This is a genomic window from Rickettsia endosymbiont of Proechinophthirus fluctus (genome assembly GCF_001602635.1).
Lineage (GTDB): Bacteria > Pseudomonadota > Alphaproteobacteria > Rickettsiales > Rickettsiaceae > Rickettsia > Rickettsia rickettsii.
The window spans coordinates 34,175-76,405 of record NZ_LECS01000003.1; the positions used below are offsets into that span (position 1 = coordinate 34,175).

Below are 42,231 nucleotides of genomic sequence, written 5' to 3' on the forward strand. Positions count from 1 at the left end.
GTAACGGATTTTGAATTATTATAATGACTATATGATTTTACTGATATTTTTTCCGTAATATTGGCTATCGATTCAAGCGGTAACATATTATTATTTTTTGCTCTGATTAAAATTTTACTAAAATCGCTAATATCTTTTCGATCTTTTTGATTAAATTGTAATATAACGTCATATAAATCATTACTCATTCTAAAATGCCCAATTTGGTGACCTGCAAGTAAATATTGTACCGTTTTGCCTATATTTGCCAAATCCATTCCGTATAAATAAGCCTTATCACGATTGACTTCTATACTTATAGTCGGCATTGCCGATTGTAAATTTCTATTAACATTTAAGAAAATAGGATTTGTTTTCATTATATCAATAAATTGTTGTGATATTTTATCTAGATCATCATATTCAAGGTTCGTTTGAATAGTAAACTCGATAGGGCTACTTGCATTCCCGCTAACCATTGAACGTGGATCCATAGCGTAAATCGACATGCCCGGTATTTCAGAAAACTGCTTATTTAACATATTCTTAATAGTTTCTTGGGAACAAGAACGCTCACCCCAATTTTTTAGAGGAATGAATCCAAAAACGTTATCGCTACTGCCTGCACCTATTACCATCAGATAACCTAATATATCTTTATAATTAGCAAGGATTTTTTCGGCTTCTTTCACTACTTTAGTAGAAGATTCTAAATTAGAACCTTCAGGACCTTTAAGAGAAACTTGTAAGAATCCATCATCTTCTTGGGGTACGAAAATTTTTTGAGTAAATTTAAAACTAATAATCAGCACTATAAATGATGATGCAATAATGATGACAAATTTCTTTTGATTGTCAAAAGTTAGCTTTAGATAGTAAATATATTTATTTTGAATAAATTGTAGAATGTCGTTAAACTTTACTAAGAATTTCGGTAAGTCCGTATTATGTTTTGTAACCATACGACTTGACATCATAGGAGTTAAAGTTAAAGCAACAAATCCTGAGAACAAAACACAAAATGCTAAAGTCCAAGCAAATTCAATAAATAATTTCCCGATAAAACCCTCTATAAAACCCACGGGTAAAAATACGGCAGCAAGCGTAATAGTCATAGCAATGATTGCAAAGCCGATTTCTTTAGAAGCAAGCATAGCCGCTTCCATGGGTTTATGCCCCATTTCATTATATCTAAAAATGTTTTCAAGCATAACTATCGCATCATCGACCACTAAACCTATAGCAAGTATCATAGCAAGGAGCGTAAATATATTAATAGAAAATCCAAAAACATACATTACGCTAAAAGTACCGATCAACGATACCGGAATCGTTACAAATGGAATTAAGGTAATTTTAGCAGAAGCAAGAAATAAATAAGTGACTAAAACTACTAATATTAAAGCTTCAAAAATTGTTTGAAATACTGCATAAATTGATGCTTTTACAGGTGTTGCTGCATCATATGCGATACCCATGCTTATTCCTGTGGGCATGGATTCTTTAATTCTTTCTAGTGCTTTAGTTACTTCATATGATAAATCTATGACGTTAGCTTTTGATTCTTTTATAAGACCAAGGGCAATAGCGCTTTTGCCGTTATATCTAAAAATTATGTCCTCATCGGGAGAAGTTAAAGATATTTTTGCTATATCTCGTAATTTTATGATACCTCCGTTTTGTACTTTTAGAATAATATTACCGAATTCTTCCGGTGTAGATAAAGAACCTGCAAGAGTTACTATAAAATTATTGCTTTTTGTTTTAATCGTACCTGCGGGATAATCTTTGTTTTGCTCTTTTATTGCAGATTCAATCTCCAATAAAGAAATTTTATGTTGATATAATTTTTTAGAATCGGGTTCTATTCTTATTATATATTCCCGACCGCCGTAAATTTGTGACTGTCCTACGCTTTCAAGTTTATCTAACGGTGTTTGTAGATTATCTTCGACGATCTTTGTTAATTCTAAATTGCTATATTGATCACTTTCAATGCTTATGAAGAGGCTTGGGAAACTATCGGCATCAAGTTTTGTAACTGACGGGGCTTTCATATCTTGCGGGAACATATAAGTGATATCCGATATTTTGGCGCGGACATCGTTTAGTGCTACTTCAATATCAGTAGATAATAGAAACGATAAAGTAATACTACTTGTGCCGGTAGAACTTTGAGAAGTTATATAATCTAAATTTTTAACCGTCTTTAAAGCTTTTTCTATACGTGTCGTTATTGCTTGCTCCATATATAAGGCATCGGCACCTGCATAATGAGCTTCGACATTTATAATAGGAACTGAAATATCCGGAGTACCTCTAATTTGTAGTTTGGTAAAAAACATTGCTCCAAGAGCTACGATAACCAAATTCAAAACTGTAGCAAAGACAGGACGTTTAATACAAATTTTAGACAATAACATTGGATTAAAAATTTTATTCTAAATTAATGTGCATAGTGAATTATTACATAATCTGCTATTCGGTTAGAAATATTCTATATAAAAGGTGAAAGACGGTTTCCACTTTTTATGTAAATTAAGTATATATTGTTTTTTATTAAAAAACTTATAATTTTTTATAGAGTAGAAAATTAGTTTTTGTAATTTACTACTGACAATAAATTATGGTTTTAACGATAAATTTTCACTTTAATTACTTGATTAAGATAGTTTTAACAGTATAACTGATGTAAAATGGCTACATTTTTCTATAAATTAATATAATAACGTATATATTTTAAATTTTGTAAATAACTGGCATTTGCAGTATGTGGGTAGTTTGTTATAATTAACACACATAAAAAATATATTGATGTATATTATTGCCAGTTGTATATATTGTTTTATAAAAAAACATCAATACATATTAACCTATTAAAGGAGAATTGATTTTATTATGAGTACACATAACACAAAAGAACCAAAAAAAATGAATAAAACCGAATTTATAGCATTTATGACCGACCATGCTCATAATCATAAACATGCTTCACATAAAACATTAACAAAAGCTGAAGCCGAGAAAGCACTTAATTTAGTTCTTGATAGTGTGATTAGTGCTATAAAGAACCACCATAATATTAATATAACAGGTTTCGGTTCATTTGAAATACATCATAGAAAAGCACGTGAGGGTCGTAACCCAAAAACCGGAGCAAAAATGAAAATAGATGCTTACAATCAACCTACTTTTAGAGCCGGAAGAAAAATGAAAGAAGCTTGTAATTAAAAGAAGTAACGTATTTACAGTACTAATAATTTCTGAACCCCGTTACACGCTTGCGGGGTGACACTAGAAAAACCAGCTCATGCAATAATGCTCTGCAAAAGCCGGAATGATATAGAATACTTCTTAAGTACAATTCATAATGATATTACAACCATTGATAATTGAACGCCTAGAGTTTAACTTAAAACATAATACGCTATACAATAGTTGGCTTATCGAAGCCGAAAATATAGAGCAAGCTTTAAAAGATTTAGAAGAGTTTATATATATTAAGCTTTTTAAGAATAGCATTCCTCTTGACAACAATCCTGATTATCATTTCATCGCTAGGGAAACTTCAGCTACATCTAATGCTAAAAATATTTCTATTGAACAAATAAGAAAATTACAAGACTTCTTAAGTAAAACTTCTGCAATTTCAGGTTATAAAGTTGCAATAATTTATGCAGCAGAGCTTATGAATTTGAATGCAGCGAATTCATGCTTAAAAATTCTTGAAGATGCACCAAAGAATAGTTACATTTTTTTAATTACTTCAAGAGCTGCAAGTATTATTTCTACCATTAGATCAAGATGTTTTAAAATTAATGTTAGAGCATCTATCCATCATACTAAAAACGAATTATATTCCGAGTTTATTCAATCGATAGCAGATAACAAAACGTTAGATTTTATTAATCGCTTTACTACTAAAGACCGAGAATTATGGCTAGATTTTATTGATAATTTATTATTATTAATGAATAGAATCCTTAAAAAATCTGCCAACGTTAATATTGAACTTCTAGATTTGGAAAATAAGATTTTTAATAAACTATCAAATAGACACCCTTCATATTTACTGCAAAAATTTACCAACATAAAAAAGTTAATATATAATACCATTGATTATGATTTGGACTTAAAAACAAGTTATATATTAGTGGTGAATGAGTTTTCGAGTAATTAACACGATATCACTACGTTCCTTTCTATGTTATCCATAAAACAACAAAATATATTGAGATACTCCTTTTTTTAAAAAATAGTTAATAGATATTCAAGATAGAAAGCGGCTTCCCTCTAGAATATAAATTTAATTTATGTTTTATTTTGACTATTGTTAATTTACTCGTAGTATATATTAGGTTTTAGGAACTTTATAAATTAAATTATTTGTATGTTTAAAACTTTAACACAAAATTTAACGAAGATTTTTGATAAGCTAGTTAGCTCAGGCATTTTGACGGAAGCCCAAATAGATGCTGCTATGCGGGATATAAGAGTGGCTCTTTTAGAGTCAGATGTTGCATTACCGGTGATAAAAGATTTTATAGCGGAAGTTAAACAGAAAGCTTTAGGGCAGGAGGTTATTAAGTCTGTTTCACCTGGACAGATGATAATTAAAATTATCCATGAAGAGATGATCAATCTCTTAGCTTCAAGTAAAAGTGAGACAAAGCTAAATTTAAATTCAAAGCCGCCCGTAAATTTCCTAATGGTAGGGCTGCAAGGGAGTGGTAAAACTACGGCGAGTAGTAAGCTTGCTTTACGGCTTAGAAATCAAAATAAGAAAGTTTTACTTGTTTCTTTGGATACTTACAGACCGGCTGCACAAGAGCAACTCGCTATACTTGCAAACTCAGTACAGATTAATTCATTACCTATTGTGCAAGGTGAGAAACCCCTCGATATTGTCAAAAGAGCTATTGCCGAGGCTAAAATTTCTGCTTATGATGTCATAATTTATGATACGGCAGGTCGTACACAAATTGATAAAGCGATGATGGAGGAAGCGCTTGCAATAAAAAAGATAGTGGAGCCTACAGAAACTTTGTTAGTAATCGACAGTATGACAGGGCAGGATGCAGTAGTTACGGCAAGTAGTTTTAATGAAAAGTTAGCAATTTCAGGATTAATTTTATCTAGAATTGACGGCGATTCCAAGGGTGGTGCAGCACTCAGTGTAAAATATATTACTAAAAAGCCGATTAAATTTTTAAGTAGCGGTGAAAACCTAATTGATTTAGAAGAATTCGATGCTGAACGTTTAGCTTCTCGAATACTGGATATGGGTGATATTATCTCTTTTGTTGAAAAAGCAGCTAGTATTGTTGATAGAGAAGAAGCCGAAAAAACGGCAGCTAAATTAAAAAAGGGTAAGTTTGATTTAAATGATTATCTTCAGCAAATGAGAAGTATAAAAAAAATGGGAGGTTTTGGAAGTATACTTAGTATGTTACCGGGTAGCGGTAAAATTATGGATCAAATAAATCCAGCAAAATTAAATAGTAAAATAATTGAACATCAAGAAGCAATTATTTTATCTATGACGCCAAAAGAACGTAAAAATCCTGATATAATTAATGCTTCACGTAGGAAACGTATAGCTGTTGGAGCAGGAACTACGGTACAAAAGGTAAATATTTTGCTAAAGCAATATAAACAAATAAGCGAGATAATGAAAAAAGCCAGTAAAATGAATCCTAAAAATCTATTACGTAGCGGAATTGGAAAATTGTTTTCTTGAATTTATATTATATCTACATTATGTCATTCCTGCGAAGCGGAAATCCAGTCAAGCATATAAAAACAAGTGTTTGTATGGTGATTTTATCAAGTATGTAACTTCTGTAGCAATATTGAAGTTATTTTTCTGGATTCCCACCTACGCGGGAATGACATCGAGTAGGTTTTCCGATCCATGCAACAATGCCGACTTGATTGCGGGATCCAGTAAAAATACTAAAATTATATGGATCCTGTGGTCAAGCCACGGGGGTAACCTTTGCCTTAAGTTGACACCCATGTGTCTTCGCAGGAATGACATCGACGGTTTTTTAAAACTATCCAGTAGTATAATAAGTAACACATATTGACCTAGTATTAAATTTAATTAATTTTTAATTTCAAAGCATTTGCAAAAAATGTATAAATATTGATCAAATAATTGGCACTATCTTTTAAAAATCACTACCACTACCATGCCCACTATCTACACTTCCTAGAAGGTAAGTTTTAGTATTTGGGTCTTTCTCAAGCACATACTCAACAATTCTTCCATGTCATGGGTATACACGCTGCTCTAATACTGAATCTGTAATTAACACAGCCTGGTATTTTTGCGTTAAAGATAAATTCTCTAGCGATGCATATTTTTTGATATGTACTAAATCTTCTACTTTGGATCACCATATTCTGTACCCCATGAATGTCCTGTTCCGAATTCTTTATATCGTATCGTATCAAGTATCGGCACTTCACATGCTATAGCTCCAAATAAATCAGGACGCTGTGTCATTGCAACACTTACTAGCAATCCGCCGTTACTTCCTCCTTTAATTCCTAAATACTCAGGGCTAGTAATATTTTGCTTTATTAAATCCTCTGCTACTGCAATAAAATCATTCAAACCGGTTTGACGTTTTATTCCTTGAGTTGCCTTATGCCACTCAGGACCAAACTCTCCGCCACCTCTAATATTAGTAAGAACACTAACCCCACAATGTTTAACCCATACTTCATTTTCCATGCGCGAGAAATATGGAGAGTTGATTACTTGAAAACCGCTGTATGCTTCAAGTAATGTTGGATTTTTACAATCTTTGTACCTTTTTTATAGACAATAAAATATGGTATTTCATCCGAGCTTGTAGCTTCCTTTTGATCTACAACATAATTTTTGCTATCAAACGGATATAAAGGCTTTCTAATAACTTTTAATTCATGAGTTTTATTCCATAAACAGATAGTGGGAGGAACTATAGAATGTTCTATAGTAATTAATGCATCTTCTTCCTCATCATCAGACAACATACCAAAAATTGTATTTTCATAAGACAGTAAAGTTACCGGTTTTGTCCATTCATGATTTTCTAATGTAAATGTTACTACTTTTGAAAATAACATTCTCATAGCTAGTTAAAAATATCGTATCTTTAGTCATTCTTACAAAATACAATACTTCCCTCTCTGTTGAGGTAAATAATATTTTTAAGCTAGCTTTATCGCTATCTTCGTTTAGAAGATCAGCGTAGTGTATGGCAATAAGTGAACCTGCTTTATATTACTATCTTTAAATTGCCAATCGGAACGCAGTAGCCAAAATACATATTCTTTAAAAGAACCTTCAGGTATTGCATCTGATGGCATATTTATTTTTTGTAATTTTAAGCTCTCATCTTTAGTATCTAAAATATAATGATCGTAATTATAAAAAGCCTTATTTGCAGATATAAATATTAAAGATGAAGAAATATTATCGGTAAAAGCTTACTGGCTGATACACGTATATAAATTCTTTGGTATTTCAAATAGTTTTTTGGCTTTCTCTATAGGTTCTCCTTGCTTCCATATGTAGAGCAAGCTAGGATATAAAGAGTCAGTCACTTCCTCTTGATGCAAAACTGGATAAATATAATAGTATCTTGATCAACCCAAGTAGGGACAGTAAATTTACCTTCTAGTAATTTCCCGCTACTTGTTTTTGGCTCAAAACCATTGTTTACAAAATCTTTTTCTCTAAATCCCATGCTCTAAAAAATATCTCATCCTTACCGCCAAATGACATGGTAATTAAGAAACGATTAGGATTTTGAAAACAATCACTCCTACCTCGATACATTACTTTTTTACCGAGTTTTTTGAATAATTTATCAAAATCGATTAGAACTTCCCAATTTGGTTTATCTTTCGAGTAATTCTCAACCAATATCCTACGCCATAACCCTTGGGCTTTTTATAATCCATCCAAAAATTATACACGTAACCTTTACGTATAGCACCAAAAGGAGTTTTTCTTTGATCATAGCAAACAGATTCTATTTCTTTCTTAACTACCTTATAAGTAGGCATAGATTGGCAAGCCTTTGCTATTTTATCAGTACGCTCTTTTGTCCATTTTAGAGCTTCAGTTTCTTCTAGAAATTTAGTGTCTTTTGGGTTATATATTTATGCATTATTACTTCCCATAGCTTGAACACAAAAAATTATAAAATAGTGGGTAATTTTTTTTCATTATTTTAATAAAATCTATTAAATTAAAAGCTTTATTTAAAGTTTTCTTTGAATTAGAATAGTGTTTTATCATACACCTTGAATAACATCAAAGAAGATGCTAGGTTTTGTAGACATTGCTAATTGATTTGCTATTTTGAGGTCTTTTTTAGCGAAAATTAATAAGATTTTTGTAGAAATAGTTATTCATATTTCAAAAAAATCTTATAATTTGTAGCAAAAAATAACCAAAATTAAATCTTTTTAGCAATGTCTACAAAACCTAAGTTAGCACTAGCAAAAATACAAAATATGAGAGTTATGGCTAATGATTTAAGTATTTATATTCATTGGCCTTTTTGTTTGTCCAAATGTCCGTATTGTGATTTTAATTCTCATGTAGCAAGTACTATAGATCATAAGCAGTGGCTTAAATCTTATGAAACTGAAATTGAATATTTTAAGGATATTATTCAAAATAAATATATAAAATCTATTTTTTTTGGAGGCGGTACTCCCTCTTTAATGAATCCTGTAATAGTTGAAGGAATAATAAATAAAATCAGTAATCTAGCAATTATTGATAATCAAACCGAGATAACTCTAGAAACTAATCCCACATCATTTGAAACTGAAAAATTTAAAGCATTCAAAGCCGCCGGAATTAATCGTGTTTCAATAGGAGTGCAATCCTTAAAAGAGGACGATTTAAAAAAATTAGGTAGGACTCATGATTGTATGCAGGCCATTAAAACAATTGAGGCGGCAAATACGATTTTTCTACGAGTGTCATTTGATTTAATATATGCACGTAGCGGTCAGACATTAAAAGACTGGCAAGAAGAATTAAAACAAGCTATGCAGCTCGCTACCTCACATATTTCTCTTTATCAATTGACTATCGAAAAAGGTACGCCGTGTTATAAATTGTTTAAGGAGGGTAATCTGATTTTGCCGCATTCAGATGCGGCAGCTGAAATGTATGAATGGACGAATCATTATCTAGAATCTAAAAAGTATTTTAGATATGAAATATCCAATTATGCTATGATAGGGTATGAATGTTTGCATAATTTAACTTATTGGAATTATAATAGCTATTTAGGTATAGGCCCCGGAGCTCATAGTAGAATCATTGAATCCTCAAGTTCGGTATCGGCAATTATGATGTGGCATAAACCTGAAAAATGGTTAGATACGGTTAAAACAAAAAATGTTGGTATTCAAACTAATACTAAGTTAACACATCAAGAAACTATTGAAGAAATACTAATGATGGGTTTACGCCTTAGCAAAGGTATAAATATTTCTACATTAGAGCAGAAATTAAACACGAAATTAGAGAATATTTTAGATGTGAATAATCTTAAGCATTATCAAGCGTTAGACTTAATTAGACTAGATGAAAATATCTATCTTACCGACAAAGGTTTAATGCTGTATAGCTACATAGTACCTCGATTGATTATATGAAAATTATTCAAGTAATTTTAAAGTTTATAATTATTTTAATTATTGCTTCTATTCATGTTATGGAATGTAAACTTGAGTTTAAAAAAGATATATGTGAATGGTGTTGAGTATGATCAAAAAGTCGAAAATCCAATTACACCGATAGCAAATGCTATTAAAGCAGATAATATTGATGAAGTAAAAAAATATTAGATGAGGGATATGGAGTAAATCAACCATACTTGGGCTGGACTCCTTTAGATTATGCTATATCGAATAATAATATAAAAATTGCCGATTTTTTATTAAAGTGTGGTGCACCTATGAATTTAATCCATATAAATATAGGATTTATGAAGCTGGAAATTTCCGAACTTTTAATTAATCAGGGCATGAGTCCTAATTTAAGATATGAAGACGGTATTACCGGAATGATGCTAGCCGCAGAAAGAAATAATCTTGATTTAATAAAACTTTTGCTTAAGTTAGGTGTTAATCCTAATGTTCAAAATTCTAAAATCGGAATGACTTCCCTTATTATGCATTATCATATCTTAATGTTGAACCTACTCGTATTTTATTAGAATATGGAGCGGATCAAAATTAAAGATTGCAAAGGGAAAAGAGCTTTAGATTGGATAGCGGTGGATGCTATAGAACTTTACGTAGAATTACTATACTGCTTTATTTGTTGCTCCATTTAAAACTAAACTGAAAATTATAAAAGAAAGAAATAGCATAAAGACTCAAAACAAAGAAAAGCAATAAAAAAGCTTCTCAATTCTCACCATTAAATTTTTGTAGCGTTTCTATTTATACTTCACAAGTTAGGATAAAAACCTATCTTAATTTTCTGCCTTATGTTCTGTCTCTGTCATTGCAAGAAAATTGCATAGCAATTGACGAAGTAAGGAAGAGAAAAAATTCTGATTTACAGAATTTTTTTATTATTTTTTGGGGAGTGCCATGCAGTCTACGACTGCGATGTTGTTAGCCCGATTAAGATATCTTGGTAGCTCAATTGATTTAATAATATCTTTAAGGCTAATATATACTATAAATAGATTCTCATGTCCTTTATGTACAATCCCCCAAATTAAGTGTCAACTATAGGAGATAAGTTATCACTCTTCTTGGTCATTTGGATGGTATGCAGCATCTACATGCCAATCTCAATCATTATACGGCGATTGAGAGCTATGTTCATTATGCGAATTACGTCTTGGTGCTACTGCGCTAATAATATTCTTATCTTCTTTATATAATACAGGCAAACTACCAATTATCCCTATTACTCCATACATATGACAAATTAATTCTTCTATTCCGCTAATCCGTACCTCACCGTCATAGGGAATCATTATATTATAATTTTTTTGATCGATATTTTTTATATGTATAATTTCTGCATTATTATTTACGGTATCTTTAATTTCTTTTGTATAATTTACATATTTTGTATCTACTAAATATAAATCTTTGTTTTCTTTCAACCAGCTAGTTAATCTAACGATTGTATTGTTTAAATTTTCTAATGTTGCTATACAAGTTTTTTCATCTAAAATTTTCCTCCAAACATCATAGCACGCATTATTATAGTCAATATTAGTATCTTCAATGATGAAATAATCCCCTTCTTCAAAAATATTCCAAAATACCTATAGTATTAATATGAGCATCTTCTATTTAAAGTATAGGATGTACTATTTCAGATATTTTGGCTTTTGGGAATATTGCCCCTACTTTATTAGAATCACCTTGTAAAAATTTTATTCTATTATCTTCTTTTTGATAACTATATTTTAATTTCGCTTTTCCTTGGATTCCCGCTTTCGCAGGAATGACATAAAACGCATTTTTCAATTCAGACAACAATGCTTATAGTTGCTCACAATGACAATGTCGGATCTTAGTTAGCAGTATCATTAAGATAAATATACTTCCTTATCTAAAGTATCTTCGCTATTATCTATAATCATAGTAATTGTTGCATCTCCGGTAATATTGATAGTAGTACGTAGCATATCAAGTATTCGGTCAATACCAGCAATAATTGCTACTCCCTCTATAGGTAAGTGAACCGAAGAAAGAACCATAGGAAGCATTATCAAAGAGGCACCGGGAATACCGGCACCACCGATAGATCCAAGTGTTGAGGTGAGAATAATGACTAAATAGTCGTGAGGAGCAAGTGTTACTCCCATCATCTGAGCAAAAAATATGGTGGTAAGAGATAAATTTATAGCAAAGCCGTCCATATTAATTGATGCACCTATCGGAAGTACGAACGAAGTACTAGACTCTGAAATGCCAAGCTTTTCACGACAAACTTGCATAGTAGTTGCAAGAGTTGCCTTACTGCTTGAAGTAGAAAAAGCAAGTATCTGATACTCAAAACTTTTCTTATAAAAAGGTATAGGTGAAACACGACAGAATACACATATAAGTAAACCAAAAACTAAATATTGGAATGTCATCGCTACAACTACCGCTACAACAAGTTTCGATAAACTAATCATTACCTCAACTCCCTGCATGCCTACAATCCAGCCTGTTAAAGCAAAAGCACCGTAAGGGGATAATTGAATAACAAACGATATCATTTTTAATATTAATTTTGACATTACATGAATTAAATCAGTAATAGGTTCACCGATAGATTTCATTTTGTTTAAGGTAATTCCAACAAAAATAGCAAAAAATACAACTTGTAAGACATCACCGTTTGCAAAAGCCTCAACAGCATTATCAGGGACGATATTTACAAAAAAATCAATTATATTAAATGAAGTTCTGCTTGTCGTTCCTGAAGAGGTGAAATCTATATGTACGCCTACTCCTGGCTTTAATACTAAGGCAACAGTGAGTCCAAAAACCGTGGCAAAAAAAGTAGTACCTAAAAAAGCGACTACCGCTTTCATTCCTACTCTACCAAGGGCAGAATTATCATTCATACTAGTGATACCGGAAACCAAACTGAAGAAAATTAAAGGGGTAATGATCATTTTTATCAAACGTAAGAAAATGTCACCGATAGGTTTAATATAATTAACATATTGTGGTAAGTATATACCAAATATAATACCTAAGATTAACCCTAAGGTAACTTTTTGCCATAATTTCATAATTTACTTACTTAATTTTTAAATTTTCTCAACTATAAGTTTATTTATTATTTTGGTTAATCCATTCTAAGTACTTTTGAAAGCCATAGTCAATATTTATTTTTATTATTTGTGGTAATTCATAATTATGAATTTCAAGGAGTTTATTTTCAATTTCATTATAATTAGAAGATTTTGTTTTAATTACAAGTCTATATTCAGTTTCTAAAGTTACTCTACCATTCCATCTAAAGTAACTTTTGACATCGTCAATTTGAATGCAGGCAGTAAGATTTAATTCTAACAAAACAGATGCTATTTTCTCAGCAATTTGCAAATCATTAGTAGTAGTTAAAATTAAACAGCAATCTTGCATACCTAAACCTCAACAAAACAATTCGGTGTTTCATATAGTTTGAGGCTAGTTACGAAGAAGTTTTGACTTACGAAAAGTTTAGGAAAAATTTCATTCTTTAAATGCGTCGCTATATTTTCTGCAGTTGGGTTATTTTGCATGTAATATATTTTTTGACCGGTACAATTTTCTATTTGCTGCCCCATTGCCTTATCGTCTTGATGTAGGATTAAGCTATGATCAAAATTTTCATCAATCCATTTTTTAGCTAAATCCTTAATTAAACCAAAATCGATTACCATACCAAGTTTATCGGTTTTGTTTGCGGCTATAGCGATCTCAAGAACATAGCGATGACCGTGCAGGAATTGACATTTATTCTGATGTTCTATAATTCTATGTCCTGCATCGAACTCAATACGACGAGTACATTTTATCATTATTATATACTTCCTTTCTTTGAATGATTTTACTTTTTTCCAAGAGTAAAAATGGGACCAAGTCATTGTAAGGAAAATTACGAAGTAATTGACGAAGCAATCTCAGGAGTTTGTTACGATTTCATGAGATTACCATGCAGCCTACGGCTGCTCGCAATGACAATTTTTTACAAATTTAACAATAACTTTTCAGGATTCTCAATAAGCTGCTTAATTTTTACCAAGAACGATACTCCTTCTTTCCCATCAATTATACGATGATCGTAAGATAAAGCTATATACATCATCGGACGTATTTCAATTTTACCGTCTATAACTACAGCCCTTTCCTCGGTTTTATGTAAGCCTAGAATACCTGATTGAGGAGGATTAATAATCGGTGTAGATAATAATGAGCCATATACGCCTCCATTAGAAATCGAGAATGTCCCACCTGACAAATCAGCCATAGAAAGCTTACCCTCACGAGCTTGTTTAGCCAAAATTCCTATAGTTTTCTCCACTTCAGCAAATCCCATTTTATCGGCATCCCTAACAACTGGTACAACAAGCCCTTGCTCTGTTCCGACAGCTACACCTATATCATAGTAATTTTTATATACTAAATCATCGCCATCTATTTCAGCATTTACCGACGGAATAAGCTTTAAAGCTTCAATTGTTGCTTTAACAAAGAAAGACATAAACCCAAGTTTCACAGCATGCTTTTTCTCAAACTCTTCTTTATATTGATTACGCAAAGCAATTACTTTTGACATATCGATTTCATTAACAGTAGTCAAAATAGCTGCTGTATTTTGTGAATCTTTTAAACGCTGTGCAATAGTTTTACGCAAGCGTGACATACGAACACGCTGCACTCTTTCTTCATTAGATTTACTTATTGCAGGAGCAGAAGTAGTCGTAGTGTTTATTGCTGCAAGCACGTCACCTTTGGTAATTCTACCGTCTCTACCTGTTCCTTTTATATTATTGGGGTCAAGCTTATTTTCGGTAACTAATTTTTGTACAGAAGGAGCAAGAGTATTATTAGCCACGGCAGGTTTTTCTGAAGTAGGTTGTGTTACTGGTTGAGCTTTAGCAGATTCATTATTAGTACCGGCAGTATTTACAGATGCTCCTTCATTTATTTCGCCTATTTCTTCGCCAACTGCTACATTTGCACCGTCAGTTTTCGATATTTTACCTATAGTACCATTGCAAGGAGCATTAACTTCTAAAGTCACTTTTTCGGTTTCGATTTCTAATAGTAATTCATCGGTTTTAACCGAATCGCCTTCTTTCTTATACCATTTGGCAATAGTTGCTTCCGTTATGGACTCCCCAAGCGACGGTACTATAATTTTCACTCTCATAATTTATTTTACTCCTATATTTTTGTATAGCATCGCCCTGTATAGTTTTATCGTCATTGCGAGAAGACGCTATAAGCGTCGACGAAGCAATCTCAGGCAAATTCCTGAGATTGCCACGCTCTTTTAGTCGCTCGCAATGATGATTATTAGGCAATACCCTAAGAATCATATGCCCAATGCTGTCCTTAATAGTTTCTCTTGCTGTTTATTATGTGCTTGCAGCGAGCCTACTGCTGGAGAGGCTGATTCCTCTCTACCTACATATTTAAATTCATTTTTAATTCCTGCTTCTTTTAAAGCATCGTTTAAGTGAGAAACTATATAACACCAAGTTCCCATATTCTTTGGTTCTTCCTGACACCAAATAAATTCCTGCGTCCTATTATATTTTTTTAATAGCGATGCTACAAGTTTTTTTTCAAAAGGGTATAATTGCTCAAGCCTAATAATCGCTATATTACTGTTATTGCCACGCATTTCAAATAGATCGTAATATACCTTACCGCTGCATAAAATTACTTTAGTAATATTGTTTGTATCTACTTTAGTTACTTCATCTAAAACTGGTAAGAAAGCAGTATTTTCACCTAGCTCGTCAAGTTTAGATACGGCATATTTATGACGTAATAATGATTTCGGCGACATTACGATTAACGGTTTACGGGTATCATCAAGTATTTGGCGACGTAGCAGATGGAAAATCGAAGCAGGGGTAGTAGGGTATGTAACATACATATTATTCTCAGCCGTCAGTTGTAAGAACCTCTCAAGTCTTGCCGAACTATGCTCCGGTCCTTGTCCCTCAAATGCATGAGGTAACAAAACCACAAGCCCACTCATACGAAGCCATTTAGTTTCGCTGCTTGAAATAAACTGGTCAAAAATAATCTGAGCTCCATTAGCAAAATCACCGAATTGTGCTTCCCATAAAACTAAATTTTTTGGGGTTGCGAGTGAATAACCATACTCAAAACCAAGCACCGCATATTCAGATAAATTACTATCGGCTACCTCGTATTTTGCTTGTTCTTTAGATAAATTATTTAGAGGTATATAGGTAGTACCATCAATTTGGTTGTGCAATACTGAATGACGATGCGAGAAAGTACCGCGTCCCGAATCTTGTCCGGTTAGCCTTATATTTGTGCCTGAAGCAAGCAAGCTTGCAAAAGCTAGCTGCTCTGCCGTCGCCCAATCAATAGGTTGATCAGCTGCTAGAGTGGCTTTCCGAGCTTCAAATAGTTTGACAAGTTTTGGATTAACGGCAAAATCTTTCGGTATTTCGCATAGTTTAGTGCCTAAATCGTGTAATGTTTTTTTACTGATACCCGTTATTGTAGCTTGTGTACGAGTACGAGAAATACCTTGCCATAATCCGCCTAAGCAATGTGCTTCTTGCTTATAACTTTTTGCCTGCTCATATTCCTTATCTAGTTTTGCTTTAAATTCTTCTTTTAACTTAGCAAAATAATTATTGTCGATTACACCGCTTTTTACTAACTCATTTGCGTAAATATTTCCAGGGGTCAGTTTGTTTTTAATAATGTTATACATCTTGCCTTGAGTATACATCGGCTCATCGCCCTCATTATGCCCATATTTACGGTAACAAATAATTTCTACTACAACATCCTTACCAAATTTCTGCCTGTATTCTACCGCAATATTGGTGGCTTTTAACACTGCTTCTATATCGTCACCATTAACGTGTAAAATCGGGGCAGCTATGATTTTAGCAAACTCCGTAGAATATCTACTAGCTCTAGTATCTGCAGCATTAGCCGTAAAACCTAACTGATTATTAATGACGAAATGCAATATCCCGCCGATATCATAAGCAGCTAAAGATGACATTGATAGACTCTCGGCAACCACGCCCTGACCGCAAAAAGCAGCATCGCCATGTACTAAAATAGCTTTGACTTTGCTGCGTTTAGTATCTCCAAGAATATCTTGCTTTGCTCTTACTTTTCCTGCAACTATAGGATTTACCGCTTCTAAATGTGAAGGGTTATCAGCTAGCGACAAGTGTATTTTCTTATCCTCTAGAATTCTATCGAACGAATAGCCTAAATGGTATTTTACATCGCCTGAAACATTTAGCTCATCAGGAAATACGCTGCCGCTTATGAAGCCCGCAATAACGGCTTTATATGGCTTACCTACTACTTTAGTTAGAGTGTTTAATCTCCCTCGATGTGCCATACCGATAACGATTTCTGAGACGCCCTGATGCATGGATAAATCTATAGCTTTACTCATAGCAACTATAGAAGCATCACCACCCTCAATGGAAAAACGCTTAGCCCCGGGAAATTTTGTATGTAAATACTGCTCAAACCCTTCTACTTCTACTAAATCATTTAAGATAGTTTTTTTGTCTTCAGAAGAAAACGTAACTTCGCTTTCTAGCTTATTATATAACCAATTTTTTCCTGCTACATTTTCTATTTGTTCAAACTCTACACCTATAGAACCTGTATAAACTTTATCGAACTTGGTCACTAATTCAGATAATTTACAGTTCCAAGTACCGACAAATTCATCCGTAATATTGATATTTTCTTCTAGCTGACTGCTATCAAGACCAAAAGTTTCTATATTAAGCTTTAAATCATTTTTTGTTTTACGTAGCTCAAGACCAAGCGGATCAAGATTCGCTAAATAGTGAGCATGCTTGCGATAAGCATTGATCATTTCCTTAGCTTTTAAACTATTTAAGTCTTCAGAAGATAAATTATTATTTAACGATTCTTTTTTTATTTCATCAGGGATAATTATTTTTGCCGTACTTTTATTGAGTAAAGTATTATTATCCTGAATGCCGGCAAAAAATTCTTGCCAAGTTTGATCAACCGAGGCAGGGTTGGCTAGATATTGCTTATATAGCTCTTCAACAAAAACAGCATTCTCGCCAAATAAATAACCTGTTTTTTTAAAGTCTTCTTCCATATTATTGTTTGTATTGTTTTAGTTGTTGTCATAAGCCGTCATTGCAAGCGACTGCAAGGAGCGTGGCAATTTCAGCAATTCTTCCGAGATTGCTTCGTCAAGTACTGCGTAATTTCCTCGCAATAACGATTTTATTACTATAAATACTTCCCTTCTAAATATCTTATATACACCTCAGGGCTGATTTTGTCCTCACCGCTAGCACTTTTTAATAAATCGGCTGAATTTTTTAACGAACCGAGATTTCTAAAATTCTTATTTAGATAATTATTTAAATTACTAAAATCACCCTTTAATATATCATCTTTTATATTTGAATGCATCTCTTTTACTTTTTTCATCACCATTGATGCGATAATTGCACCGTTTGTATAGGCGGGAAAGTAACCGAAATTTCCGTGTGACCAATGAATATCTTGAAGACAGCCGTTACTAAAACTTACCGGTTTAACGCCTAAATATTCCTGCATCTTACTATCCCAACAGCTTGGCAACTCATCGAGATTCAAGTCGCCATTGATAAGCATTTCCTCTATCTCAAAACGTAATATTACGTGCATCGGATAAGTTAATTCATCTGCATCTACTCTTATAAAATCAGGCGTCACTCTTGTAATTTTTCTATATAAACTTGCTGCTGAATATTCTTCGCTTTTAAAAGCAAATTCGTCTCTAAGTAATTTAGCTAAAAATTCGGTAAATTCCCTTGATCTACCTACTTGCATTTCCATAAATAAAGATTGGCTTTCATGGAAGGCCATACCTTTAGCAAGCCCAACCGGCTGCCCTTTATACATTTCTGGTAGATTCTGCTCATATAAAGCATGTCCTGTTTCGTGAATAATTCCCATTAAACCGCTTATGAAATTATCTTTATCATACCTAGTAGTTAAACGTATATCGTTTGGCGTTCCACCGCAAAAAGGATGAGTCGATTCGTCTAATCGTCCTTTTGTTAGATCAAACTGCATAATTTCCATAATGCGTTTTCCGATACGCTTTTGCATTTCAGGAGCTAGTTTGCTGTGTTTTACTAGTTCTTTCTCGGTTTTCTGTTTTTCTAAAACTTTATTTATGAGTTGCGGGAGTTCTTTTTTAAGTACTGAAAAAACTTGTTTGATCTCACTACTTTTTCTGCCTGGATCAAACATATCTATTAATGAGTTGTATAATCCACAATTAAAAGCATCTGCTCGTACTTTAGCAACTTCTTTCGTATAATCTAAGACTTTTTGTAAGTGTGATTTGAATAAATTATAGTCGTTATGTTTTCTTGCTTCTCGCCAAACAAGTGCGGCTTTAGTAGTAGCTGCTACTAATTTCTTTTGTAGCTGTTCGTCAATACAATTTGCATCTGTTACTTTTCTCTCAATCTCTCTAATATTACCATTCTGCCATTCATCAAGGTTCTTTGATTCTTCTTTTGCCTTGCTAAGTAGCTCCTTTAGAATAGGAGATTTGAGCATAGAATGAACTAGCGACGTTAAAGTTACTATTTCGTTTGTCCTACTCTCACCTGAACCCGTAGGCATATTTACGGCAACATCCCAGTATAATATGCTCAAGATATTATTAAAATGTGAGATGGTTGCAAATTCATTTTCTAATTTTGTGTAGTTGTTGTTCATATGTTCCCTATTATGTCATTCCCGCGAAAGCGGGAATCCAGTAAAACCTATAAAAAACAAGTTTTTTATAGGTTTATTTATTAATTAATATGTAATTTCTTGTAGCAATATTAAGGTTATTTTCTGGATTCTCGCTTTCGCAGGAATGACATAAAAACCGTACCGCTTATTACAAATGCAACAACTCCTTTGCTGCTTTTAAACTTGCTTTAGTGATTGTTTTACCTGAAATCATGCGGGCGAGTTCCTCCTGTCTTTCAGCTAAACTTAAAGCTTTTACCGTTACTTTCGTTTCTTGCTCTAGCTGTGTTTTCTCGATTTTTATATGCAAATCCGCTTTACCTGCTACTTGCGGCTGGTGCGTAATAACTATTACTTGAGTAACACTACTCAGTTTTTTTAATCGCTCACCTACTTTATCTGCGACCTCTCCGCCAATCCCGACATCTATTTCATCAAATATAATAGATGGTTTTACCATTTTATCAAACAAAGAAGTTTTTAAAGCTAACATGAATCTTGATAATTCACCGCCGGAAGCGATTTTATTAATTGCTGCAGCTGCTGTTCCCGGGTTAGTAGACGCTTTAAACACAATATCGTCATTACCGTCGGCTGTTGGTTCTTTAGCATTTATCTCAATCTCAAAAATTGCTTTCGCCATTTTAAGCTGCTTTAGCTCCTGATGCAACGATTCTTCTAGATGTTTTGCAACAATAAGACGCTTTGCAGATAAATTACTCGCTAGTTCATAATATTTTTTCTGCAGTAGTACTTCTTGAGCTTTCAACTCATTACTATTTGCTATTTTGTGTTTTAATATACTGAGCTGCTCTAAAGATTTATCTAAAAATACACCTAACGCATCAGCAGGAACATTATATTTACGGCTAATAGCTTTTATTAAAAATAATCTTTCTTCTGTTTCTTCAAGATTATATTCCTCATAATTGAAACTATCTAACAGATTTGATAATTCTTGGCGTGCTTCTTCTAGATTATTATAGGCTTCCTCTAAACTTGTAACGATAGCTTCAAAACGCTCATTGTTGCCTTGCCTTGCTAATAATTTCTCTGCTCTATTAATCGATGTATTTATTTCAGGGTTATTAATCTGTTCTAGAATATCTTTTATTAGCTGTAAATCCTTATCTTTATTTTGCAAATCTTTTCGTAGATTTGCTAATTTTTCTTCTTCACCTGTTTGAATGTTCAGTTTAGTTAATTCTTCCGTTGCAAAGCTCAAATAATCAATTTCTTGTTCTATAGAATTTTGTTTAAGTGTTATTTCGGCCATTTCTTTCCGAGTATTTTGCCAAGCCTGATAGCATTTGGAAAGCTCCGCTCGAAAGTCTAAAAGATTTCCATAACTATCTAAAATATCACGCTGCGTATTTGCTTCTAGAAGAGAAATATTATTATTTTGTCCATGAAGCTCGAATAAATAAGTAGCTAATTGCTGCATAAGAGCTTTAGTAACCACTTGATTATTAATGAAAAAATTTTTTCGTCCTTCGGCTTTTTGCAGACACTTTACAAACAATAACTCTTCAGGTTCAATAAAATTTTGAATCAGAAAATTTTTTATTTCTTCATTTAAAGAGAATATTATATTAACAACAGCGTACTCTTTTCCATGCTTTATTATATTATTTGAAGTTTTATAACCTAAGCAAAATAAAATAGCATCAAGTAAAATAGATTTACCGGCTCCCGTTTCACCGGTAATAACACATAAACCTTTATTAAACTCAATTTCCAGCTCGTCTATCAGAATGAAGTTTTTAACTGAGAGACTATAGAACATATGCTGCTTAATTTTGGTGGTTCTGAACTAGCCTGTACGCATAACTATACCATTGACTATCAGGATAGTTGTAACCTAGCACTGAGGCATATTTTTTTGCTTCATCCGGAAGTCCAAGTATCATATAACTCTCGGCTAAACGGTAAAGAGCTTCTACCGAGTGAGAAGTAGTTTGATAATTATCAATTACCTCTTCAAATCTATTTATAGCTGCCATCGGATTCTTTTTCTTTAAGTAAAACCGACCTACCATCATCTCTTTACCTGCTAAATGATCGTTTACTAGGTCAATTTTTAAAGATGAATCAATAGCATATTTAGTATTTGGGAATTTTGCTATTACGTCTTCAAAACTATCTTTAGCTAGGAAAGTTCTAGATTGATCATGATTTACGTCTGAAATTAACATATAATATGATAATGCTTTAAGGTAATATGCATAAGCAATGTCAACATTTGCAGGGTGCAACTTAATGAACATATCAAGCACATCAACCGCTTCTTCATATTGAGCGGCAAGAAATAAAGAATAAGCCTGCATCAATTCGGCTTGCGGCGTCATTTCATTACCTGGATGCTGGTACAATACTCTTCCGAATTCTTCTGCAGCGTTCTTATATTTTTTCTTTTCCAATAAGGTAATACCTTCATTATAAAGGGTAGCGATAGGTACTACTATGTCATCACTGGTTTTTTTGTTTTTGCACCCGCCTAAAACTAACCCTATAACTAAAAGGGTACTCAATAATTTTGTTAATTTCATAAGAACTTAAATTCAGTTAATAACTAAATATACATATAGGCTTACAGAATTTCAAGGATTCAATTTAAAATCTCACAAACTTATAAATTAGACCTATTCAGAAACTCGTTTATAGGGAGGAATTTGAGGGAAACACAGAATGCATAATCGCAGCGTACACTTGTACGTAAGGATTCAAGTACCGGATCGACGTACAAATTACCCCTAGAAGAATAGGTCTATATTCTTGGACTTATTTCTCTACCCAATGTCCTTTATCATTTTTATGGTATTTTTTTTCTACGGCCGACCATGCTACTTTATGTGCAACTGTCTCTCTAGAGTCATTTCCACGTCTTTTATCGGCATCCTTATATGGTTCAAATGCCATGATTAAAAGCTTCGCGATAAATATCCTTAGCATGGCTCGAAAGATGATTTTTAACTGAATCAGGTAAATCGTTATTATTCTTATAATGCATAAAAACCTCCGGTAATATTATGCAAATAATATTTTATAATATTGGAGGTTTCATTTCTATAGGAAAGGTAAATAAAATTTACGACCACAGACTTTTCATTTTATTAAAAAAGCTGCCGTCATTTTCTTTTTCATTTATGGATTCTTTTTTGAATTCTTCTAGTAATTCACGTTGTCTTTTAGATAAATTTTTAGGTACTTCAACATGAATATGCGTAAGCATATCACCCCTAATAGTTGATCTCATTTTAGACATACCTTTGCTGCGTAGCCTTAATTGCTCACCGTTTTGTGTGCCTGCAGGAATTGTTAAGCTTACTTTTCCTCCTTCAATTACCGGTACTTCTATCTCTCCTCCAAGAGCAGCATTCACAAAACTAATAGGTAGTTTACAATGTAGATTTGCTCCGTCTACTTTATAAATATCATGTGGTTTTATTGTTATATCAACGTATAAATCACCGCTATTACCGCCTCTAATACCTGCTTCCCCTTCTCCGGTATGTCTTATTCTAGTACCGTTTTCAACACCGGCAGGAATGTTTACCGATAAATTTCGTTGTTTATGGTAACGCCCCATGCCATGACATTTCTTGCAAGGATTTTTTATAATGTGTCCGTTACCTTGGCATTTATGACAAGCTTGTTCAATCGTAAAGAATCCTTGCTGCATTCTAGTCGCTCCAACACCGCTGCAAGCATCGCAAATAGTTACGGTTTCACCTTTTTCAGAACCGCTACCGTGACAAGTATCGCATTTTACTGCGCTAGAAAAGCTAATATTTTTTTCTATACCGTGAAATGCTTCCTCTAGGTTAATTGTCAGATTATATTTTAAATCTGAGCCTCTAACTTTAGCTGAAGTTGGGCGTGATGATCTTCTGCTGCCTCCCATAAAGTCGCTAAAGAAGTCACCGAATATGTCGTTAATATCAGGATGAAAACCGCCATGATTTCCTCCTCCCCCTCGTGATTGTTGATTTTGAAAAGCATCGTGTCCCAAACGGTCATAAGCAGCTCTTTTTTGCTCATCTTTTAGAACATCATAAGCAGCATTGATTGCTTTAAATTTCTTTTCAGCATCTTTAGCATCAGTAGTATCAGGATGATATTGCTTGGCTAGCTTGAGGTAGGCTTTTTTAAGGTCAGCTTGGCTAGCTGTTTTACTAACCCCTAGTATTTGGTAATAATTTTGTGACATAATTTAATTTATAAAATGAGATTGTAACGTCATTACGAGGAAAATTACATAGTAATTTGACAAAGCAATCTCAGGATATTTAACGAGATTGCCACGTCGCTCCGTTCCTTGCAATGATGAAATTACTTCTACTTCTTCTCTACATCTTGAAAGTCGGCATCTACTATTTTTTCATCATTAGTGGCACTTTCTGCAGCAGGTTGGCTCTCGCTTTGTGCTTTATACATCGCTTCACCGATTTTCATGCTAGCTGTAGTTAAACTTGTGGTCTTTTCTTTAATCAAAGCAGTATCTTCCGACTCAAGCACGGCTTTTAAAGCGGCTAGTGCTTCTTCAACAGCTCCTTTATCGTCTGATGATAATTTATCACCATATTCTGTAAGAGTTTTTTCAGTAGAATAAACTAAACTATCGGCAGCATTTTTTGCTTCAATAAGTTCCTTACGCTTTTTGTCTTCATCAGCATTTTGTTCGGCATCTTTAACCATTTGTTCAATTTCCGCATCGCTAAGACCACCGGAAACTTGAATAGTTACTTTCTGCTCTTTACCGCTTGCTTTATCTTTAGCTGAAACATGCACTATTCCGTTAGCATCAATGTCAAACGTTACTTCTATTTGTGGCAAACCTCTTGGTGCAGGAGGTATACCTTCGAGATTAAACTGACCAAGTAATTTATTATCTTTGGCCATTTCACGTTCACCTTGGAATACTCTAATAGTTACGGCATGCTGGTTATCATCAGCAGTTGAGAATACCTGACTTTTCTTAGTAGGTATAGTAGTATTATGATCAATTAATCTTGTAAATACACCGCCAAGAGTTTCAATGCCAAGGGATAGAGGTGTAACGTCTAATAATAATATATCCGTTACTTCTTTATTAAGTACTCCGCCTTGAATAGCAGCACCAAGAGCTACAACCTCATCGGGATTTACGCCTTTATGCGGCTCACGTCCGAAGAATTTTTTTACGGCTTCTTGTACTTTCGGCATTCTAGTCATACCGCCTACTAATACTACTTCTTGAATATCAGAAGCTTTAAAACCTGCATCCTGTAATGCTTTACGGCAAGGCTCAATTGTTTTTTCAATTAAATCATCTACTAATTTTTCTAGTTCAGCTCTAGTAAATTTAATATTTAAGTGTTTTGGACCGCTACTATCAGCCGTAATATAAGGTAAATTAATATCGGTAGTTACTGCAGAAGATAGCTCTTTCTTAGCTTTTTCCGCGGCTTCTTTCAAACGTTGAAGTGCTAAAGGATCTTTACTTAAATCTATACCGTTTTCTTTTTTGAATACATCTATTAAATGGTTTAATATTCTTGTATCGAAATCTTCACCGCCAAGGAATGTATCGCCGTTTGTTGATTTCACTTCAAAAACACCATCAGCGATCTCAAGAATTGAAACATCGAATGTTCCGCCGCCAAGATCGTATACTGCAATAGTTTTACTTGCCGATTTCTCGAAACCGTAAGCAAGAGCTGCAGCAGTCGGCTCATTGATTATTCTAAGGACCTCAAGACCTGCTATTTTACCAGCGTCTTTCGTTGCTTGACGCTGTGCATCATTAAAATAAGCAGGTACGGTAATTACTGCTTGTGTTACTTTGTCCCCTAAATAATTCTCAGCAGTTTCTTTCATTTTTTGTAAAATGAATGCACTAATTTGACTTGGTGAATATTTATTATTATCCGCTTCGACCCATGCATCCCCGTTATCGGCTTTCACTATATTATATGGTACAATACCTTGGTCTTTCCTAACCATAGGATCGATAAAATTTCTACCGATTAATCGCTTTACCGCATATATAGTATTGCGAGGGTTAGTTACTGCTTGCCTCTTAGCAGATTGCCCGACTAATTTTTCGCCGTTTGCAAAAGCTATTATTGACGGCGTAGTTCTTTCACCTTCTGCATTTTCTATTACCTTTGGTTCTTTACCTTCCATGACTGCAACACAAGAATTGGTAGTCCCAAGGTCGATACCTATTACTTTTCCCATAAGATTCCTCGTTTTCTTTTTTTTATTTTATTATGACTTTTGATTTGATATAGTGTGGCTTAAATGATTTTACAAGAGGTAACAATGAAAAAACTACCGATTTTACTAAAACTTTTATTTATTATTAATTTAGTTTTTCTAAATAATATAGTTTTAGCATCTAGCGAAACAAGCACTATTATATTTGAAAAAGCAAAGAAAGCAATCGTAACGATCGATACTAGAATTGCCGTATCGGCATATGACGATACAAGTAGTTGGACTGGCACAGGATTTATCAACGATAAGAACAACGGTTATATAATTACTAATACTCATGTTGTCGGCGGTGCGTCTATCGGAACTTATTTTGTTACTTTTTATAACGGTGAACAGGCAGAAGCAAAACTTATCTATTACGATATTTGGCAAGATTATGCCGTTTTAAAAGTAGAGAGTAAAGATATACCAGCATCAGCAACGCAAATATCTTTTGCAAGCGAATTTCCAAAATTAAATCAAAAGGTTTTTGTAGTCGGTAACACAGAAGCAAAAGGTTTTTCTTTCCATACCGGTTATTTGTCTGATCTTTATAATATTGAAGGTTTAATGCCGCAATGTACTTATGTTATTAATTTAAATACTACAGGAGGTGCTAGCGGTTCACCGGTATTAAACGATAAGATTGAGGCTATAGGAGTATTATATGGTGGTGGTAAAACTCATTCTCTAGCGCTACACGGTGATTATGTAGCTCGCACTTTAGAAAGTTTAAAGAATAATAAACAACCAGGCAGAAAACATATAGGAATAATAAGCGAGTTATATTCTTTAAATAAAGCAGTTAGACATCACAATTTCCCTAAAGAAGAAATGGATAAATATATAAAGAAATTTCCTGATAGTAGAAATAGAGTGATAAGCATTAAGGCAGTTCTAGCCGGATCACCTGCCGCAAAATCTTTAAAAGCCGGTGATATTATTTGGGCAGTTAATGATAAGGAACTCGGCGGCAATCTAGCATTATTTGATAGAGAAATGGATAATTTCAAAGGAATAGCTATTAAACTTACTATATTTCGTGACGGAAAAAAGCTAGAACAAGCAGTAGATTTATATGATGTGAACAATAATAAAATCGCTAAAATGATAAATTTCGGCGGTGCAGTATTTTTTGAAGCCGATGATTATTTTAGTAATAAATCAGGTATTCCTCTTAAAGCTCTAAGTATAGCTTCCGTTCAATCCGGTAGTAGCTTTAGCTCTATACCAACGTTTTTTACTAAAGATTATAAAAATGTTTATAGATTGCAAATTTTTGAGATGAAAGATTTAGCTTTAAGTAATCTTGATGATTTGGTGAAATTCTTGCCTGCTATTACTAAAGAGAAGTTTATAACGGTTAGATTTAGAAATTATCAACCTTATTATGCTAATTTCGGTTATAATGAACTTATCTCGTCGCATGATGATATGATTGCTGATGTAGCTCTAGATTCTATAGATACTAAGCCTTATATATTAAAGTATAATACTACTTCTCATGATTGGGATATGGACAATATAAAACTTCAGTAACTAATGACATTGTGATAAATTAATAATTCTTAATCAATGAAGTAATATATAATGCAACTTGGTTTGTTGCGTTATTATTCTTAAACTTATAATCTTATATTTTAGGAGAATTGCAAATTAGCTCAGAGTAGTTCGTCAACTAGGTCATTTTTGAGTGGATTGATAAATATTCTTTATTTTATTCCTGCAAAAGCGAGACAGTATTGTTGCGTGGATACATACTGAAACCATCATTGCGAGCAACCGTAGGCTGCGTGACAATCTCATGAAATAATAACAAACTCTCCTGAGATTTTGCTTCGTCAATTGCTATGCAATTTCCTCGCAATGACAGAAAAAACGCCCCTTACTCACCACCTAAGAAACATAGCTAATTAACAATTTCTCCTAAAATAATTAATAAATTTAGGAGAATTAATGACTAAAGAACAAATACCTACAGTAGATAAAACAAAAAACATCTTTTTTTAAGTTTTTTACAAAAAATAGTAATCACTCTAATAATCAGGATTCACTAACATCACCACGTTCAGATGATGATATAGAGAGGGATGTTTCTAAAAAAGAAGCTTCTTAAGAAAATTCAAAGCATTAATAGACAAGAATGATGAAGCTGCACTACATTTCTATTTGATAAAAATAATAAGTATATCTTACATGATGCGGTTGAGGATACAGAACAAACATTAGTTGAAAAAATATTAGAATTAGCTAAATACGTAACAGAGATAACCTATAACGATTCAACAGTGTTACATTCAGCAGTTACAGGAATTGCTAACAAAGAGATTATCAAAACTTTATTAGCAAAAAATCCTTATTTAGTAATAATCAAAGATGCTTCAGGTCTTACTCCATCATATTATAATACTAGTAAAGAAATATTAGAAATATTGCAAAATTGTGAACGAGATATTTAGACCGGCTTAATATAGAACCATAGCATGATTGGGCAGAAGATAAAATATTTAGAGATGATATGTCTATAATCGGAAACAATAAGCATACAATAATGGAGCTTGTATAAAAATTTTGTAAATTATCGGACAAGCATCTTCCTTGTAAATTTAACATAGAGTATGAGATTTGCAAGGAAGATATAGAGAGTTCTTTAATAAAAAACGGTAAGTATGTAAAACTTACCGCTTAAATTTAAAGCTTCAAAGATTATAATTCGGTGATAGGGATATAATCGATATTTCTATCTTCTCCTATCAATGGGTAATACTCTGTTTGAGGGTTATAAGCATCATAACTAATTGATGTTTGTAATGATAGTTTTTGTGCTAATATTATCAATTTTTCTTCATATAAACTCAAAAGATTTTTTTTAAATCCTCTTTTAATCTTTACAGTTTTAGCTTCATCTGTATTTACTTTGAGCGAATATTTTCTGTTAAGCTATATTTTGTTAAAGTTACTTTTTCTAGAAAATATGCTCTTATTTTTATCCATGCTGTGTGTATGTGTATTGGAATACTTAGAACAAGTTTATTTAATAAAATCTAATACCTTGAAAATTTTAAAATGGCAGCATACAAGCCTCACTTATTAATGTCAACATCAATTAACATATTATTATAAATATTAATAAATGCTCATTATTATAATTTTCTTTCACAAAATCGAAATAAACTGTTATTAATATAAAAAACCAATCTTAATCTAATATATGCGTTCTTTATTTGTAATAATTATATTCTTTCTAACGAGCAGTTGTAATTTAAAACCGGTATATAGTGAAAAATACAGTAGAAATAATGCTTTAGAAGCTATTGAAGTTGAACCAATTCGAACAATTGAAGGGGCTGAGTTTTATCATCGTTTAACTAGTATTTTACCTCAGAAAGCACAAGCAAAATACCTGCTTAAAGTAAAGCTTATCGCAACAACTATGCCTGCTACTATTGAAAAAAACTCCAATGTTTTAAGGGAAAATATTAATCAATTAGTTAGATATAAATTAATTGATATAGAAAGCCAAAAGGTTTTAATTGAAGAGAAGTTTTACCAAAACACGTCATATAATGCTATTTTTACACCATATGCGACAAATGTTGAAAGAGATAAAACAGGAATAGACTTGGCATATCAAGCAGCAGAAGCAATTCGTAGCAGATTAATTTTATATTTTACACGGAAATAGTTAAGCTATGAAATTTTATTTTTCACAAATAGGTAGATTATTTGAACTAATAACATCCGGAAAGATTAGAGCTCTTTTACTATATGGTTCTGATAAAGGTTATATAGAAAAAATTTGTAAGCATTTAGTAAAAAGCTTAAATATGCTACAAACTTCTATAGAATACGCAGATCTTAATATTTCATCTTTAGAAATATTACTTAATTCGTCTAATTTTTTTGGTCAAAAAGAATTAATTAAAATTAGATCGGTTGGGAATTCAATAGATCAGAATTTAAAAACAATTCTAAACAGTGATTATATAAATTTTCCTGTATTTATAGGTGAAGAAATGACTTCTAGTGGGAGCATTAGAAGGTTTTTTGAAACGGAAGAATATTTAGCAGCAGTTGCTTGTTATCATGATGATGAAGCAAAAATTGAACGAATTATTTTAGGTAAAGTAGAAAAAACTAATAAAGTTATAAGTAAAGAAGCTATCACTTATTTAAAAGCTCATTTAAAAGGTGATCATGATTTAATTTGTAGCGAAATAAATAAATTAATATATTTTGTTCACGACGCACGCGAAATTACTTTAAACGACGTTCTAGAAGTTATAAGTAGCGAAATTACGGCAAACGGCAGTGATTTAGCAATGTATTTTTCAAAAAAAGATTATAGTAATTTTCTGCAAGAGCTTGATATATTAAAAAAACAAAATATCAATGAAGTTTTAATTATTAGAGCATTAATAAGGCATTATTTAAATTTATATATAGTTTTGTCGAAAGTAAAAAACGGTGAGCGTTTGGAACTCGCAATAAAATCATTATCACCACCGATTTTCTATCAGTATATTAATGATTTTACGAAGATAGCAAACGGTCTTAGCCTCACTGAATGTCTAAAGACTTTAAAAGTGCTACAACAGGCAGAAGTGGATTATAAGTTAAATCCTGCTAGTTTCGATTTATTCCAAAGCATACTCCAAAGTAAATGAAGAGTAGACGCAGTTTAATTTGGAAAAGAGCAAGGAAGACTATACGGCGAGGAGCGGGGCGTATACTTAATACCATAGTCCTAATGTCATTTTTAGCTAAAACGCGGAAAACCAGTAACTATTAATCTCATCCTGCGACTTGATCGCAGGATCTAGTCTTTTTTAAATTTTTTTCTCGATACTGTGGTCAAGCCACGGTATGACAGCGAAAAGTACTGGATTTCCGCTTTTAGCTAGAAATGACATACTATAGGCCAAGTTGCGGTATGACATAATAACATACAACAACTATAAATTCTTATTCTTTTTCTGCATTTTTTCTAGCAGATGGTGAGAGCATAATGCTTAGCTCTTTTAGAGCTTTATCCTCTACATAGCTTGGGGCGTTCATTAGTAAATCTTCAGCCTGCTGGTTTAAAGGAAACGCAATTATTTCCCTTATATTTGTTGCTTCCGCAAGCAGCATAACGATTCGGTCAATACCAGGGGCTATTCCACCATGTGGTGGAGCTCCAAACTTAAATGCTCTAATCATCCCTCCAAATCTCTTATCCACTTCCTCTTCACTATAACCTGCTATGGCAAATGCTTTATACATAATTTCCGGCTTATGGTTTCTAATAGCACCGCTGGACAATTCAATACCGTTACAAACAATATCATATTGGTATGCGGTAAGTTCTAATAACTCTTCAGTGGTTTTAGCTTGCTCTAAAGCATCTATTCCGCCCTGCGGCATAGAAAACGGATTATGGCTAAAATCAATTTTTCCTGTTGCTTCATTTAACTCATAGAATGGAAAATCGGTAATCCAGCAGAATTTAAAACAATCTTTTTCAAGTAAATCAAGCTCTTCACCAAGTCTTATTCTAACCTTACCGGCAAGTTTAGCAGCTTGCTCTTTTTTATCACTAGCGAAAAATACAGCATCACCATTACTAACACTAGCAGTAGCTTTTAGACTCTCTAATTGCTGCGGGCTTAAGAATTTTACTACCGGTCCCTTTGCTTCACCGGTTTCACTAAACTGAATATAGCCAAGTCCACCTGCTCCTTCTGATATCGCAAACTCTATCATTTTATCGAAGAAACTACGAGGCAGTGCAGCTGCCTTAGGTGCAGGAATTGCACGAACTATGCTACCTTTTTTAATATTCTCTCTAAAGATTGTAAAATCGGAATCTCTAAATATCTCAGTGACATCGGCAATTATAATAGGGTTACGCAAATCAGGCTTATCAGAGCCGTATTTTAGCATAGATTCACTATATGGAATACAAACGAAAGGAGTCTCTGATACTTTCTTATCCGTGAATTTAGTGAATAAATCATACATCACAGGCTCAATAGTACTAAATACGTCTTCCTGTGTAACAAACGACATTTCTACATCTAGCTGATAAAACTCACCGGGTGATCTATCGGCTCTTGCATCTTCATCCCGAAAACAAGGAGCAATTTGGAAATAACGATCAAAGCCTGATACCATCAATAACTGCTTGAATTGCTGAGGTGCTTGCGGTAATGCATAGAACTTACCCGGGTGCATTCTACTAGGTACTAAAAAATCCCTAGCCCCCTCAGGTGAGCTTGCTGTTAAAATCGGAGTTTGAAATTCGGTAAAACCGCTTGCCGTCATCAAATGACGAAGATGAGCAATAATTTGTGAGCGGAGTATTATATTATTATGTAATTTCTCACGTCTAAGATCTAAAAAGCGATGTTTAAGCCTAGACTCTTCGGGAGCGTCTTTTTCAGTATTAATAACAAAAGGTAGAGTGTCCGCAGCTGACTCAACACTAAATTCCACAGCTAGCACTTCAACATGACCTGTCGGAAGCGTATTATTAATCGTGTCCTCTGATCTTGCTACAACTGTACCCCTTACCGTAATTACCGACTCATAACGCAAACGACTTGCATCCTCCATAAGCTGAGGGTTTTGATCGGTAAACACGATTTGAGTTATACCGTAATGATCACGTAAATCTATAAAAACTAGATTCCCGTGATCTCTTCTTCTATGTACCCAACCGGATAGCTTAACTTCTGTTTCTACATCGGATATTTGTAATTCGTTACAATTATGAGTTCTGTATTTATGCATTTTTATTTTTTTATTATACGATTTCCCCATTATATACATAAAATCACAAATTTTCACAAATAAAAACTAAAAATTTATCTTGCCAAAGTTTTATCTTGATATTGCAGCAGCTTTTGGCTTTGATGGGTGTTGCTGATAATTTTGTTGTTGAGGTTTCACTTGATTTAACTCACCTTTAATCCATTCATATATTGCTTTCTTAGGATTTTTAATTATCTCTGCAACATTTTCGACTAGATTTATTATTCCTTTAACTAACGATAATACATCTTTTGCTATTTCACCTATAGAATTATTACCTGCTTGTAGTTTTTCTTGGTCTTGCTTAGACAAATTACTACGTATCCTATTCATTCTTGATTTAAGCTCATCTTGTTCTAGCTCTTCTTTTGTAAAATGTGACTTAAGTTTTCTATCAACAATTTTTTGTTCTTCCGGGGTTAAATTTTTATATTGATCAACAAGCTTATTAACTTTTTCTTGTTCTTCCGGTAGTTTTGAAATATTTTCAGCAATATTTAGCATTTGTTTCTCTTCTCTTATAAAATTAAAACATATTAATTTATATTATATATATATTTTTATACAAGCAAAACTTTAATAGAAATTAACCTTTGAACGCAGCCTTAATACCTAGAAAGTCTAAAAAATTTCGTAATTCTTGACGTGCAAGCACGTGTGAGCTATTAAATGCTCTATCATATTTTGCAGTTTTTAGATCAAGTAATGTTAGACCTTGTAAAAATAACTCCCTATATATTACACGTTCACTAAATCCTTCTGCGAGTTTAAAGTTAATTCTTTTAGCAAGTTTAGCTAATACATTTCCTACACGTCTTTTATTTAATGCATCAAGATTACTTAAACGATTACGAAGTATTACCCAATCTATACTAATTCTATCACGACTAGCACGTTCCATTTTCTGCTCCCAAATCATTTGACTATATATTGATGGGCTAATAATTTCATCCTTGCTATCGACTTTTGCTATTACGTCTAAATCTAGAAAGCTATCATTAATCGGTGTAATAATTGTATCGGCGTAAGAATGAACAACCCTTGATAAAGGAGTATGACTGCCTGGGGTATCAATCACTATATAATCGACATCCTGATTATTTTTGAGTATCGGCTCAAAACTCTTTGCTTGCTCTTCTACTTTGCTTTCCGATATATGAAAATGTTTCGGTACTAATACAGGTTTATCAGGATTGTGTTTATTATATAAATCTCGATTTTTTAAATAATTCGTTAACGAACTTTGACGTGAATCGGTATCTATACTTACTACCGAATAATTTTGATAAAGCAGAGCGATTATTAGATGCATAGCACAGGTAGTTTTACCTGCTCCGCCTTTCTCATTACCTATAACAAATATATAAGGTTTATTTATTGTGTTCATAATTATATTCAGAATAAACGAATAGTAAATAGACGAAGTTTTAATGTCATTCTTAGCTCAGTATTACACATGTGGATAGTTTTTCCGTCATTGCAAGAAAAGGACGTAAGTAATTGACGAAACAATCTCAGGATATTTGACGAGATTGCCACGCAGCCTAGGGCTGCTCGCAATGATGACTCGGTATCCATGCAGGCAATGCAACGCAAGAATAGCATTTAAGTATATTCTTTGATAAATTTCTCTAGTAATCTCACGCCGTATCCTACTGCCCCCTTAGGACCAAGCGCTGAAGCTTTATTACTATTTGCAACGCCTGCTATATCTAAATGAGCCCAATCTACTCCATCTTTAATGAAACGTTTAATGAAATGTGCAGCTATGCAGCTTCCGGCAGCTCTCGGTACGTTCGCGATATTTGCCATATCGGCTATGTCGGAGTGAATCATTGCATCGTACTCATCATGCAGCGGCATTCTCCAAAGTTTTTCATTAACTTCTTCCCCTACTTTTATTAACTTATCAGCTAACTCATCATTATTGGAAAAACAACCAGCATATGTATTACCAAGTGCTATGGTTATTGCTCCTGTTAAAGTTGCAACATCAATCACACATTTAGGCTTAAATTTTTCTTGTGCATACCAAACAGCATCAGCAAGTACTAAACGCCCTTCTGCATCGGTATTTAAAACTTCGGCAGTTTGCCCTGACATGGTAGTTACTACATCCCCTGGACGCTGTGCATTACCGGACGGCATATTTTCGACAAGCCCTACAACACCGACTATATTTACAGGTAATTTTTGACCAGCAACCGCAATTATGGTACCCACAACTGCTGCAGAACCTCCCATATCGTATCGCATTAAGTGCATATCACTTGACGGTTTTAATGAAATACCGCCTGTATCAAAAATCACTCCTTTACCGACCAAAGCAATAGTCGGAATATCCTTACTGCCACCTTTATATTCCATCACCACTAACTTTGACTCGTTTTGTGAACCTTGCCCCACACCAAGTAATGCTCCCATACCAAGGTTTTTCATCTCACGTTCACCGATAACATCAACATCTACTCCTAGCGGTTCAAGTCTATCAACTATTCTTTCGGCATAAACTTGAGGAGTTTTAATATTTGACGGTTCATTACTTATATCTCTTGTAAAAAATACTGCTTCAGCAATTAATTTTTTGATTTCAAATAATTTCGCCGTTTCAGTGCTATTATCAGTAAAAATTTCAATTGACTCTACTGCGAACTTCTCTGCTTCTTTTAAGGTAGTTCTATATTTATCAAATCTGTAAGAAGCAAGAAACGCACCGCTAGCAACTAAAGATGCAAATGTTTGAGATGTAAACCTGCTAATTCTATTTGTAAGTTTTAAGCCAATAGTAGAAATTTTACAACCGGTTGCATGCTGTAAGATTTTGCCGCCTAACTCTTCAATTTTTGCTTCAGTTAATTTTTCTTCATTCCCAAGACCTGCTATTATCAAATATCTAACCTCACCTGATTTAATGACGGACGGAATAACCTTGATCTGTCCATATTTACCGGTAAATTGCAGTTTATTCTGAATAGTTTTAGAAATTAATCCATGATGTTGTTGATCAAGTCCTATTAAATTACTATCAAGCTTTAACTGTTCATCAATAAAAACTACTAGACCTTGATTAGTAGATGATTCTTCATTCACAAAATTTACGTTAAGCATATTTACTCCTTAATATATTTACCCCTTAATATTATTTTTGACTTTGGGTCATTCTATTTATCTTGATAAAACTTTGCAAGTATTATAATTGATTTAAAACACAATCTCATTAAATAGCATTTGACACATGTTAACGTTTTTTATATCTTACTGTGACGAATGAGTTAAATTTAAGTAATAATATGCCAGTATATGACATCACTTCTCATTTAATTAAGCAGAAGTATACAATGATTAAAGCATCATGTGAGTTAAACCAAAATATGGGTAAGATTTATAGTCTCACTCCTCATCCAATACGATATAATTGCCTTAACTATTTAAAGTTATTATCTCTACCTATATCGCTAGCATTTTATATAACAAAGCTTTGTTTTACGGCTAATCCGTCATGGACATGGATTGGGGTTAATATTTTGCATGAGAAGATGGGTCAAGCAACAGCCAAAAAAATATTACACGGCTTACCTGACGAAGTAGAACCAAATCAAAATATACCTAAAATTGTCGAGTATGTATTTAGACAATATGAAGAAAATCCTACATTAACCCCTATTATTGAACCTACATTTATACAAAAATTGTTAGCAAAGGCCAATAAATATATTCCTGCTTTATCTAGAATAGTAAAGTTTTGGAATGAAGGAGGAATTAACTACTCTGATGAAATACAAACAAAACTAGCATTAATTGACGTTATTTATAAACACATTATTGCTAAAGCTTATGAAGTAGGTAAAAAAGGAGGAAAACTTGAAATAACGGATGTGACAGCACTTTTCCCAGAGATAAACTTTGCAGAAAAAGTCAATGCTGCATCAGCAAATCTTGAAACAGAGAAGGTAGCAGTAAGCAATGAAGAGTCTTTAATTTCTGAATTGCCTGTTAGACATCTTTCTCAACCAGCTTATAGAGAGGACTTTAAAAGAGATACGGAACGCAGCACCGCAGCGTATATAGACATACGTGAGGATGCGAGTACCGGATCAACGTCTAAATTACCTCTAGAAGTGAAGTTTGGAAAGATGTCTATTGATCAAGCTACGACTACTACTAATGCAAATAATAGTATTAACCCATTAGTAAACTTACTCATGTTAAAAGCTTTACATGATGCAATTCATCAAGAAGTACTGAAAACTTATGTTGAACATTGTTTAGCAGAAATGCAGATATCTAAAAATCAAGAAACACTTAAAAACTTCCAATATGATGATTCGTTAGCAAGATCACAATTATACGGTAATTATGATAACAATAATACGTATACCTTTGAACAACCAGTATCTTATTTAGGTCAAACCTACGAGCATTTAACAGCACCGATTGCTTGTTATTAAAGCGTCATTTCTGCAAGTGGGCAATAAGAAAAAGCCTTTTATAGGCTTTTTTTGTCAATAATGCGTAGTAAGGTTATTTTTCTAGATTCCTGCTTCTAGCAAGGACATTACAAAGTAATTGACGAAGCCAGCTCAGGGGAGTTTGTTATTATTTCATGAGATTGCCATGCCAACATAAATGTTGGCTCGCAATGACGGTTTTTTTTAAACTATCAGGTACATACGAAGATCAACTTGGAAAAGAGCAAAGGGTCTGTAAATCGAGGAGCGGAGCGTATATTAAACGTTCAGCATCCTACGACTTACAAAGACGACACAGCCAATTTTTTAAGTTCTATCTTAGTATATTTATACATTCTCTTCATCAAGCTTTACGGCTGCTTTACGCATTTTATCCATAAAGTAACCGGTTCCAGCAGGTACTAATCGTCCAACTATCACGTTTTCTTTTAGTCCTCGCAACTTATCTACTTTACCAGCAATAGCTGCTTCAGTTAAAACTCTAGTAGTCTCTTGGAATGATGCCGCGGAGATAAACGATCTAGTTTGCAGAGAAGCTTTAGTAATACCTTGTAATATTAATTGTGCTTCAGCAGGTTTTAAACCATTTTTCATAGCTTTGTCATTTATCTCATCAAATTCATGTCTATCTATTTTTTCACCTGCTAATAACGTAGTTCCGCCTGAATCCGTAACCTCTACTTTTTGTAACATCTGACGAATAATAACTTCTATGTGCTTATCATCAATCTTTACACCTTGTAGACGATAAACGGCTTGAACCTCATTAACAATATAATTTGCAAGAACCTCTACGCCCATTACTTTTAAAATATCTTGAAGTACTGGATTACCGTCAATCAATAAATCACCTTTTTTAACAAAGTCACCTTCGTTAACTACAACATGTTTGCCTTTTGGTACCATATATTCAATAGACATTGTTTCATCAATCGGATGTATAATAATACGTCTTTTAGATTTATAGTCTTTACCGAATTCTACTCTACCGTCAATTTCGGCAATAACTGCATGATCTTTAGGGCGTCTTGCTTCTACAAGCTCGGCCACTCTTGGTAAACCACCGGTAATATCTTTAGTAGTGGTTGATTCTTTCGGTATACGTGCAATGATATCACCTACCGATATTTGTACTCCGTCTTCTACGCTTAAAACTGCTCCAACCGGCAAGTAATATCTAGCTTCTAAACCGTTTGATAAGGTGATCACTTCACCTTTAGCATCTAAAAGCTGTATACGCGGACGTAATTCTGCACCACGTGAATATTGCTTTGATTCAATAATAACTTTACTCGGTATTCCGGTAGCTTCATCAGTTACATCACGAATAGAAATACCCTCAACCATATCTTTGAATAAAACTTTACCTGACTTCTCCGTGATAATCGGTATAGTATAAGGATCCCATTCTGCTAGTTTTTGAGTTTTAATCACCATATCACCATCATCAACAAGTAATCTAGCACCGTATGGAATTTTATGACGAGCCTTTTCATTACCGTGATTATCAAGCAATAATAATTCACAATTTCGGCTCATAACAATTTTGCGTTCTTCAGAATTAATCACAACGTTACGACTTATAATTTTCACTTTTGCGTCATAGGAAGCGTCTACGGAAGAAACCTCAGCACCTTTTGTTGCCGCTCCTCCGATATGGAAAGTTCTCATTGTAAGCTGCGTACCCGGTTCACCGATAGATTGAGCAGCAATAACCCCAATTGCTTCACCCTCTGATACTAATGTACCAGTAGCAAGATCCCTACCGTAACATATGCTACATATACCGGTAGTACTTTCACAGGTTAATACGGATTTTATCATAATTCTGTCGAGTCCTGCCGACTCAATCTGCTCTAACTTTGCTTCATTAATAAGCTCGCCTTTATTGAGAATAAGATCATTAGTTACCGGATGAAATATATCAATAGCAGCAGTACGACCTAAAATCTTTTCAGCTAAAGGTACTATAACTTCTCCACCTTCAATAACACTCTTAACTTCAATTCCTTTATCAGTTCCACAATCTTTTTCAGTAATAATACAATCTTGTGCAACATCTACTAATTTTCTTGTTAAGTAACCTGAACTTGCTGTTTTTAAAGCTGTATCTATTTGCCCTTTACGCATTCCGTTAGCAGAATTAAAACATTCAAATTCAGTTAATCCTTCCTTAAAGTTAGAGATAATAGGAGTTTGTATAATTTGACCGTTTGATTTAGTCATTAAACCTCGCATACCGCCTAGCTGCTTAATTTGCTGGAAAGAACCTCTTGCTCCGGAAATAGCCATCATATATATAGCATTTATTTTCTGATGATTTGGAGCATCATTAACCGGCGGCGTAGCAATCTCTTTCATCATGTCGTTTGCTACTCTATCGGTACATCTTGACCAAGCATCGACTACTTTATTATATTTCTCTCCGTAAGTAATTAAACCGTTTGAATATTGTTGTTCAAATTCTTTTATTTCAAGCTGAGTTTCGTTGATATGAGTACTCTTAGATTCCGGTACTACCATATCGTCCATTCCAAAAGAAATACCTGAAGAACAAGCATATTTAAAACCTAGTTTCATTAGCTGATCGGCAAAAATTACCGTAGCTTTTTGACCGCAGTGACGATAAACTAAATCTATAACTAATGATATGTCTTTTTTAGTTAGTTGTTTATTAATAAACTTGAATTCTATATTAGGGTTAGAAGGCAATAACTCACCGACCATTAACCTACCGTAAGTAGTATCAATGATAACAGGGACCATTTTACCTTCGGCATTTAACTGATTTCTGCGATATTTTATCTTTGTATGAATAGTTATAAATTTATTATATAAAGCATGTTCCATCTCAGCTAAATCTGAGAACATCATCCCTGCGCCTACTTCATTATCAAATGCAAGGGTTAGATAATATAAACCAAGCACTATATCTTTATCCGGTACAATGATAGGACGACCGTTTGCGGGGCTTAAGATATTATTTGTAGACATCATAAATACCCTAGCTTCAAGCTGTGCTTCAATCGATAACGGGATATGTACTGCCATCTGATCACCATCAAAATCCGCATTGAACGCAGCACACACAAGCGGATGAAGCTGGATCGCTTTACCTTCAATTAATAGCGGTTCAAATGCTTGAATACCAAGCCTATGTAACGTCGGAGCCCTATTCAGTAAAACCGGATGCTCTCTAATCACCTCTTCAAGCACGTCCCACACTTCGGATTTTTCAGCTTCCACCATTCTTTTAGCAGCTTTAATAGTTGTAGCGATGCCGTACAACTCAAGCTTAGAATAAATAAACGGCTTAAATAACTCCAGAGCCATTTTTTTAGGTAAACCGCACTGGTGAAGTTTAAGCTCAGGTCCTACCACGATAACCGAACGTCCTGAGTAATCAACCCTCTTACCTAGCAAGTTCTGACGGAAACGCCCCTGCTTACCTTTAAGCATATCACTTAATGACTTAAATGGACGCTTATTAGCACTTTTCGCTGCTCTACCGCGACGACCATTATCAAATAACGCATCCACTGCTTCTTGTAACATTCTTTTTTCATTTCTGACTATTATATCAGGAGCTTTTGACTCTATTAATTTCTTTAAACGATTATTTCTATTAATTACTCTTCTATAAAGTTCATTTAAGTCTGAAGTAGCAAATCTTCCGCCGTCAAGCATAACAAGCGGTCTAATTTCAGGAGGAATAACCGGTAAAACATCCATAATCATCCATTCCGGCTTGTTTTCTGACTCTAAAAAATTCTCTACTAATTTTAAACGCTTTACTAATTTTTTCTTTTTGACTTCTGAAGAAGTGGTTTGTAATTCCTCGTATAACTCTTGCTTTAACTTTGAAAAATCAAGCTCTTTAAGCATTTGTTGTATTACTTCTGCACCTATAGAGGCAGTAAATGCATCTTCACCGTACTTATCTTTTGCTTTCTGTAATTCTTCCTCTGTTAAGAGTTCGCCTTTTTGTAAAATCGATAACCCTGGGTCAACTACTACATAATTTTCAAAATAAAGAATCTTTTCTACATCTCGCATTGTCATATCAAGAAGTGTACTAATTCTTGAAGGTAGCGACTTTAAAAACCAAATATGAGCAACAGGAGCTGCAAGTTCAATATGCCCCATTCTTTCACGTCTTACTCTAGAAACCGTAACTTCAACGCCACATTTCTCACACGTAATGCCACGGTTTTTCATCCGCTTATATTTACCGCAAAGACATTCATAATCTTTTACCGGACCAAAAATTCTTGCACAAAATAAACCATCTTTCTCAGGTTTAAAAGTTCGATAGTTAATTGTTTCAGGTTTTGTTACTTCACCGAAAGACCACGAACGTACCTGATCGGGACTTGCTATATTAATCCTTATCTGATCAAATTGTTGAGTATTACTTAATTGTCCGTAAAAATTTACTACGCTCATAAATACTTTTCCTTAAAAATTACTCGTATATACTCGGTGAATTTCAAAAATTGGCGTTGTCGTTCTACAAGTTCTGCGGTGCTCACGTATTAAGTATACGCTCCGCTCCTCGCCTTGTGAACTCCTAGCTCTTTTTGAAATTGACTTTCGTCTACCCAGAGTTCTTATTGCACCCTATATGTCATTCCCGCAAAAGCGGGAATCTAGTAAAACAGATAAAAAACAAGTTTGTTATCTGTTTAAATGACCTGTCTTTCTTAACTTGAAGTTACTTCAAGCTTTACGTTAAGACATAAAGATCTAAATTCTTTTATCATAACATTAAATGATTCAGGAATGCCTGATTCAAAATTATTTTCACCACGTACTATAGAATCATAAGTTTTGATCCTACCGTTTACGTCATCCGACTTAACCGTTAACATTTCCTGTAACGTATAAGCTGCACCGTAAGCTTGTAATGCCCAGCATTCCATTTCTCCGAAACGCTGTCCGCCGAAATGAGACTTACCTCCAAGCGGTTGCTGCGTTACTAAGCTATAAGGTCCTATAGAACGGGAGTGAATTTTATTATCGACTAAATGATGCAATTTCAGCAAATATTTCTGTCCTACGGTTACTAGACGGTCAAAATATTCACCGGTTCTACCGTCAATTAATTTCACTTGTCCTGAAGGGTCTTGACCGGCAAGCTTTAGCATATCTTTAACGTCCTGAACTTTTGCTCCGTCAAACACAGGAGTTGCAAAATGTACGCCTTTACTTACTTTCTTACAAAAAGCGATAATCT

28 protein-coding genes and 6 pseudogenes are annotated in these 42,231 nt (G+C 33.7%); 11 read left to right on the plus strand and 23 right to left on the minus strand.

Annotated elements, in window-relative coordinates; translation table 11 throughout:
• Positions 1-2,402: pseudogene (locus BG75_RS01510) on the minus strand (efflux RND transporter permease subunit); the annotation flags it as partial.
• Positions 2,403-2,877: 475 nt separating this feature from the next.
• On the opposite strand from BG75_RS01510, the gene BG75_RS01515 reads away from it, so the two are divergent.
• The 3 genes from BG75_RS01515 (at position 2,878) to ffh (ending at position 5,719) form a co-directional block, all read left to right on the plus strand.
• A complete protein-coding gene (locus tag BG75_RS01515; RefSeq protein ID WP_062811185.1) occupies positions 2,878-3,210 on the plus strand; it encodes an HU family DNA-binding protein in 333 nt (110 codons plus the stop codon).
• Positions 3,211-3,349: 139 nt separating this feature from the next.
• Entirely contained in the window at positions 3,350-4,159 is an 810-nt protein-coding gene (locus BG75_RS01520; protein WP_217284867.1) for a DNA polymerase III subunit delta', read from the plus strand.
• 210 nt (positions 4,160-4,369) lie between these two features.
• Positions 4,370-5,719, plus strand: coding sequence for a signal recognition particle protein (ffh, locus tag BG75_RS01525; protein ID WP_062811186.1), 1,350 nt, complete (start codon positions 4,370-4,372; stop codon positions 5,717-5,719).
• Positions 5,720-6,081: 362 nt separating this feature from the next.
• On the opposite strand, the pseudogene BG75_RS09420 reads toward ffh, so the two are convergent.
• Positions 6,082-8,139 (minus strand): annotated as a pseudogene (locus tag BG75_RS09420) (prolyl oligopeptidase family serine peptidase).
• A 315-nt stretch (positions 8,140-8,454) separates the two neighbouring features.
• Between BG75_RS09420 and hemW the strand changes: the two are divergent.
• Both hemW and BG75_RS01555 read left to right on the plus strand, forming a co-directional pair.
• Positions 8,455-9,657, plus strand: coding sequence for a radical SAM family heme chaperone HemW (hemW, locus tag BG75_RS01550; protein ID WP_062811189.1), 1,203 nt, complete (start codon positions 8,455-8,457; stop codon positions 9,655-9,657).
• Positions 9,658-9,878: 221 nt separating this feature from the next.
• Positions 9,879-10,220, plus strand: a complete 342-nt coding sequence (locus BG75_RS01555; protein WP_062811190.1) for an ankyrin repeat domain-containing protein — start codon at positions 9,879-9,881, stop codon at positions 10,218-10,220.
• A gap of 588 nt (positions 10,221-10,808) precedes the next feature.
• On the opposite strand, the gene BG75_RS10780 is transcribed toward BG75_RS01555, so the two are convergent.
• The 10 genes from BG75_RS10780 to BG75_RS01605 all read right to left on the minus strand — a co-directional run bounded on the left by BG75_RS10780 (position 10,809) and on the right by BG75_RS01605 (position 22,040).
• Entirely contained in the window at positions 10,809-11,129 is a 321-nt protein-coding gene (locus BG75_RS10780; protein WP_252903573.1) for a cephalosporin hydroxylase, read from the minus strand.
• Positions 11,130-11,322: 193 nt separating this feature from the next.
• Positions 11,323-11,508: a hypothetical protein gene (locus BG75_RS01565; RefSeq protein ID WP_062811191.1), complete on the minus strand. Its 186-nt coding sequence runs from the start codon at positions 11,506-11,508 to the stop codon at positions 11,323-11,325.
• A 53-nt stretch (positions 11,509-11,561) separates the two neighbouring features.
• On the minus strand, positions 11,562-12,761 hold the full coding sequence (locus BG75_RS01570; protein WP_062811192.1) for a dicarboxylate/amino acid:cation symporter: 1,200 nt from the start codon (positions 12,759-12,761) through the stop codon (positions 11,562-11,564).
• Positions 12,762-12,801: 40 nt separating this feature from the next.
• Complete coding sequence (gene cutA, locus BG75_RS01575) at positions 12,802-13,116, minus strand: divalent-cation tolerance protein CutA (protein WP_010976888.1); 315 nt, start codon at positions 13,114-13,116, stop codon at positions 12,802-12,804.
• A gap of 2 nt (positions 13,117-13,118) precedes the next feature.
• Positions 13,119-13,535, minus strand: a complete 417-nt coding sequence (locus BG75_RS01580) for a 6-pyruvoyl trahydropterin synthase family protein (RefSeq protein ID WP_062811233.1) — start codon at positions 13,533-13,535, stop codon at positions 13,119-13,121.
• A 167-nt stretch (positions 13,536-13,702) separates the two neighbouring features.
• On the minus strand, positions 13,703-14,890 hold the full coding sequence (gene odhB / locus BG75_RS01585) for a 2-oxoglutarate dehydrogenase complex dihydrolipoyllysine-residue succinyltransferase (protein ID WP_062811193.1): 1,188 nt from the start codon (positions 14,888-14,890) through the stop codon (positions 13,703-13,705).
• A 165-nt stretch (positions 14,891-15,055) separates the two neighbouring features.
• Positions 15,056-17,842: a 2-oxoglutarate dehydrogenase E1 component gene (locus tag BG75_RS01590; RefSeq protein ID WP_062811194.1), complete on the minus strand. Its 2,787-nt coding sequence runs from the start codon at positions 17,840-17,842 to the stop codon at positions 15,056-15,058.
• 137 nt (positions 17,843-17,979) lie between these two features.
• Entirely contained in the window at positions 17,980-19,470 is a 1,491-nt protein-coding gene (locus tag BG75_RS01595) for a carboxypeptidase M32 (protein WP_062811195.1), read from the minus strand.
• 169 nt (positions 19,471-19,639) lie between these two features.
• Positions 19,640-21,277, minus strand: coding sequence for a DNA repair protein RecN (gene recN, locus BG75_RS01600; protein WP_062811196.1), 1,638 nt, complete (start codon positions 21,275-21,277; stop codon positions 19,640-19,642).
• A gap of 7 nt (positions 21,278-21,284) precedes the next feature.
• On the minus strand, positions 21,285-22,040 hold the full coding sequence (locus tag BG75_RS01605; RefSeq protein WP_012736537.1) for an outer membrane protein assembly factor BamD: 756 nt from the start codon (positions 22,038-22,040) through the stop codon (positions 21,285-21,287).
• A gap of 101 nt (positions 22,041-22,141) precedes the next feature.
• Between BG75_RS01605 and BG75_RS10310 the strand changes: the two are divergent.
• Positions 22,142-22,250: pseudogene (locus BG75_RS10310) on the plus strand (palindromic element RPE1 domain-containing protein); the annotation flags it as partial.
• A gap of 22 nt (positions 22,251-22,272) precedes the next feature.
• Here BG75_RS10310 and BG75_RS01610 read toward each other — a convergent pair.
• The 4 genes from BG75_RS01610 to dnaK all read right to left on the minus strand — a co-directional run bounded on the left by BG75_RS01610 (position 22,273) and on the right by dnaK (position 25,713).
• Entirely contained in the window at positions 22,273-22,410 is a 138-nt protein-coding gene (locus BG75_RS01610; protein WP_014362790.1) for a ChaB family protein, read from the minus strand.
• Positions 22,400-22,501, minus strand: coding sequence for a ChaB family protein (locus BG75_RS10480; RefSeq protein ID WP_084777185.1), 102 nt, complete (start codon positions 22,499-22,501; stop codon positions 22,400-22,402). Before BG75_RS10480 ends, BG75_RS01610 begins: the two co-directional genes overlap by 11 nt.
• A gap of 78 nt (positions 22,502-22,579) precedes the next feature.
• Positions 22,580-23,701, minus strand: a complete 1,122-nt coding sequence (gene dnaJ / locus BG75_RS01615; protein ID WP_062811197.1) for a molecular chaperone DnaJ — start codon at positions 23,699-23,701, stop codon at positions 22,580-22,582.
• A gap of 128 nt (positions 23,702-23,829) precedes the next feature.
• A complete protein-coding gene (dnaK, locus tag BG75_RS01620) occupies positions 23,830-25,713 on the minus strand; it encodes a molecular chaperone DnaK (RefSeq protein WP_062811198.1) in 1,884 nt (627 codons plus the stop codon).
• Positions 25,714-25,776: 63 nt separating this feature from the next.
• On the opposite strand from dnaK, the gene BG75_RS01625 reads away from it, so the two are divergent.
• Both BG75_RS01625 and BG75_RS10485 read left to right on the plus strand, forming a co-directional pair.
• Positions 25,777-27,270, plus strand: coding sequence for a S1C family serine protease (locus BG75_RS01625; RefSeq protein WP_062811199.1), 1,494 nt, complete (start codon positions 25,777-25,779; stop codon positions 27,268-27,270).
• 749 nt (positions 27,271-28,019) lie between these two features.
• A pseudogene (locus BG75_RS10485) lies at positions 28,020-28,297 on the plus strand (hypothetical protein).
• Positions 28,298-28,437: 140 nt separating this feature from the next.
• Here the strand turns inward: BG75_RS10485 and BG75_RS06975 are convergent.
• Positions 28,438-28,775 (minus strand): annotated as a pseudogene (locus BG75_RS06975) (hypothetical protein).
• Between the two features lie 167 nt (positions 28,776-28,942).
• On the opposite strand from BG75_RS06975, the gene BG75_RS01635 reads away from it, so the two are divergent.
• Positions 28,943-29,416, plus strand: coding sequence for a hypothetical protein (locus BG75_RS01635; RefSeq protein WP_062811200.1), 474 nt, complete (start codon positions 28,943-28,945; stop codon positions 29,414-29,416).
• Between the two features lie 7 nt (positions 29,417-29,423).
• Positions 29,424-30,398, plus strand: coding sequence for a DNA polymerase III subunit delta (gene holA / locus BG75_RS01640; RefSeq protein WP_062811201.1), 975 nt, complete (start codon positions 29,424-29,426; stop codon positions 30,396-30,398).
• 298 nt (positions 30,399-30,696) lie between these two features.
• Here the strand turns inward: holA and aspS are convergent, their stop codons facing one another.
• The 4 genes from aspS to BG75_RS01660 form a co-directional block, all read right to left on the minus strand.
• Positions 30,697-32,505, minus strand: coding sequence for an aspartate--tRNA ligase (gene aspS / locus BG75_RS01645; protein WP_062811234.1), 1,809 nt, complete (start codon positions 32,503-32,505; stop codon positions 30,697-30,699).
• A gap of 90 nt (positions 32,506-32,595) precedes the next feature.
• Positions 32,596-33,030, minus strand: coding sequence for a DUF3106 domain-containing protein (locus BG75_RS01650; RefSeq protein WP_062811202.1), 435 nt, complete (start codon positions 33,028-33,030; stop codon positions 32,596-32,598).
• A gap of 82 nt (positions 33,031-33,112) precedes the next feature.
• Complete coding sequence (locus BG75_RS01655; protein ID WP_062811203.1) at positions 33,113-33,913, minus strand: division plane positioning ATPase MipZ; 801 nt, start codon at positions 33,911-33,913, stop codon at positions 33,113-33,115.
• A gap of 218 nt (positions 33,914-34,131) precedes the next feature.
• Positions 34,132-35,634, minus strand: coding sequence for a leucyl aminopeptidase (locus BG75_RS01660; protein ID WP_062811204.1), 1,503 nt, complete (start codon positions 35,632-35,634; stop codon positions 34,132-34,134).
• Positions 35,635-35,816: 182 nt separating this feature from the next.
• On the opposite strand from BG75_RS01660, the gene BG75_RS01665 reads away from it, so the two are divergent.
• Positions 35,817-36,974 carry a palindromic element RPE1 domain-containing protein gene (locus BG75_RS01665; RefSeq protein ID WP_062811235.1) on the plus strand — a complete coding sequence of 386 codons (1,158 nt, stop codon included), beginning with the start codon at positions 35,817-35,819 and terminating at the stop codon, positions 36,972-36,974.
• Between the two features lie 348 nt (positions 36,975-37,322).
• On the opposite strand, the gene rpoC is transcribed toward BG75_RS01665, so the two are convergent.
• The gene (gene rpoC / locus BG75_RS01670) at positions 37,323-41,441 is read right to left on the minus strand and encodes a DNA-directed RNA polymerase subunit beta' (RefSeq protein WP_062811205.1); all 4,119 of its coding nucleotides are present in this window, start codon (positions 41,439-41,441) and stop codon (positions 37,323-37,325) included.
• A gap of 257 nt (positions 41,442-41,698) precedes the next feature.
• Positions 41,699-42,231 (minus strand): annotated as a pseudogene (locus BG75_RS09435) (DNA-directed RNA polymerase subunit beta); the annotation flags it as partial.

Excerpts from the sequence above, each read along its gene's own strand:
- BG75_RS01650 (WP_062811202.1), bottom strand. The coding sequence starts at position 33,030 with ATGCTAAATATTGCTGAAAATATTTCAAAACTACCGGAAGAACAAGAA.
- dnaK (WP_062811198.1), bottom strand. The coding sequence starts at position 25,713 with ATGGGAAAAGTAATAGGTATCGACCTTGGGACTACCAATTCTTGTGTT.
- BG75_RS01520 (WP_217284867.1), top strand. The coding sequence starts at position 3,350 with ATGATATTACAACCATTGATAATTGAACGCCTAGAGTTTAACTTAAAA.
- BG75_RS01595 (WP_062811195.1), bottom strand. The coding sequence starts at position 19,470 with ATGAACAACAACTACACAAAATTAGAAAATGAATTTGCAACCATCTCA.
- dnaJ (WP_062811197.1), bottom strand. The coding sequence starts at position 23,701 with ATGTCACAAAATTATTACCAAATACTAGGGGTTAGTAAAACAGCTAGC.
- recN (WP_062811196.1), bottom strand. The coding sequence starts at position 21,277 with ATGTTCTATAGTCTCTCAGTTAAAAACTTCATTCTGATAGACGAGCTG.
- BG75_RS01625 (WP_062811199.1), top strand. The coding sequence starts at position 25,777 with ATGATTTTACAAGAGGTAACAATGAAAAAACTACCGATTTTACTAAAA.
- BG75_RS01610 (WP_014362790.1), bottom strand. The coding sequence starts at position 22,410 with ATGGCATTTGAACCATATAAGGATGCCGATAAAAGACGTGGAAATGAC.
- hemW (WP_062811189.1), top strand. The coding sequence starts at position 8,455 with ATGTCTACAAAACCTAAGTTAGCACTAGCAAAAATACAAAATATGAGA.
- BG75_RS01590 (WP_062811194.1), bottom strand. The coding sequence starts at position 17,842 with ATGGAAGAAGACTTTAAAAAAACAGGTTATTTATTTGGCGAGAATGCT.
- BG75_RS01665 (WP_062811235.1), top strand. The coding sequence starts at position 35,817 with ATGCCAGTATATGACATCACTTCTCATTTAATTAAGCAGAAGTATACA.
- BG75_RS01660 (WP_062811204.1), bottom strand. The coding sequence starts at position 35,634 with ATGCTTAACGTAAATTTTGTGAATGAAGAATCATCTACTAATCAAGGT.
- BG75_RS10480 (WP_084777185.1), bottom strand. The coding sequence starts at position 22,501 with ATGCATTATAAGAATAATAACGATTTACCTGATTCAGTTAAAAATCAT.
- BG75_RS01605 (WP_012736537.1), bottom strand. The coding sequence starts at position 22,040 with ATGAAATTAACAAAATTATTGAGTACCCTTTTAGTTATAGGGTTAGTT.
- ffh (WP_062811186.1), top strand. The coding sequence starts at position 4,370 with ATGTTTAAAACTTTAACACAAAATTTAACGAAGATTTTTGATAAGCTA.
- BG75_RS01655 (WP_062811203.1), bottom strand. The coding sequence starts at position 33,913 with ATGAACACAATAAATAAACCTTATATATTTGTTATAGGTAATGAGAAA.
- BG75_RS01635 (WP_062811200.1), top strand. The coding sequence starts at position 28,943 with ATGCGTTCTTTATTTGTAATAATTATATTCTTTCTAACGAGCAGTTGT.
- cutA (WP_010976888.1), bottom strand. The coding sequence starts at position 13,116 with ATGCAAGATTGCTGTTTAATTTTAACTACTACTAATGATTTGCAAATT.
- BG75_RS01580 (WP_062811233.1), bottom strand. The coding sequence starts at position 13,535 with ATGATAAAATGTACTCGTCGTATTGAGTTCGATGCAGGACATAGAATT.
- aspS (WP_062811234.1), bottom strand. The coding sequence starts at position 32,505 with ATGCATAAATACAGAACTCATAATTGTAACGAATTACAAATATCCGAT.
- holA (WP_062811201.1), top strand. The coding sequence starts at position 29,424 with ATGAAATTTTATTTTTCACAAATAGGTAGATTATTTGAACTAATAACA.
- rpoC (WP_062811205.1), bottom strand. The coding sequence starts at position 41,441 with ATGAGCGTAGTAAATTTTTACGGACAATTAAGTAATACTCAACAATTT.
- BG75_RS01515 (WP_062811185.1), top strand. The coding sequence starts at position 2,878 with ATGAGTACACATAACACAAAAGAACCAAAAAAAATGAATAAAACCGAA.
- BG75_RS01570 (WP_062811192.1), bottom strand. The coding sequence starts at position 12,761 with ATGAAATTATGGCAAAAAGTTACCTTAGGGTTAATCTTAGGTATTATA.
- odhB (WP_062811193.1), bottom strand. The coding sequence starts at position 14,890 with ATGAGAGTGAAAATTATAGTACCGTCGCTTGGGGAGTCCATAACGGAA.